Here is a 54,777-nt window from a genome sequence, read left to right as displayed (position 1 = left end):
GCGGTCGATGTCGGCGAAGAGCTGCGGCACGTTCACCTGGTAGGAGGAAAACAGGCCGGCGAGTTCCGGCGCCTGGGCGGCCTTGGCGAGAAACCCCTTGGTCGCCTCGTCGAGCGCCGCATAGCCGAGGCCGGCCTTGTCCTCGATCTCGAACTTGAAGCCGCCGATCGTGCCGAGGCCCTGCACCGGCGGCGGCGGGAACATCGCGATGATGGCGTCCTGGATGCCGGCGTAAGCGCCGTTCAGCTTCATGGCGATCGCGCCGGCGCTCAAGGACGGGTCCTTGCGGTTCTCGAACGGCGACAGCGTCACGAACACGATGCCGGCGTTGGATGAGTTGGTGAAGCCGTTGATGGAAAGGCCAGGGAACGAAACCGCGCTCTGCACGCCGGGCTGCTTTAGCGCGATCTCGCCCATGCGCTTGATCACGTCCTCCGTGCGGTCGAGCGTGGCGGCATCGGGAAGCTGTGCGAAGCCGACGAGATATTGCTTGTCCTGCGCCGGCACGAAGCCGCCCGGAATCGTGCGGAACAGGTGCCCGGTGACGCCGATCAGGCCGACATAGAGGACGAGAAGGATCATCTTCCGGCCGATCGCGAAGCCCACGCCCTTGCCGTAGGACCGCGACCCCCAGGAGAAGGCGCGGTTGAAGCCGCGGAAGAACCAGCCGAACAGCAGATCCATGCCGCGCGTCAGCCTGTCCTTCGGCGCGTCGTGGCCCTTCAGCAGAAGCGAGGCGAGCGCCGGCGACAGCGTCAGCGAGTTGATCGCCGAGATGACGGTCGAAATCGCGATCGTCAGCGCGAACTGCTTGTAGAACTGGCCGGTCAGGCCGGAGATGAAGGCGAGCGGCACGAACACCGCGATCAGCACCAGCGCGATCGCGACGATCGGGCCGGAGACCTCCTGCATCGCCTTAAGGGCGGCGTCGCGGGGGTTCAGTCCTTCCTCGATATTGCGTTCGACGTTTTCGACCACGACGATCGCGTCGTCGACGACGATGCCGATCGCGAGCACCAGGCCGAACAGGCTGAGCGCGTTGATCGAAAAGCCGAAGAGATGCATGACCGCGAAGGTGCCGATGATCGACACCGGAACGGCGATCAGCGGGATGATCGACGCCCGCCAGGTTTGCAGGAACACGATAACCACCAGCACCACGAGAGCGACTGCCTCGAGCAGGGTGTGAATCACCGCCTCGATCGAGGCGCGCACGAATTGCGTGGTGTCATAGACAATCGAGTAGTCCACGCCGTCCGGCATGTTGGCCTTGATGTCGCGCATTTCAGCCTGCACGCGGTCGGCGATGTCGATCGCGTTCGAGCCGGGCGCCTGGAACAGCGGGACCGCGACCGCCGACTTGTTGTCGAGCAGCGACCGCAACGCATAGTCGGACGCGCCGAGTTCGATGCGGGCGACGTCGCGCAGGCGCACGATCTCGCCGTTTGCGCCCGACTTGACGATGATGTCGCCGAACTCCTCCTCGGACTGGAGGCGGCCCTGCGCGTTGACGGAGAGCTGGAGGTCGACGTCCGACGGCGTCGGCGAGCCGCCCACGACGCCCGCCGCCGCCTGCACGTTCTGCGCGCGGATCTCGGCCACGATGTCGGAGGCCGACAGGCCGTGCTCCGCGACCTTCTGCGGATCAAGCCATACGCGCATGGAATAGTCGCCTGAGCCGAACAGCTGCACCTGACCGACGCCAGGGATGCGGGCGAGACGGTCCTTCACGTTCAGCACCGCGTAGTTGCGGAGATACTTCGAGTCGTAGCGTCCGTTCGGCGACGTCAGATGGACGACCAGCGTGAGGTCCGGGGAGGACTTCACCGTCGTTACGCCGAGCGCGCGGACCTCCTCCGGCAGCCGCGGCTCGGCCTGGCTGACGCGGTTCTGCACGAGCTGCTGGGCCTTATCGGGATCCGTTCCCAGAGCGAAGGTCACGGTCAGGGTCATGACGCCGTCGGTCGTCGCCTGGCTCGCCATGTAGAGCATGTCCTCGACGCCGTTGATCTGCTCCTCGATCGGCGTCGCGACTGTCTCCGAAATGACCTTCGGATTTGCGCCCGGATAGGTGGCGCGCACCACGATCTGCGGCGGGACGACGTCCGGATATTCCGAGATCGGCATGGCCCGGATCGAGAGCAGGCCCGCGAGGAAGATCACGGTCGACAGCACGCCGGCGAAGACCGGGCGGTCGATGAAGAAGCGGGAGATGTTCATGGCCGAAGCCCTCGGACGGTCGAGTTCTGGACGTCATCCCGGACGCGACGAAGCGGCGCTTAGGATCGCAGGCGGTGGAAACGCTTAGTTCTGAAGACGATCCCGGATCGGCCTTCGGGCCGTCCGGGAAGACGTTCTGCTTACGGGGCGGCGGATGCCTGCTTCTGGGCGGCGTCGCCGTTCATCGCGACCGGCTCCGGCGCAACCAGCGCGCCTGGGCGCAGCTTCTGGAGGCCGTTGACGACGACGCGCTCGCCGGCGGAGAGGCCGCTGAGGACGGTCCGCAGGCCGTTCGCGGAGGCGCCAAGCGTGACCTCGCGATAGTTGGCCTTGTTCTGCGCGTCGATGACGAGGACGTATTTCTTGTCCTGATCGACGCCGATGGCGCGTTCGCTGACCAGCAGAGCAGGGGTCGCCTTCGCCTCGGCGATCTTCAGCCGGGCGAACTGGCCGGGCATCAACTTGCCGTCCGGGTTCGGGAAGACGCCGCGGACGCGCACCGAGCCGGTGGCCGCGTCGACGCTCGGATCGACATATTGCAGCTCGCCCCGCCGGAGCCGGCTTTCGCCGTCGCTCGCGAGCTCGACCGGGATGGCGCCGAGCGTCTGGCTACGGTCCTGACCCGAGGGGAGGCTGGCGAGCGCCTTTGCGACTGTGTGCTCGTCGACGTCGAAGCTCGCATAGATCGGATCGACCGACACGAGACGCACGAGCACGGGAGCGCCCGGGCCGGCGGAAACGAGATTGCCGACGGTGATCTCGATCTTGCCCACGCGGCCGGCGATCGGCGCGCGCACCTGGGTGTAGCCGAGGTTGAGCTCCGTCGTGCGGAGCGCCGCCTTCGCGCCCTGGACGGCGGCGTTGGCTTGGCGAAGCGCGCTGTCGCGGACGTCGAGGTCGCGCTGCGAGATTGTCGAAAGCGCCGTCATCTTGCGGCCGCGGTCGAGATCGCTCTGCGCCAGCGTCACCCGCGCCTCGGCGGCTGCGACCTCCGCCTTCGCGCGCGCGACCTCAGCCTCGAACGGTTCAGGATCGATCGTGACGAGGGACGCGCCCTTCTCGACGAGGGCGCCTTCGCGAAAGTGAATCTCGACGATCTGGCCCGCGACGCGCGGGCGGATCTCGACGCGCTCGACCGCCTCCATGCGCCCGGAGAACTCGTTCCAGTTCTGCACGTCGCGCTGCTGCACCTCAGCTACGGAGACCGGCGTCGCCGCGGCTGCCGCAGGGGCGCTGTCGGCCGACACGCCCTGCCAGGGCGTGAGCGCGGTGAGCGCCGAGACCGCTGCGCCGAACGTCGCCGCGGCGACGAGATAGCCTGTCTTGGACATAACGGAGCCCCATTTATACCGACCGGTATTGTATCGCCAGGTATGAATGGCGCATGGGTGATGTCAAGACCGCGGCCCCGGAAGCGCGGCCGTTGATCGGTTTTGCGACAGAGGAGCGCATCCTTATGACGACGGCAGCGATGAAGACGCCTGGACCCGACCACCCGATCAGCATGGAGCTGCTCGCTGGCCGCGTCATCGTCACGGCGGGCGGCAAGGTGATCGCCGACAGCGCGAACGCCTTGATCCTGCGGGAGGCGAGCTATCCGCCGGTGTATTATATTCCGCGCGCCGACGCGGACATGACGCTGCTGCAGCGCAGCCCCCGGACCAGCCACTGCCCCTACAAGGGCGACGCCGCTTACTTCAGCATCCCCGCGGCTGGACCTAGAGGGACAGACGCGGTCTGGACCTATGAGGAGACTTATCCAGCCGTATCCCCGATCGCCGGACATCTCGCCTTCTATCCCGACCGCGTGGACGCGATTGAGATCCGTCAGGAGCCCTGAGCGGAAGCGGAGGCTTAAGGAGCGGCCTGCCCCGACTCGCCGGGGCCGCTCCAGCCGGCCTTGGCGCTCGCCAGGGCGAAAATCTCGTCCGGCGTAAGTTCCTGTCGGTCGACGGTCAGCCGGCCGGGCGTCGCGCAGACATTGACCGAAAAGCCCGCGCTCTGCAGGGCGCTGATGGCGCTCGCGAGCGGCGACGGATTCCCCGGCGTGAAGTTCTCGACCATCGTCCACCTCGCGTCGTCTTCGCCCCGGAGCTTTATTCCTTCCCTCGCGCGCGAAGCCAAGTGGGTCGCGGAATCCCGGACCGCTCGACCACTGCCGCGCCTTCGGCCAGACTTGAGCCACGATGTGGCGGCTCTCCCTCAAGCCCTTTCTTGCGGCGCTCGTTCTCCTGACATCGGCTTGCGCCGCCGATGCGCGGCCGATCGTCGTCTCGTCGAAGGCCGACACTGAAGGCGCGCTGCTTGGCGGGATGATCGTGCTCGCGCTTCAAGCCGCAGGCTTCGAGACGCGCGACCGGACCGAGCTCGGCGGCACGCCCATCGTCCGCGCTGCGATCCTCGCCGACGAGATCGACCTCTATCCCGAATACACCGGCAATGCGGCGAGCTTCTTCCACCGCGAGGGCGAGCCGACATGGAAGGACGCGACCGCAGCCTACGAGGCGGCCAAGCGGCTCGACGGCGCAGCGAACAGCCTCGTTTGGCTGAAGCCCGCGCCCGCCGACAATGGCTGGGGAATCGCCGTCCGCAAGGACGTCGCGGAAGCGAATGGACTGACCTCGCTCTCCGACTTCGGCCGATGGGTGACGCAAGGCGGGGCGGTGACGCTCGCCGCCTCGACCGAGTTCGTCCACTCGGCGTCCGCGCTGCCGTCATTCGAGAAGGCGTATGGCTTCCACATGCGCTCCGACCAGCTCATCAGCCTGGCCGGAGGCGACACGGCCGCCACGCTCGCCGCGGCCGCGAAGGCGATCAGCGGCGCGAACGCCGCCATGGTCTACGGCACGGATGGCGGCCTGCCGTACTCCGGCCTCGTGATGCTCGACGACGACCGGCGCGCGCAGCCGGTCTATCAGCCGGCGCCCGTCATCCGCCGCGCGGCGCTAGAGGCGGCGCCCCGGATCGCAGACGTAATCGAGCCGATCTTCGCGACGCTCGACCTGGAAACCATGCGGCGGCTGAACGGCCAGATACAGGTCGGCGGCGAACCGGCGCGTTCGGTCGCGGAAGCGTATCTGCGCGAGAGGGGGTTTGTGCGATGACCGCGATCGAAGCCTCGGCGGCTGCGGGTTCGTCGACGTTCGACCGGCTCGGCCTGCTTGCGGCGGGCGTAGCGATCTCAGGGCTCGCGCTTGGGCCCTTCGCGACCCTGAAGCCCAACCGCATCCTTGATGGCGCTCCGGTCTCTTTGTTCGCAGCGCTGAGCCCGCCTGTCGCGGCCGCTGTCATGCTTCTTGCCGCTGCGGCCGCAATCGTCGTGGCGCTCCGCACGCCTGCCTTGCTCAGGCTCCTCGCGGGGCTGGCTGTGGCCGCGGCGTTGCTGATCGCGCTCGGAACGGCGCCCAGCCATCTCGTTGCGCGAGATGACATGCTCGCCCGCATCGGCCCGGGTTGGGGGTTTTGGCTCGCCTTCCTCGCCTTCGCGCTCGTCGCCTCGGACGCCATCGTGCGTCTTCGCTTGCGCCCGTTGATGCGCGTCGCGGCTCTCGCTCTTGTCCTCGCCGGCGCTGGCGCGCTGTTCGCGAGCGGCGCGCTCGACGATCTGTCGCTGTTGAAGGAATATGCGCCACGGGCGCAGGCCTTCTGGTCCGAGGCTCGGACGCATCTGTTGCTGTCCTTCGGCTCGGTCGCCGCCGCTCTGACGCTCGGCGTCCCGCTCGGGCTCGCCTGCCACTTCAGCCCGCGCTTCGAGGGGCCTGCGCTTGGCTTCCTCACCGCGATCCAGACGATCCCGTCGATCGCGCTGTTCGCTTTGCTCATCGCGCCGCTCGGCTGGCTCGCGGCGAACCTCCCCAGCGCCTCGGCCGTCGGCATTTCCGGCGTCGGGATCGCTCCGGCTTTCGTCGCGCTGACGCTCTATGCGCTGCTGCCGGTCGTCGCGGGCGTCGCCTCGGCGCTCGCGTCCACGCCGCGGGACGCCGTCGAGGCGGCTCGGGCCTCGGGAATGACGGAGCGGCAGGCGCTGCTTCTGGTGAAGGCGCCGCTCGCCGCGCCGCGCCTGTTGGCGAGCCTGCGGGTGACCCTCGTCCAGACGATCGGTCTTGCGACCGTCGCGGCGCTGATCGGCGCAGGAGGGTTCGGGACCTTCGTGTTCCAGGGCATGGGCCAGACGGCGATCGACCTCGTGCTGCTCGGCGCGGTCCCAACTGTGGCGCTCGCCTTCGCCGCCTCCGTCGCGCTCGACGCCGCGGCCGAAGCCGCCGCCCGATGATCGCGATCGAGCGCCTGTCCAAGCGCTATGGCGAGACGGCGGCCGTCGCCGACGTCTCGCTCGAGATCGCCGAGGGCGAGTCGCTGGCGATCGTCGGATCGTCCGGCTCGGGGAAGTCGACGCTGCTGAAGACGATCAATCGGCTGGTCGAGCCGAGCGCCGGCCGTGTCGTCGTCGACGGCGAAGACGTGTCGACGGTCGCGCCGCACCTGCTTCGCCGGCGCATCGGCTATGTCATGCAGGGCGCCGGGCTGTTCCCCCACCGAACCGCCTTCGAGAACATTTCCACGACGCCGCGCCTGCTCAGGTGGGAGGAGCCGCGCATCCGCGCCCGCGTCGACGAACTGCTGACGCTGCTCGGCCTCGATCCCGCGACCTACGGACCGCGCAAGCCCCACGAACTCTCCGGCGGAGAGCAGCAGCGTGTCGGCGTGGCGCGGGCGCTTGCGGCCGAACCCCGCGTGCTGCTGATGGACGAGCCCTTCGGGGCTCTCGACCCCGCGGTCCGCGCCAAAGCGCAGGTCGACCTCGCCGCTCTTCGGAAGAGGCTTGGCCTCACGATCGTGCTCGTTACGCACGACATGGACGAGGCCGCTCGGCTCGGCGACCGGATTGCCGTGATGCATCGCGGGCGGCTGCTCCAGCAGGGAACGCCGGCCGAAATCTTCTCGCGCCCGGCGACGCCTGAGGTTGCGGCGCTGGTCGCATCCGACGACCGTCCGTTCCGCCTGCTCGCGCTCGGCTCGGTTCGCGATCTTGTGGAGCCGGGATCGGCTGCTGGCGATCCGGTCGCCGTGGAGGCGACGCTTCGCGGCGCGCTGGGCGCTCTTCTCTGGTCGCGCCGGGACGCCGCGCCCGTCGTCGGGGCAGGGGGCGAGGCGCTGGGGATCGTGACGCTCAAGCGGCTGATCGAGGCCGGCGCGGAGCCGAAGGCGTGAACGTCGCATTCGTGGCCCGCGTCGCCTTGATCGTGTCGGTCGCGGCGTTCCTCGCGGCGCCGTCGATCTTCGAGCCGTTGCTTCGGTCGCTCGCGCCGGAGGGCGCGCCCGTCATCTACCGCCACGCAAATCTCGCCGAGCTCACCGCGCTTCATCTCGGGCTGACCGCGCTCGCATTGGCGGCCTCGGCGCTTGTCGGCGTCATCCTGGCGATCTCGGTCACGCAGCCATGGGGGCGAGAGTTCCTGCCGCTCTCCCGCAGCCTTGCGAATGCAGGCCAAACCTTCCCGCCCGTCGCCGTTCTCGCGATCGCAGTTCCGGCTGTCGGCTTCGGTGCGGAACCGACGCTGATCGCGCTTATCATCTATGGAATACTTCCGGTGTTCGAGAACGCGCTCGCGGGCCTCGGCCGTGCGCCGGCGCGCGCGCTCGAAGCGGCCGACGCCTGCGGCATGACGCGGGCTCAGCGGCTGCGGAAGGTCGAACTGCCGCTCGCGCTTCCGGCAATCCTTGCGGGGTTGAGGCTCGCGGCGATCAGCGGCGTCGCGACGGCGACGATTGGCTCGGCCGTCGCGGCGCGGACGCTGGGGGAGGTGGTCTTCGCCGGCCTTGCGTCGAACAATCTGGCCTATGTCGTGCAGGGCGCCGGGCTTATCGCAGCGCTGGCGATCCTGATCTCCGACGCGCTGCTGGCGATGGAACGGAAGGCGGCGGAGGCGTTTCCTGTCTGAGGACATTCTGCGAATCCGAGGACCCGGATGACGCATACCAATGGTCTGGAGACGGCCGAGCCGCCGGAGCCGCCTTTCGCGCGCTTCGCAGGGTCGATCGAGGCTCAGTCTCCGCTGCGCGCAGCGATCACCGCCGCCTGCCGCAGGCCGGAGCCCGACTGCGTGGCGCCGCTGCTCGATCTCGCCGCGTCGACGTCGGAAGAAGAAGCGGGCACGCAAGCTCTCGCGCGCCGTCTGGTCGATGGTCTGCGCGCCCGCGGCGTGAGCGGCGGGGTGGAAGGCCTCGTGCAGGAATACGCGTTGTCGAGCGAGGAGGGCGTGGCGCTGATGTGCCTCGCCGAGGCGCTGCTGCGAACGCCCGACGCCGCGACCCGCGACGCGCTGATCCGAGACAAGATCGCAGCCGGCGACTGGCGCGCCCACCTCGGCCGCAGCCCGTCTCTGTTCGTGAACGCAGCGACCTGGGGCCTGCTCGTCACCGGGCGGATGACGGCGACGGCGAGCGAGACCGGCTTGTCGGCGGCGCTCCATAAGCTGATCGCGCGCGGTGGGGAGCCGGTGATCCGCAAAGCGGTCGACCTCGCCATGCGGTTGATGGGCGAGCAGTTCGTCGCCGGCCGCGACATCGCCGAGGCGCTCGCGAACGCCCGGAGGCAGGAGCGCCGCGGCTTCGCCTATTCCTACGACATGCTCGGCGAAGCGGCGGCGACCGAGGAGGACGCCGCCCGTTATCTCGCCTCCTACGAAAACGCCATCCGCGCCATCGGCGAAGCCTCGGCGGGGCGCGGGCCCTACGAAGGGCCGGGCGTCTCGATCAAACTCTCCGCGCTCCACCCGCGTTATTCCCGCCAGCAGCGCGAGCGCGTGTTCGCCGAATTGCTGCCGCGCCTGAAAGGCCTTGCCCAACTAGCCAAAGGTCGCGACATCGGCCTCAACATCGACGCCGAAGAAGCCGATCGGCTGGAGCTATCGCTCGACCTGTTCGAGGCGCTGGCGCTTGACCCGGCGCTTCAAGGTTGGGATGGCCTCGGCTTCGTCATCCAGGCCTATGGCAAACGCTGTCCCTTCGTCGTCGACTGGATCGTCGACCTTGCGCGCCGGGCCGGCCGTCGCCTGATGGTGCGGCTGGTGAAGGGCGCCTACTGGGACAGCGAGATCAAGCGCGCCCAGATCGGCGGGTACGAGGACTTCCCGGTCTTCACCCGCAAGGTCCATACCGACGTCTCCTATCTCGCTTGCGCGCGAAAGCTGCTCGCAGCGCGAGACGCGGTGTTCCCCCAATTCGCCACCCACAACGCGCACACTCTGGCCGCGATCATGACGATGGCCGGGCCGGCCTTCCAAGGCGGCGACTACGAGTTTCAGTGCCTCCACGGCATGGGGGAGCCGCTCTATGAGCAGGTGGTGGGGGAAGGCGGGTTGGGGCGCCCGTGCCGCATCTACGCGCCCGTCGGGGCGCATGAGACGCTTCTGGCCTATCTCGTGCGCCGTTTGCTCGAGAACGGCGCGAACTCCTCTTTCGTCAACCGGATCGCCGACCCCGACGTCGCGGTCGAGGATCTGATCGCCGACCCTGTCGCCGCGGCGAGGGAGTCGCGCGGCGCGCCGCATCCGAAAATCGCGCGCCCCCCCGACCTCTACAGCGTCGCCCGACGAAACGCGCGTGGTTTGGATCTCGCTGATGAGACTGCGCTCGCGCGCCTCGCCCATGCGACGCTTGCAACCGCGGGAAAGACCTGGCGCGCAGGACTGGGGGAGGGGGAGGCCGTTCGCAACCCCGCCGACCGCCGGGACATCGTCGGCTCCGTCACATGGACGACGCCCGAAGAGATCGAGCAGGCGCTGGCCGCTGCCGCCGATGCGGCGCCTGCCTGGGGCGCGCTCACGGCCGGCGCGCGCGCCGCAATCCTGCGCCGCGCAGCCGACGCAATGGAGGCGGCGATGGAGAACCTCATCGGCCTCCTCGTCCGCGAGGCGGGAAAAACCTTCACGAGCGGCGTGTCGGAAGTGCGCGAAGCCGTCGACTTCCTGCGCTACTACGCCTGCGAAGCCGAGCGTCTTCCGCACGATGCGCAGCCCTTGGGCGTCGTCGCAGCCATCAGCCCTTGGAACTTTCCACTTGCGATCTTCACCGGCCAGGTCGCCGCGGCGCTCGCCGCCGGGAACGCGGTCGTCGCCAAGCCGGCCGAGGAGACCCCGCTGATCGCGGCCGAGGCCGTCCGCATGCTGCACGCGGCCGGCGTTCCGGAAGACGCGCTGCGGTTGGCGCTGGGGGCAGGGGAGACCGGCGCCGCGATCGTCGCCGACGCCCGCGTGCAGGGCGTGCTGTTCACAGGCTCAATCGACGCCGCCAAGTCGATCCAGACGACGCTCGCCCGGCGGATGACGCGCGACGGAGAGCCCGTGACCTTCATCGCCGAGACCGGCGGGCTGAACGCGATGATCGTCGACAGCTCCGCGCTTGCCGAGCAGGTCGTCTCCGACGTCATCGCCTCCGCCTTCGACAGCGCCGGGCAGCGCTGCTCGGCGCTCAGGATCCTGTGCCTGCAGGAGGATGTGGCCGAGCGCACGCTTGCGATGCTGAAGGGCGCGATGTGCGAGCTTTCGGTCGGTCGGCCCGACCACCTCGCGACCGATGTCGGACCCGTCATCACCGAAGACGCGCGCGACGCAATCGAGGCCCATGTCGTGGCGATGCGATTGCGGGGCTTCAACGTGAGCCGGTGGGCGCTCCCGGCCGAGGCGGCGCATGGCGCGTTCGTCGCGCCGACCTTGATCGAGATCTCCGCGGTCGCCGACGTCGCGCGCGAGGTGTTCGGCCCCGTCCTGCATGTGGTGCGCTTTTCGGTCGCCGAGATCGACCGCGTCGTCGAGGCGATCAACGCCGCCGGCTACGGCCTCACCTTCGGGCTTCATACCCGCATCGACGAGACGATCGCGCAGATCACGGCGGAGGTCTTCGCCGGAAACCTCTACGTGAACCGCAACGTCATCGGCGCGGTGGTCGGCGTCCAGCCCTTCGGCGGTTCGGGGCTTTCAGGGACCGGGCCGAAGGCGGGCGGACCGCTTTACGTTCCCCGGCTGACGAAGGCCGGGCGCGGCGGCTGCGGCTTGTCAGGCGCCGCCGAAGCGCTGGCGCCCGCTTTCCGCTACGCCGACTGGCTGGCCGACGCGGGCTTTGTAGAGGAGGCGGAGCGTTGCCGCGAGCTCGCCCGCCGATCCCCGCTCGGCGCCGAGGTCACGCTGCCGGGGCCGGTCGGCGAGCGCAACGTCTATACGCTCCGCGCCCGCGGCCCTGTGGCGGCGCTCGCCCGAACCGAAAGTGGGCTGCGCCTCCAGCTAGGCGCGATCCTCGCGGCAGGCTGTTGCGCCGTCGTGGAGGCGGGCGGCCCCGGTTACCCCCGACTGGCGCATCTGCCGCCGGAGCTGGCTCAACGCCTTGCGACGGTCGCGTCCTGGCCGGACGCTTCGCATCTTGCCGCGATCCTGTTCGAAGGATCGGACGCAGACCTCTCGGCGGTTCTTCGCGCCGTCGCCGAGCGGCCGGGACCGATCATCCCGGTGCTCGCCTTGACGCCCGAAAGCCTTGCGGCGGGCAAGGACTATCCCGTCGAGCGCCTGCTCGAGGAGCGCACGATCTCGACCAACATCGCGGCCGCCGGCGGCGACGCCACCCTGATGACGATCGGCTGAGGACACCCGTGACGCTCGACCTCGTCGTGAACAATCTGCGCCTGCGCGGCCGTGACGCGCCGGTCTCGCTCGGCATCGCGGAGGGGCGGATCGCGGCGATCGAGTCCGAGATCGTCTGCGACGCGCCGGTGATGGACGCCTGCGGCAGGCTTGGTCTGCCGGGCTTCGTCGACACCCACGTCCATCTCGACAAGGCCTGCCTGCTCGGCCGCTGCGGGCACGCGCATGGCGATCTCAAGGCCGCGATCGCGGCGGTGTCCGAGCTCAAGCGGGGCTTCACCGAAGAGGACGTCTATGCCCGCGGCGCGAGCTGCCTCGAGCGCGCGATCGGCCACGGCACGACGCGCATGCGCACCCATGTCGAGGTCGACCCGCGCGCCGGCCTCCGGAGTTTCCGCGCGCTGAAGCAGCTGAAGCGCGATTACGCCTGGGCGCTCGATCTCCAGCTCTGCGTCTTTCCGCAGGAGGGGCTGACCAACGATCCCGGCTGCGAGGACCTGCTCGTCGAGGCGCTCGATGACGGCGCCGATCTGCTCGGCGGCTGCCCGTACACCGATACGGATCCTGTCGCGCAGATCGACCGGCTGTTCGCGCTCGCCGCGCGTTACGACGTCGACCTCGACCTGCATCTCGATTTCGACATCGAGGCCTCCGGCGGCCATCTCGACGAGATCTGCCGACGGACCGAGGCGACGAAGCGGGGAGGGCGCGTGGCGATCGGCCACGTCACCAAGCTTTCGGCGATGACCCGCGAGGCCTTCGAGAGCGCCGCAGTCCGGCTGGCCTCCGCCGGCGTCGCCGTGACGGCGCTACCGGCGACCGACCTCTACCTCATGGGCCGGGCTCGCTTCGCCGACCGCCCGCGCGGCGTGACGGCTGTCCACGAACTCGCGGGCCGGGGCGTCGCCTGCTCTGTCGCGACCAACAATGTCGAGAACCCGTTCACGCCGTTCGGCGACCTGTCGCTAATGCGAATGGCGAACCTCTACGCCAATGTCGCGCAGGTCGGCCCCGACGGCTTTTCGACCTGCCTCGATCTGGTGACCGACGGCGCGGCCCGCCTGATGAGGCTGGACGACTACGGGCTCAGAGTGGGCGCGGCGGGGGATCTCGTGGTGATGGACGCCGAGAGCGAGGAGGCCGCCTTCTCCTCGATCGCGCAGCCCGTCTGGGGCTTGAAACGCGGCCGCCGAAGCTTCGACCGGCCCGCCGCGGTCCTGCTTCGACCGTAGGGCCGCCATGCAGCGTCGGCGAGCCGGCCATCGACATAAAAACCGTCATGCCTGCACTGTATCCAGCGCCGAAGGATACGGTTCGATGCAAGACGCAAACCTCACGCCCCGTCAGTTCCGCGCGCTTCGGCAGTTCGCTGCCCCTCCGCAGGATTTCCGTCCCGCGGAAGTCGATCACGAGGCGCTTCGGGCGCTCGAACATTCAGGCGCGGTGCGCGTCGTCGCCTCGAACGGCCGCCTCTTCCTCGCCGAGGTGACGCCTGCGGGCCGCATGCTCCTACGCGGCACGGCGCCCGCCGGCGCGAACAGGCGTTCCGATCTCAGGCCGGCGGCCTGCTGACAGGTCCACCGCGGCTTCGCCGGTGATGAGCGAGGATCGACACGTCCACCGAGGCGCTGCGATCTCAAAAGGGGGTGGTGGGCCCGGCAGGCCTACCGGTCGCAAGTAGCATCAGGCACTTAGATCAAGGTGGGGCAACTGGAAAACCTAAGGGTTTTCAGCGCGGCACAACCGAGCGTGTCCCACTGGCGGCCCCGCCGGAACATCAAAAGCGAAACGCCGCGGCCCTGGCAGGGGCACGCGGCGCGGATCGCTTACAGGATGGCTGGCTGGCCGAGGCGAAAGATACCGCCGCGCCGCATGCCCGGCAAGCGCTGTGCTTGGCTCGAAATTTCGGGCTCGCTGAGGCGAGCGCCCGCCTGATCGCTGAGCACGCGTGGGGGTGCGGCCGATGAGCAAGATCGAGCTCGGCGGAGGCCGGCCCAGGATCTCCGTCTACGTCAACGACGACAACGACCTCAGCATCTTCCAAGACACCTTCGCCCGCGAAGGCGACGCGACGATCGTCCGCGTGCCTCTCGACCACGTCCTGAACCTCTGCCGCGCCATGCTCCGGCAGGCTGGCCTCGAGCATCATCTAAAGCCGGTGCCGCCCACCCGCGCCGCTCCTATTGAGATGGGGGTCGTTCTGCCGTTCAGGAGGCGGCAGGCATGAGCACGCCCATCGCAAGCCTTATCCGAATGATGGCGGAGGCTGGAGCGCCGGCCGAAGCGATCGCGATCGCCGTCGAAGCGATCGAAGGCGCGCGGGAGCACGTCGCAGACGAGTTCCGAGCCCAACAGAACAAGAAGTCGGCCGCGGCCGAACGCACGAGGCGCTGGCGCGAGCGCCGTAACACCGGTGACGCGTCAACGGTGACGGTGGAAACGTCACGCGAGACGTCACATAGCGTCACCGGTGACGTCACATCCTCCCTTCCCCCTGAGGAAAGGTCCCCCGAACCCCCTAAAACTCAAACCCCCTTCCTTCCTCCCCAAAAACCCCCTTCGGGGGCAAAAAGGGGTTCCTCCTCCCCCAATCGCGGCAGCCGTCTTCCTTCCGACTGGAAGCCAAGCGAGGTCGATCGAGCCTTCGCCGCCAACCTCGGAGCCACTTCCGCCGAGATCGAGCGGACAGCGGCGAGCTTCCGGGATTTCTGGGTGGCCAAGGCCGGCAGGGACGCGGTGAAGGCCGACTGGCCGGCGACCTGGCGAAACTGGTGCCGTCGGGAGGCCGAAGGCGGGCGCTTCACCGGCCGGCCGCGAGCATCGTCGGGACCAGCGCCAAGCTCGCAGCCCGTGAGTGATCAGCGCTGGCGAGAAAGGCTGCTTTGGGCGAAGGAGCGGGATGACTGGCGGCGCGAGTGGGGCCCGATGCCGCCGGAAAACGGCAGCCTCGTCCCCGCGCATCTCGTCGATGAGCGGCTGGCAGCGCTGTTCAACGAACTCCGCCAACAGTATTCCGCGCAAAGCCGGGCGGGCTAGTCGTCCTAGTTGAAAACAAACAGTGCGCATCCGCCGCCGTACGAAGCGATCTTTACCATATCATCTGTGGTTTTAGATGTGCCGTCGATTATGATATGGCTGCCTTTTCCCTTGGCGTACGACGCGATCTTCACGAGAGCGTCTGTCGTGAGGCGATGATTTCTCAAGTCGAGGCCGCCCCCATACGATGCAATCTTCACCAGATCGTCCACACTCTTCATCTGTTCCTCCACCGCTTTGAAGCTTGTTGCTTCACTTCATGCGCCTATCCGCGCCCATCCATCGCTCGCGCGTGAGGACTGAGCGCCGGCATCATGGCGCATGCTTCAGGATGCACGCGAGCGGATTGAACCGCAGCCCCGGCTTTGTCCGGCGGAGAAGGCGCGCCTCGTCGCCGCCGCGACCGAAGTCGGCCAGCGCATCGGCGCGCAGACGCACAAGCTCCGAGCGGATCTGAAGGAAGCGATCGGCCGCGAGCCGACCTTCGCGGACATGATGGGCTTCTGCCTCGTCGTTATGACCGACGCGATGAACACGATCGCCGTAGGGGTGATCGCGCTCGGTGGGACCGACGAGGATGCGGAAGACGTCTGCCTTGCGGTGCAGGACGGCATTAGCAGCGCCGTCGGAGGTACGCTCCATTGAGCCGCCCGACCGCACGGAAGAGAGGATACGGCGCGAAGTGGGAGCGAGCCCGCCTCGGCTTCCTGCGTGACCATCCGTTCTGCGTCGCCTGCGCCTCGGAGAACCGTCGCCGCCTCGCGACCGTCGTCGACCACAAGCGCCCGCATCGTGGCGATCAACGTCTGTTCTGGGACCCGGGCAACTGGCAGGCCCTCTGCGCCGAGCATCACGACCGCGACAAGCAGCAGGCGGAGACCTGGGGCTACAGCAATCGCGTCGGGCCGGACGGCCTCCCGACCGACCCGAGACACCCGTTCAATCGAGGCGAGCCGACGGTCGAAGACGTGTTCCCGCCGCAGGGCCGGGGGGTCTCAAAGTCCGGGCGGTTGGGGGCCGGACCGGCATGGGCCCATGAGACAGAATTAGTTTCAGCTCGGGAGCGCCGCTGATGGGCGCCCGCGGACCCGGCGCTCAGGCGCGCAGGATCGCAGCGGCGCAGCTTCCGGCGCGTCGTCGAGCTCTGCCGTGGTCGCGGAAGGGCCTCTCGCGCGTCGAGCGCGTCGTCGCCTTCCTCGAGTTTCTGCCAATCACGAAGGGGCCCTTGGCGGGCCGCCGGATGAAGCTGCTCCTCGAGCAGCGAGAGTTCGTCGAGCGCGTCTATGGCGATCTCGACGCCAAGGGGCTGCGCCGCCGCCGGATCGGCGTGAAGAGCGAGCCGAAGGGCAACGGGAAGTCCGGCCTCTGCGCCGGCCTGGCGCTCTGCCACCTACTCGGGCCTGAGAGTGAGCCGCGCGGCGAGGTCTATTCGGCGGCCGTCGATCGCAATCAGGCCGGTCTGATCTTCCGGGAATGCGAAGCGATCATCCTGCAGGTGCCGGAGTTCGCCGCCCGCGTGAACGTCGTGCGCTTCCACAAGCGAATCGAGGTCCTCGACGGCGACGGCAAGGGCTCGACCTACGAGGCGATGTCGGCGGACGCTCGCTCGGCTCACGGGCTCGCGCCGAGCCTCTTCGTCTATGACGAGCTCGCGCAGGCTCCGAACCGCGAGCTGCTGGACGCGCTGATCAACGGCCTGGGTAAGCGCAAGGAAGCGCTCGGCCTGATCATCTCGACCCAGGCGCCGAGCGACGATCATCCGCTCTCGCAGATCATCGACGACGGCCTGACGGGGGCCGACCCGTCGATCTTCGTACAGCTCCTCGCGGCGCCAGCGGACGCAGACCCGTTCGCGGAGGAGACGTGGAAGGCCTGCAATCCGGCGCTCGGCAAGTATCTGTCGCTGGCGGAGATGCGGCAGGCCGCCTGGCGCGCGCGGCGCATCCCAGCTTTCGAGGCGGGCTTCCGCAACCTGCGCCTCAATCAGCGCGTCGACGCCAACGAGGAGGAACGGGTCGTGACGCTTCCCGTCTGGAAGCGCGGCGACCATCCCGTCGACCGCGAGCGGCTGAAGGGCCGCCTCTGCTTCGCTGGCCTCGACCTCTCGGGCAAGCACGACCTCACGGCCGCAGTCTTTGTGTTTCCGAGCGACGAATCGGCGCCGGTTTACGACGTCGTGCCGCTGTTCTGGACGCCCGAAGATCAGCTGGCGCAGCGCAAGCCGGCCGAGCAGGAACGCTTCCGCCTCTGGATCGAGCAGGGCCTCATGATCACGACGCCCGGTCCGACGGTCCGCTACGACTTCGTCGCGGCGCAGATCGCGGCCTTCGCGGCCGAGCACGACCTCCAGGCGATCGCCTATGACCGCTGGCGGATCGAGGATCTGAAGGCCGATCTCGCGAAGATCGACGCTCACTTCCCCGTCCCGCTCGAGGAGTTCGGGCAGGGCTATCAGAGCATGTCGCCGGCGATCGAGTGGTTCGCCGAGCTCGCATTGACCGGGCGGCTCCGCCACGGCGGCCATCCCGTACTCACGGCCGCTGTCTCGAATGCGATCACCGTTCCGGATCCGGCCGGCAATCTCAAGATCGAGAAGGGAAAGTCGAACCGCCGCGGTCCCGTTCGGATCGACGGCGCCGTGGCGCTGATCATGGCGCTGTCGATCGCCAAGCGATTCGAGAGCGAGCCGCGCGGCAACGTCGACGACTTCCTCGCGAACATGGTGTTCGCCTGATGGCCGGCGCGTTCGGGACATTCCTGCGCAACTTCACCCTCCGCGAGCGGAAGGTGTGGCTGTCATTCTTCGGCCGGGAGACTTGGGCGGGCAGGGCGGTTACGCCGGCGACTGCGATGGAGGTCGCAGCGTTCTGGGCCTGCGTCCGGCTGCTCGCGCAGACCATCGCGACGCTGCCGCTGGGCGTCTATCAGCGCCGTCCCGATGGCGGCCGGATCCTCGCTAGCGAACATGCGCTGTACGCGCTGCTCCACGATACGCCGAACGCCGACCAGACGGCGTGCGAGTTCTGGGAAGGCGTCGTCGCCTGCATCTGCCTCTGGGGCAATGCCTTCGTCGAGAAGTCGCTCTCCGGCGGCCGGTTGGTCGCGCTGACGCTGCTCCGGCCGGACCTGATGCAGGTCGACCGTCGAGAGGATGGCTCGCTCCGCTACCGTTACAGCGATCCGAGCGGCGCGATTGAATACGACGAAGGCGAGCTGATGCACGTCCGCGGCTTCGGCGTCGGCGGCGACCTGGGGCTCTCAGTCCTCGCGCACGCCCGGCAGACGATCTCCTCGACGATCGCGACCGACGAGGCCGCGGCGCGCACCTTCGCCAACGGCATGAGGCCGGGCGGCTTCTTCACCTACGAAAAGGGATCGCTGACGCCGGAGCAGCGCGAACAGGCGCGCAAGGCGCTGATCGAACCCATGCAGGGCGTCGAGAACGCCGGGCGCATCGGTCTCCTCGAGGCCGGCGGTGGCTTCAAGTGGCAGGAGGTCGTGATCCCGCCGGCGGACGCCGAGCTGCTCGCTTCCCGCCGGTGGCACGTCGAAGAGGTCGCGCGCTGGTTCGGCATCCCGCCGATCCTCATCGGTCACGCCTCCGAAGGCCAGACGATGTGGGGCTCCGGCGTCGAGCAGATCATGCTCGGCTGGCTGACCCTCGGGCTGCGCCCCTACCTCACGCGTATCGAGCAGGCGGTGAAACGCTCGCTGATCGCGCCGGCCGATCGCGCCACGCTCTACGCCGAGTTCGCCGTCGAGGGTCTGCTCCGCGCCGACAGCGCGGGCCGCGCCGAGTTCGCGTCGAAGATGATCCAGAACGCCGGCATGACGCCGAACGAGTGGCGCGCCAAGGAGAACATGCCGCCGATCGAGGGCGGCGATCAGCTCTTCATCAACTCGACGCTCGTCCCGCTCGCGATGGCCGGCCAGCGGCCGGGTCGCGTCCAGCCGGCGCCCGGCGAACCCATTCCGGAGGACGTGTGATGGCGCTTTCGCTCAAGACCCGCGACCTCGGCTTTCTGTGAAGGAGATCCGGCCGAATGGCGTGTTCTCCGGCTATGCCTCGCTCTGGGGCGCGGTTGACACCTATCGCGAGCGCGTCGAGCGCGGCGCGTTCGGCGAGAGCCTTGCGGCCGCGGCGGAGAAGAACCGAGCGCTCCCGATCCTCTGGCAGCATCGCACCGCCGAACCGATCGGCGTCTGGACGAAGCTCGAGGAAGACGAACGAGGCCTCTACGGCGAAGGCGAGCTCTGGCTCGACGAGGCGCCCTATGCCCGCGTCGCGCACAAAGGCATGGGGGCGCGTTGCGTCACCGGACTGTCGATCGGCTACTTCGTCCAGGACGACGCCTTTGACGAGAAAGAGCGGGTCCGCACGCTGAAGAAGCTGGACCTCCGCGAGGTGTCGATCGTGACCGACCCCGCGCTTGAGGAGGCGCGCGTCGACACTGTCAAAGCCAAGCTCGCCGCCGGCGAGCGCATCAGCGAACGAGAATTTGCGCGGGTCCTGCGGGAGCGGGGCTTTTCGCGAACAGCGGCCGACGAGATCGCCGTCGTCGGCTTCAAGGAATGGTCGCGTCGGGAGACGGGGACCGTGACGGCGAACAGCCCGGCCGGCTTGGGCGACCTCGCGAAGGCGCTCGGCGGCCTCTCCCTCCCGAAGATTGGAGCATGACAATGAACGCGATCATTCACCCCCGCCTTTTCAACGACGGACCGATTGAATTTGGCCGCAAGGATGGCGGCCAGCACAGCGCCGGCGGCGCGGCCGACGACAATCTCGAGCTCAAGAGCGTCATTGAGGCGATCGGCCAGCGCGACCGCGAGATGGTCGACTTCGCCAAGAAGGCTGACGCCGAGATCAAGGCGACCGGCCAGATGGCGACGGAAACCAAGTCGGCGCTCGAAAAGCTGGCGACCGACGCCTCCGGCCAGCAGGCCCGGCTCATGGAGCTCGAGCAGAAGCTCGCGCGCCGCGGCGGCATGCAGGGCGCCGAGGCGATGCCCTCGCTCGGCGAGCAGCTCTCCGGCAGCGAAGACTTCAAGGCGCTTCAGCTCCGCGGCAAGGGGCGCGCCGTCCTCAAGGTGAAGGCGGTGACGTCCGTCACGTCGGCGACCGCCGGCACGGGCGGCGTCGGCGCTGCCGTCCAGCGCACTCGCCTGCCGGGCGTCATTGCGCCCCCGGACCGGCCAATGACGATCCGTGACCTGCTGATGCCCGGCCGGACCGACTCGAACGCGGTGGAGTACGTACGGGAGACCGGCTTCCAGAACATGGCGGCGCCGGTCGCCGAGGGCGATCTGAAGCCGCAGAGCGACCTCTCCTTCGACCTGCAGACAACGCCGGTTCGCACGCTCGCGCACTGGGTCCTCGCGTCCAAGCAGGTGCTCTCCGACATCCCGCAGCTTCAGAGCTACGTCGATCAGCGCCTTCGGTACGGCCTGACCTACGTCGAGGAAATGCAGCTCCTCGCCGGCAACGGCGCGGGCCAAAACCTCAACGGGCTCATTCCCCAGGCGACCGCGTATGGGTTCGCTGCTTACTCGAAGGTCGCCGACACAAAGATCGACCGGCTGCGGCGCGCCATGCTGCAGATGCGGATCGCGGAGTATCGGGCGAGCGCGATCGTCATGAACCCGATCGACTGGACCGACATCGTCCTGACGAAGGACTCGATCGGCCAGTACCTCTGGTCCGACCCGACCGTGAACAACGGCCAGAACCTCTGGGGCCTCCCGGTCGTCGACACGAACGCGATGGCGACGGGCAAGTTCTTGGTCGGCGCCTTCAACATGGCGGCGCAGATCTTCGACCGCGAGGACGCCAGCGTCGAGGTGTCGACGGAGGACAGCGACAACTTCCGCCGCAACATGGTGACGATCCTCGGCGAGGAGCGCCTCGCGCTCGCGGTCTTCCGACCGCAGAGCTTCGTGTACGGCAACCTCGTCGACGGCAACGCGAGCTGACCGGCGTCGGACCATCGGAGGTCCGGCTCCGGCCGGACCTCTTCACCCTCGAGGAGACCTCAATGTCGAAAGCGAAGATCCTGAAGCCATTCCTCCGCAACGCCGCGGACGGGATGGTGCATCCGGGCGATCCGGACCTCGACGTCACCGACGCCGAGCATGACGAGCTCGCGGTGCTCGGCCACGTCGAGCCGCGGAAGCGAGACGCCAAGGTCGCGCCGGCCGCGGACAACAAGATGAAGCCGGCGCCGGCGAGCAAGGCGGGGGCCTGAAGGCCATGCTGACCGTCGTCACACCCGCGGCCTCAAATCTGCTGACGACGGTGGAGCGGGCGCGTTCGCTGCTTGGCCTCGGCGCCGACGTCGGCACGGCGACAGCGCTTGGCCGACATATTGCGACGGCGTCGCGCGTGATCGCCGACTACTGCCGGCGGCCGTTCGGCGTCGAGACGCTGAAGCAGTGGGGGGAGGGCGACGTCCTCAACGGCATCGCCTTCGCCCGCACTCCTGTGCGCTCGATTGCCAGCGTTTCGATCGGAAACGCCGATCTCGGGCCGGACGAATACGCGATCGACACAGCCTCGGGTTCGCTGCTGCGGATCGGGGAACACGACGTCGTGCTCTGCTGGTGGACGGCCCCGACGATCATCTACGACGCGGGCTACCAGCTCCCGACCGACAGTGACGCCGGCGACCTGCCCGAGCCCGTCGAGCGCGCCGCGATCATCCTCGCAGGAACCTACCTCGCCGGCGCCGGTCGCGACCCGCTGCTGAAGAGCGAGGACATCGACGGCGTGGCCTCGGCGTCCTGGTACGTGCCCGGCGCGGCCGACCAGGTGCTTGTTCCGGAGGTGGCGCAGCTCCTCGCGCCTTATCGGACGTTCTGGCCATGAGAACGCGGCGATCCCGCCTCAGTAGACAAGCCTCGGGCGCGACGCGTGGCGCGGATCCGCCCGCGGAGAGTGTCGCGGCACTGGACGGCTATCGCGCACTGGGGCGCAGCGACGGCGCCCTCTGCGCTGTGGCGATCTGCGCCGCGGTCGCGCGACTCGACGGATCTTCCGATGAGGTTCAGCGAACTCATTTCGACGCGCTCGACGCTGCAGCGGCGGCCATTTTAGCGAGGGGAGCAAGCCAGCTCGAGGCGAGCGTCTATCGAACGTCGGCGCATGACGAGGTCAACCGTCGGCTTGCGCTGCTGCGCGAAGCCCTGACGATCTGAGGAGGCTAGAAAAATGGTGTCGATGAGCAACCTGCGGGTCGTTCGGGAATTGACGATCCGCGCCGCGGCGCAAGGCGTCGACGAGACGACGACGAAGCTGCGCACACTCGGGACGACCTATGATCACGTTGCCGATCAAGCCACGGCCGCGGGCGCGGCGACGGAGGCGAGCGCGCGCCGCACCCTTAGCGTCGTCACGGCCTACGACCGCCTTCAGCGCTCGCTTGATGAAACCTATCGGGCCCAGCAGCGCTACGCGCAGGTCGAGGCCACGGTAGAGCGAGCACGCGCTCAGGGCATCGGCAGCGAACAGCGCCACGTCGAAATCCTCTCGCTCGCGCAGGACCGCTACCTCGGCCTAGGCGCTGCGGCGGAGCAGGGCGGGGCCAAGGTCGCGAACAGCACGAAGCTCGCGAACCATGAAATCACGATGATGTCGGCCCAGTTCATGGACCTCGGGACGCAGATCGCGTCCGGCGGCGGCCTGTTCCTGCCAATCATCCAGCAGGGCGGGCAGCTTGCCGGCCAGCTCGGCGATCGAGGCGCGCGCGGCGCGATACGGGCGCTTGGCGAAGGCCTACTCAGCTTCGTGACGAACCCGGTGAACCTGGCCGTCGTAGGCGTCGCCGCGCTCGGCGCCGGCGTCGGCTATCTCGCGTCCAAGGTCAGCGACATCGACAGCCTCGACGAGGCCTTCAAGCATCATGAGGAGACCATCAGGGGGCTGAAGGAGGCGTATGGCGCCGCGGCGGAGGGTTTGGACGCCTACCAGAAGCTCAGCGGCTCGATCGCACGCGCGAACGCGATGACGGACATCTCCACGCTTAAGGCGGGCGTCATGTCTGAGGCGCGGAGCGCCGCGCGTACCCTTTACTCCACTCTGGAGGGCACGGACGAGCTTGGCGGGGTCGAGGACCGCTTCGCGCCCATCACAGCCTCCGTCCAGCAGTTCGCTGAGACGATCCGTCAGGGCAAGCCGGACTTCGAGGCGCTTCGGAAAACGGCGGCCGAGCTCTACCTCGCCAATCCCGGCAACAGCGCGCTCCAGGCCCTCTACCGAGACCTGATGAGCCTGACGGACGCCGGGGCGAAGGCGCAGAGCGCGCTCGACCCGCTGCTCAGAACCATCGGCAACCTGACTGACATGTCCGCGCGCGTCGCTCCGGGCCTTGACGCGCTCATGAGCAAACTGCCGGCGATCGGCGACAAGAACGCCGAGGCGACGTCGAAAGCCGCCGACGCGCTCGATAAGTACCTCGCGACGACCCGGACGATGGCCGGCACGCCGCTCGACCAAGCACTCGCCCGCGAGACCAACTCATTCAGCAACTTGCGCACACAGATCGAAGGCACTCATGGCGCGTCGGACGCTCTGGCGAAGGCTCAAGCATCTTTCGATCAGCGCGCGACGGCTATCCGGAGCCAGTATGGCTCGAATGGGCAGAAGATCAGCAGCGGCGGCAGCCCCTACGAACACACGGTCGAGCGGGCGCGCGAACGCATCTCCGACGTTCAGGCGGAGGTCGCGAGCTTCGGCATGGGCCGCGACGCCGCGGCCGGCTACCGCATGGAGATTGATCTGCTCTCCTCCGCGCAGCGGAAGGGCGTCGAGCTCACGCCGGCGCAGCGCGAGGCGCTCCACTCGTTGTCGGAGGAATACGCGGCCGCCGCGCGGACGCTCAGCATGCTCAACGTGCAGCAGGAGCTGCAATTCGACCGCGCCGACGTGTTCATGTCGGAAGTCGAGCGGCAGATCGCCCGATCACAGCGCAGCGCCGGGGTGAACGCCGACTCCGAGATGGGTCGGTACATCGATCAGACGATGAGGCTGACGGACGCGCTGCAGGGCGTCGGCGACGCGGGCCACGAGGCGTTCAGCTCGATTGCGAACGACCTGAAGAACGGTGAAGGCCTCGGAAAGTCCTTCGGCGACGCCTTGGGCAAGATGGGAGATCGGCTCTTCCAATCCGGCGTCGACGGAGTCTGGGACAATCTTTGGGGGTCGTTCGGCAACGCGACGGGTCTCGGCAAGGTGCTCGGCTTGGGCGGCAAGCGGGATGGCAGCTCGGAAGCGTCCGCCCTGTTCGTCACGGTGTCCGGCGGCGTCGGGAGCATGATCGGAGGGGCCGCGTCTGCGGCCTCCGGAGGTGGCGGCGGACTGTTCGGTGGTAGCGGAGGCCTGCTGGGCGGCGCCATCATCCCCGGCATCCTGCATGATGGCGGCCGGGTCGGCGTGGATGGTTACTCCGACCGGGTCGTTTCGCTCGACGCCTATCGCCACGCTCGCCGCTTCCACACCGGCTTCGCGTCCGACGAGTTCCCCGCGATCCTCCAGGAGGGCGAGCGTGTCCTCACCGGAAACATGGATCAGCGGACGATGCGGGCGATGACGGGGCTCACGCGCGCCGCCGGCGCTGCAGGAGCCGCATCGCCGCGGGCAGCCTCAGACGGGGCTTCGTCTTCGGGCCCGATGTCGTTCCACTACGCGCCGACCTATCAGGTCCAGGGCTACGGCAAAGACATCGACGATCTGAAGCGGCAGGTGGTGAAGAACGAAGCCGAGTTTCAGACGCGGGTCGAGGTCGCGGTCCGGAAGGGTCGCAACAGCCGGAAGATCGGCTGACCTTTCCGGCCGAGCGGCGGCGGATGAAGCGGGCGGCGTGAAGCGGAGTAGGAAGCCGAGATCTCAGATCTGTGCTCAGCCCAAATTCCCGGTTGTGTCGCGAGGCACTACGTGGCCACGATCAGGCGACGATCCGGGGGACTACCTTGCACATCAACGCACTTGTGAGCGCGCTACGCAATCGCGTGCCTTGGTCAGTAGCGCGACGCCTTCTAACCGTTAGCGGAGCGTCTGCGTCGCAGGGTTGGGAGAGAACGGAGACCCGCCTCACTGCCGACAATGTTGATCGAGATACGAAGGACGCGCTGATCGAGGCATTGAGAGAGCACATTCTCGGCGGCGAGAAGCTTGTCCGGTTTTATCGGCTTCCGCGGGCTGAAATGAACTCGATCCGGGCTGCGGTCGCGGCGCTGACCGTCGAACCCTCTGCATTAAGTCGCGCGTACCCTGGAATTCTGTCTGCGGCAGCTTTGGTAGGCGGCGGGCTGGGGCATCGGCTAGCGGCGGTCGAGCGAAGAGAGGATGGTACCGCGGTGATCTACCACTCCATCAGGATTGTGGAGGTCAGAGAGTTGATCGCCCCCGAGCGGCTTCCCCAAGCGGCTCGCGAGGCTCTGGAAGGCTTCGATGAAGTTGTCGGCTTTAAGGAGATGAAGCTTCAAGCGTACGACGTAATATGGGTGCCAAATGAAGGTAACTTCGTTGAGGTTCGCGTTGATTTTCCCAAAGGGTCGCGTAGAGATATCAGCGAAAGTGCCCATGCCCAAGTAACAAGAGCGTTCGGTGCCTCGATAGAACATAGATTTTATTACGATGCCATCAACTTGTTTCCGCTTATTAACGCTATGTATGTGTCGGAAGATGAGGGCGATGTCGTTGAACTCGCCTTTTCAACGACAACAGGATCATTGAAGCACGAGAAGATGCGGCGGTCGCGGCAATCTCTCCGCCGTGAACTGTACCATACGTCTGGGAAGGCTGGGCTTCAGACTCCTATCGAGCCTTATCTTCTTAGCCTTAGGTGGCAGCGCCGGCCCGGCAGAGATAACGCGGCGCAGCCGGAGCTCGAACTTCATAGTACTTCGTATGAGGTCGCTAGCGAGACCGCTCGTCTCTATGAAATGACCGTACGCAATTGCCTGTATTTGGATGATTATCTATTTGTACGCAATCGAGCAAAGCATCATCTCCGAGCTATCGCTCGGGCAGTAGCATGAGCGCGCAGACACTAAAACAAGAGATAGAAAAAAAGCGGGATCACATCCCGAGCCCGGATCTATGTCTTCGGATCATCGATTTCGTGGCGGCGAAGCCTTTCGCCGAACGGGAGTTTATGACTTACAGAACCTTTTATAATGCATTAAATGAGGGAAACGAGAGTACAGAAATTTTTTCTGCCGTATCATTCCTTGCCAGCTCTCGTATCGAGGCTTTGTCTCCTCTCGGTATTTTTGTGGATGAAAGTGGGGGAGAGCATGAACTATCCGCAAGAGACCTTTGGGATGTAATGCAGACCGGAAGGATCGTTCATCCGAGAACTGGTATACTAATAGAAGTTCCAAGCAAAAGCGTTCTTATATTTTTCGTTCCTTCTCAGAAGTTCGATGACAAGGAAGGTCTTTGACCCTTGTTCACGCTCGATGAGTATCTTGCCGTAGCACGCCAAAACACGCCGTTGCGCATTGCGTCAGACATGGCCTTTGCCCCTGACCACGAAACGCGCCTGAGGCTCGTTGAAGAAGCAATTGATTGGATATCTCAGGATTTCACAAAGAATAAGCACCTGAAGCAAGATTCATCCGAAGACGATTTAACTGTTCAGATTGTACTTGCTCTAAAGGCGATGAACTTCCTCGCTTACCATGACGTTCAGTATGGCGGGCACACTGATATCATAGTGGAGGGGGCGAATGAATTTCTTTGGATTGCGGAAGCAAAAATTCACAAGGATTACAACTGGCTGTTAGATGGTTTCGAGCAGCTGGATAGGAGATACTCGACAGGTCTCCCCGGGCAAAATGCTGGAGAATTGATTGTCTACGTAAAAGTGGCTGATGCAAATGCGGTGATGGAAAGGTGGTCTAAGCATCTTGCGAATAAAAGGTCAGATGTCAGCATCGTTCAATGCGGAAAAGACCCTCTGGCGCGAAGATCCGAACATATTCATGCCTCAACCGGTCTTTCATTTTACGTAAGGCACAAGCCATTCGTCTTGTACCATAAGCCTACGGTGTAGCAGGAATTCGGATCGGGCTGCGGGTGGACAGCGTGCGCAGCCGTCGGTTCGGAGAGGCGGATTAGGTTTCCAAGCTTGTAGACGAGGCACCGATCGGGGAGTGGCCGGTGCCCGCCGCCATTATCAAGCTGGCTTTCGACCTCCTCCCAGACCGCCTGCGCGCCCTACCGGGGTTTTCTTGCCGTGCGTCTATCGTCTCCACACCTGCCTGAGCTCTTGGTCGAACCATAGCTCGGCGTTGTACCCGGCCCCCATGCGCGACCGGAACTCGAGATACTGGCCGTATCCCTTCGCCCGCACCCAGGCTTCGAAGGAAGTGAAGCTCGGGTGCTCTAGCTGAGCCGGTTCGAGCTGAGCCTTCCACTCGTGACAAAGGCCGCGGATCGCCTTCTCAGCTTCGTCCTTCTTCATCGGATCGTTGCTCGATGCAATCAGGGGTTAGCTACTGCTGACGTCCCGGCTGGTCCGTATCGAGCCGACGCCGCCAAAATTTGCCCGCACGCTCATAGACCGCGTCGGGCGTGAGCCGATTGAACACTGCTAGGACGCTCTTCCCGATGCATAGATTGGAGTTCTGATCAAAGTACGCCAATCGCTCGTCTTGAAAGTTAAATAAATGGCTTGCTGCGCCTTCTTGATAGAGGAAGCCAAACTCCTCGTACTCTCCAAGCATCCAGCGTGCGGCCTCTTCCTCACTCATCTTTCTTAGGTGCCTTGTATTCCTTCAATGTCTCTTCCTTGAAGTAACCAGTTTCAAGTGATGCACCTTTAAACCACGTACAATGATATTGATCATTATTATTCTTGCCGCTAGAAACCGTCATGGACGGTCCGCCAGATTTCAATTGAACGGTGTCGCCAACTTTAAATTTGCCGGTCATTGGATAGGTCTCTCATCTGTAAGCGCGGAAGTGTCCGATATGCCGCGTCTTGCCGTGGTGCCGCCTTACTCAGTACGTCTTTAGCTACATCGCCAAGCCTTAATAGGTCAGTACGTCAGCCCTATCTCTACTTCAGAGAAGCTGCCGTCTGTTTCGACGTTCCAGCTCACCCTTTCAACGCGGAGAACAGACGTTCCGCCACGGTGGCGGAAGGCGACGAGTTCACCTTCACGCGGGACTGCCGGCCAGTCGACCTCGAGACCGTCTCGATGATCTTCGCTGAACAACCGGATCTTCATGTCGGCACTCTAGTTGTAACCGGCATAGGGTCACCCCTGCCGCATGTGCAAGCTCGCCCCCCAAAAAGGGCGGCTTGTCCACATCCGGCGAATAAGGCAGGCTGCCCGTGGGTGTGAGAACCCGGACCGAGATAGGCCGCAAAACCCTTTGGCGAGGGCTGCTCCTTTGGCGAGGAGCGGCGGCTGAATTGCATCCTGAGGATGCGACGGACGCGCTTGGCGGCGCGGCTCCGAGCCCGACCAGTATTGGCCGGGGGCGGACGTGCTGTCCAGAGGGGGCAACTCCTTAAAAGCGTTCGACACGTCTCTCGGCGTGTTCTCACCCCCCGGCTGTCGGTCCCGCCGATCGACGAACGGCTGTGAGAAGCCGTCTACCGAGAGACGACAATGCACATCGTGAACCTGCACCAGGCGCCGCCGAGCACGATCGAGGCTGCGCTGACCTATGCCGCTATGCTTCACCACACGCAGCGGCTCGACGAGCTCAACTTCGCTGTCGAGCAAGAGATCGCCCATCATCGCCTCACCCGCGCGCGGCTTGAGGACACGATCGAGCGGTTGATCGCCGCGCTCGACGCGGACGATGGGGATCCGGACCGGGAGCCGTCTCTCTGCGGCCTCGACGTCGGCATCGGTCGCGACGACGAACTAGAGCTTGCGGAGGGCGATGACGAGCCCTCGCTTGGCTGGACGCGTTCGGGAGCGCTGGGGACCGGTGACGACCGCGAGGACGTGAACGAGGACGGCGACCCGCTCGACCAGGGAGAGCACACATGGTGAGGCCGCCCGAGGTCAACATGCTCGACGTCGAGTGCGCGTTGTCGGACGTGCAGGATCTATTTCACCTGCTCGACATGGCGCGCCGAGGCCTTGAAGCCGACTACGTCGGCGACCCTGGCGCGCTCGGCGTCCTCGCTGACATCGGCCTCAAGCGCTCCCGCGAGCTTCAAGAGATGTTCTTCGGCGCGGATTACCCGCGACCAGGTGACGGGGGCGGAGCCTGATGACCTGCCCCATCGCGTCCGCGCGGTGGGGCGTGGCCTTCCAGACAGAGACTTGACCGAAAAATTTCGGTCGGTTATGTGTCTCTAAGCAACGGACACTTTCCCGACCGAAAAGGCTTTAGCATGCCGCCCGCAACCGCCGCAGATTTGGTCGAAACGATCAAGCCGCTCACTCCGCTGACCGACCGCTGGCTTAAGTCGGCCACGTTGAGCTTGTTCGAAAATGGAGTGATTGAGGCCGGCCCGGCTGGCCGCGCTGCACTGAAGCGCAACCACTGTGACGCCGCGGCGATCGCGGTCGGCTTGCTGGCTGCTCCATCGGCGATGCAGGCAGGTTCGTACGCAGACGGTATTCTCCGGTCCGGTCGTCAGCGCGGATCGATCATCGACCCTCGGGGCATCGTCCATGAGCACGAGCTCGGCCAGCTTCTGAAGGTCGCGCTCTCAAGGCCGCATTTCCGAGAGGCGTTGAGCGTGCTGATCCAAGAATGGAGGATCCTCGAAAGCGGTCTTGAGTTCTATTCCAAGCTCCCAAACCGCTGCGGGCTGGACGGCCAGTGGCGAGCGGAGCTTACCGTGACGCTCTCGGGCGCGCCTTTCTTCGGCGCTGCGATCGAACTCGACGTGCGAAAGGTTGTTCAGGTCTCCGAGGGGGAACTGGAGCCTCATGAGACGTTTCTCGCCTTGGAAGCGGACTGGCTTGGGATGGCTACGGCTAATCTCTCCGACGGAGCTTCGGCCGAGCTTCATGAGCGCTTCGCTCATCAGGCGACGCACGAATTCGATCACCGCGTAATCATCGCTCTCGGGCGTCGGCTCGGCGAGCGCGGCGTTGATTACTGAGGTCGCCATGGAAAGCCGAGGCGTGCTTCTCACGCGCAAGCAGATCGCCGCCGCCTATGGCGTCGACGTCGCCACGGTGCAGCGCTGGAAGAAGCGCGGGCTGCTCCAACCTGAACAGCCGGGCGGCAGAGGCGGCACGTGGCGCCTGCCGACGGCCGCGGTGAAGCCGAAGAAAGACGGGGAGGGCTGACTTGAGCCGGTCGCTTCGCGAGCAGTCTCTTCCCCGCTTCGCGCTCCGGCGCGAGGAAGCGGCGGCGAGCCTGAGCGTCTCGGCCGGAACCTTCGACGGCTGGGTGGAAGACGGCAGGATGCCGAAGCCCTACAAGCCGAATGGCGGCGTCGCTCTCTGGGACGTCGACGAGATCCGCGCCTGCTGGCAGGCGATGAAGGATGGCACGGTCTTGGACAATCCGCTTGATCGGCTAGTGCTCTGATGGTGCAGCTCGATCTCCGCTACCTCTCCCGAGACGTCGATCGACACGGCAACGTCCGGTTCTACGTGCGCGTGCCGGGCCGGAAGAAGGTGCGGATCCGAGCTTCGCTCAACGAAGACGGGACTGCATCCCCGGCGTTCATGGACGCCTACTGGAAAGCTGTCCGCGCCGAAGAGGAGGCGACCCGGCCAGAAGCGCGGCGAGTCGCCGAGGGCTCCTTCCAGGCGGCATTGAACCGCTACTACGCCTCTGGCAAGTTCAAGAGCTACGATCCCGACACGCAGCGCGATAAGCGCGGCGTCCTCAACCGCTATGCGGACAGCGCCGGGCCGATCGCGTTGAAGGCCTTCCGGCAGCAGGACGTCGAGCGGAGCCGCGACAAGCGACGAGACACGCCCGCGGCCGCCGACAAGCTCGTGAAGTACCTGCGGACCTTCTTCGCGTGGGCGATGAAGGAGAAGCTGATCGGCGCCAACCCCGCTGTCGGCGTCGAAAAGATCAACACGGGGTCGGAAGGCCATCATACCTGGAGCGTCGAGGAGATCCGGCGCTACGAGGAGCGACACCCTGTCGGCACCACCGCACGCCTCGCGCTGGTGCTACTCATGTGCACCGGCGGCCGCCGCGGCGACGTCTATGCGCTGGGCCGGCAGCATGAGACCGACGGCCACCTTTCGTTCTTTCAGGAGAAGAACCGGGCGCGGCAGACCGAGCCTATCGTCATCCCGATTCGGCCGGAGCTGAGGGAGGCGCTCGACGCGACCCCGACCGGCGATCTGACGTACATCATCGGCTCGCACGGACGGCCGTACACGAAGGAGAGCTTCGGCAACCGCTTCCGCGAGTGGTGCGACCAGGCCGGCCTTCCACAGTGTTCGGCGCACGGCGTCCGAAAGGCTGCGGCGACCATCCTCGCCGAGAACGGCGCCTCCGCCATGGAGCTCTGTTCGATCTTCGGCTGGAGCAAGCTGGAAACCGCCGAAATCTATGTTCGCAAGGCGCAGCGGAAGCGTCTAGCGGCCAACGCCTTCGCCCGGCTAGACGCGGCGACGTCGCCGAAGATTGTCCCACTTCGCGGCCGGAAGTCAGTCAGTGGGACAAACAGGAGAAAAAGTCTTGTTGGAACAACGCCATCAGAAGGCGGTGGTGGGCCCGGCAGGACTCGAACCTGCAACCAAGCGGTTATGAGCCGCCGGCTCTGACCATTGAGCTACAGGCCCGCCGGGCGAAGGCATACGACGGCTAAGAAGGCTTGTCATCGGGCTGCGCCGTGGCGCAGGCAGCGAGCCATTTATATCCCTTGGAGGGCGACCCTCGGCCGCCTCTTCGCCGCGGCTCGGGGCGAGGCCGCTTGACGGCGGGGCCCGCCGCGCGATTTGGGCGCGTCTACCTGAAGCGAGACGCGAGCCTCCATCACCGTCATGACAGCCCAGGCAGCCGAGCGTCGCCGCGAGATCGAGCGCGGGTTCATCGTCGGGCTCGGCCGCGCCTTCGGTGGCTCCATCGTCTTCGTCCTGCCGGTGCTGATGACGATGGAGATGTGGGAGCTCGGCGCGAGCATCGAGCGCTGGCGCCTCGCGCTGCTGCTTCTCGCGGTGGTTCCGATGCTCGTCGGTCTGTCTCACTACATCGGCTTCGAGGAGACCGAGGACTGGATGGACGACGTCCGCGACGCCTTCGTCGCGCTTTTCGTCGGTTTCGTCACCTCGACCGTCGTGCTCGCCCTGTTCGGGTTAATGGGTCCGACGCAATCCTTCGACGAGATTCTGGGCGCGATCGTCATCCAGACCGTGCCGGCGAGCTTTGGCGCGGTGATCGCGCAAGGGCAGCTCGGGCAATCCGACGAGGAAGACGAACGCCGCAACCGCAAGCCGGACTACGCCGGCGACTTGCTCTTCCTCGCGAGCGGCGCGGTGTTCCTGTCCTTCAACATCGCGCCGACCGAGGAGGTCGATCTCATCGCCGCGTCCATGACGCCGTATCACGCGGTGGCGCTCGCGCTGCTTTCGATCACGGTGATGCACGCGATCGTCTACGGCGTCCGGTTCAGCGGTTCGCAGGCCCTCGCGCCGGGCGAGCGGCAGGGCGCGCTCGGCGTGTTTCTCGCCTACACGCTCGCGGGCTACGCCATCTCCCTCGGCGTGTCGGCCGCGATGCTGTGGCTGCTCGGCCGGCTCGACGGTCTTGGCGGCCCGGCTGGCCTGCGGCTGGTCGTGACGCTCGGGTTTCCCGCCGCGGTCGGCGCGGCCTTTGCGCGGCTTATCGTAGGCGGACAAAGCGAATGAACGATAAGGCGACAACGCCTAAGGGCGATCGCGCGGTCGGCCGACTGGAGTGGGCCGTTGGGATCGCCGGCGCGCTGGCGACCCTCGCCGTGCTCGGCGTTCTTGTCCGCGAGGCCGTGACCTACCAGGAGGGCGCGCCTGTGCTTATCAGCACGGTGACGGGCGTGACCCCGACCCCGGCGGGCTACGTCGTGCAATTCCAGACGGAGAACCGGAGTCCATCCACCGTCGCCGAGGTCGTGGTCGACGCCCGGTTGAAGCAGGGCGATCGCGTGCTGGAGCAGGCCTCCGTCACGCTCGACTATGTCGCGCGCAAATCGAGCCGCGACGCGGGTGTCATCCTCCGCGCTGACCCTGCGAGCGGGACGCTGGAGCTTTCCGCATCCTCCTTCCGCGCGCCCTGAGGCCGATGATGTCCGAAGACAAAATAGCCGCCGCCGCCCGCCTCCTGTCGGAGGCCCGGACACCAGGTCAGGCGCTCGAGACGTTTCCGACCGACCTCGCGCCTGACGATGAGGCGGAGGCGCTCGCGATGCATGAGCGGGTTGTGACCGCGCGCGGCCCCGTGGTCGCGTGGAAGGTCGGCGCGCCGACGCCGGCTGCCGAGCCCGGATATGGCATGATCGCGGACGCGACCTTCAGCGTCGGTCCGACGCGGATCCCGGCTGGCGCCCTGCGCCTATGGGCGGTCGAGGCGGAGATAGCGGTGACCCTTGGGCAGGATCTGCCCGATCGCGCGGAGCCGTACGCGCAGGACGAGGTTCTGGCGGCGGTGAAGGATTGGCGCGCGGCGATCGAGGTGCTGGACACCGCCTTCGTCAACTGGGCCTCGACGCCCGGCCTCTGGCGTCTCGCCGACGGCATGAGCCACGGCGCGCTGATCGTCGGCCCGCCCTGCGGTTTGCCATCGGGCGCCTTGGCGACGCTCCCCGTGACGCTCGAGATCGGCGGCGAGACGATCTTCGCGCATGAGGGCGGCAACACCGGCGGCGACCCAGCGAGGCTCCTCACCGCTCTCGCCAATCTCAGGCGCGGAACGGCGCGGCCGTTGAGGGCGGGCGACGTTGTGACCACGGGCTCGGCCACGCCGTTCCACCGCGCAAGCGGGGGCCAGGCGGTCCGCGCCTATTTCGATGGACTGGAAGCTGCGGAACTGACGATTGAACCCTGATCTGACGATGAACAGTCGTTCATTCGAAGTCTGTCGATTGGTTCATGTCTAGATGCAGCGCAGAGAAGCTCTACTGTTTTATACGGTAGTCGATCGTCAAACATCGGCCGCTTTCTTCAGAGCTAATTCTGTCGTCGCTTATTGACCGCGCAGTCGCCGCGCCTAGATGCCAGGCGATAAGACGCCGCTCGCAGAATAGAGCGGCTTTGAGGGAGACCGAGGGTTCACGTCATGAACAGATTGAGGCTCATTCTTCTGGCCGGGACTGTGCTGCCCGCGATCGCGCTTTCAGCGCCGGCTTACGCGCAGCAGTCCCTGATCGGCGACATCGTCGTCGCCCAGCGCGCCGATCCGGCTGACGACAATGGCGGCGGTGGCGGCGGCAAGCGGGAGCGCGCTGAACGTCCGGAGCGCTCCGAGCGTCCGGAGCGCGCGGACCGCCCTGAGCGGGCGGAACGTCCCGACAAAGCGGAAAGGGCGGCCAGCCCCGAGCGTTCCTCGACGCCGGAGCGAGCAGAGCGCCCGGAGCGGGCGGAGCGTCCCGAGCGCAGCGAGAAGCCGGATCGTTCTTCCCGCGACGCCGGCGGCGCCGAGTCGCCCTCCCGTCGCGACACGCTACAGGATACGCCGCGCAGCGAAACGAAGCCCGCCAAAGCCGAGCGGCAGGACGCGCAGCCAGATCGCGCGAAAGACCGCAAGTCGACCACCGACGAACCCGCGGCGCGGTCGAAGCGTGACGCTGTCGACGCGCCCGCGGCGGCCACGACATCCGACGACAAGCCAAGCCGTCAGGATCTGCGCGATCGCATGAAGGACCGCGATGGCGCGAAGCCCGACTCGACGAAGTCGGACGCCGCCAAGCCAGACGCGGCGACACGATCCGAGTCGGCGGCTCCAGACACGTCAAGGTCCGATGCCGTCCGGCCGAACGCCGCCACGCCCGACTCCAGCAGGTCGGGCGACGATGCAGGGCGACGCAGCGGCGCCGGCGGCGCTGCGAACACGCGAGACGGCGGAGACCGCGACGGTCCGCGCGACAATGCCGATCGCAAGGATCGCCTGCAGGACCTGCGCGACGATCGCCGAGATGGCCGTGATGGCGACCGCGACCGCAGGGATCGCGCCGATGATCGCCAAGAGCGCGGCGATCGGGCTGACGACCGCAGGAACGACCGGCTTCGTGACGACCGTAACGGCGATCGCCGCGACGATCGAGCGTCGGATCGGCCGGATCGCGATCGTGACATGAGCCGCGACGAGCGGCGCGATCGGTTCGAGCAGCGCATGCGCGAAGATCGGCGCGACGATCAGGCGGATCGCCGCCGGCGCGACGACGACCGCATCGACCGCGTACGCGGCGAGCGCCGGGAGCGACGTGACGGCGACGTCACGATCATCACCGAGGGCGATCGCACGATCTACCGCGACGGCGGCCGCACCTATATCCGGCGCGACGAAAACCTGCGCTTCCGCGAAGGAGCGCGCGACGTTCGCGAGGAGCGCGACGGAGACACGGTCCGCACGGTCGTGACGCGTCCGGACGGCTCAAAGGTGGTCACCGTCACCGACCGCGACGGACAGCTGATCAGCCGCACCCGCACCACCGTCACCGGCGAGGATTACGTGCTGATCGACAACCGTCCGCGGGGCGGTGGTCGCCGCGGCGGCTTCGTCGATCTCGGCCTCGCGCCGCCGCGGGTCTCCATCCCGCGCGAACGGTATATCGTCGACGCCGACGACGCCTCCTACGAGCAGATCGACGAGGCGTTCTCCGCCCCGCCGGTCGAGCGGCTCGATCGGAGCTACTCGCTCGACGAGATCCGTCAGAACGCCCCGTTGCGCGAACGCGTGCGCAGTGTGGACCTCGACACGGTCACCTTCGACACCGGCTCGTGGGACGTGCGTGACGACCAGATCAAGAAGCTGGAGAATGTCGGGCTCGCCATGGAGAGCGCGATCAAGAAGAACCCGCGCACCGTCTTCATGGTCGAAGGCCATACCGACGCGGTCGGCAATGACGACGATAACCTGTCGCTGTCGGACCGCCGCGCGCAGGCGGTGGCCGAGATCTTGACGAAGTACTTCACCATCCCGGCGGAGAACCTAACGACGCAGGGCTATGGCGAGCAGTACCTCAAGGTGAAGACTGATGGTCCGGAGGAGCGCAACCGCCGCGTCACCGTCCGCAACATCACCCAGTTGTTGACCAGCGAAAAGTAGCGCTCGACGCAGGCGACGGTTAGGGCGCGGAGCGATGAGCTCCGCGCCCTTTCTTTTGCTCTCAGCCGAAACGCCTAATGGCGAAGCAGGGCCAAACCGTTGGCGCCGGCTGCGTCCGCACTAGCTCCAGATGATCAGGCCCGCCGGGCTTGCGACAGGGAGCTCAGGCGATGGCGGCGATCGATGCAGGCTCGACGGGCGGCGCGGCGGCCGAACCGGCGCTCGAACGCTCCGTCACCCTCTGGCAGATCACGATGTACGGCCTCGGCAGCATGCTCGGCGCCGGCATTTACGGTCTGATCGGGCAGGCAGCGGGGCAGCTCGGCAGCGCGGTTTGGATGGCCTTCGTGGTCTCGATGATCGCCGCTCTGCTCACCGGGCTGTCCTACGCCAACATCGTCTCGCGCTATCCCAGAGCCGGCGGCGCGGCCTATGTCACCCAGCGCGCCTATCAAATGTCGCTGCTGTCCTATGTGGTGGGCCTTACGGTCGTCTGCTCGGGCCTGACTTCGATCGCGACGCAGTCGAACGTCGTCGCCGCGAGCGTGGCGAAGCTCTTCAACATAACGGCGGTCCCCGTCTGGATCCTCGCCATTGGCTTCCTGATGATCGTCGCCGCCATCTTGCTGCGCGGCATCAAGGAATGCATGTGGGTCAACGCGCTCTGCACGGTCATCGAGGCCTCCGGACTGCTGATCGTGATCTTGTCCGGCTTGAGCTACTGGGGCTCGGCCAGCCTGCTCGAGTTTCCGGCGGAGGCGAGCCACAACGGCGAGATCGGCGCGATCGCCGTGCTCGTCATGCAGGGCGCGGTGCTGACCTTCTTCTCCTTCATTGGCTTCGAAGACATGCTGAACGTGTCCGAGGAAGTGAAAAAGCCGCAGATCAACATGCCGCTCGCGATCATCCTCGCGATGCTCGGCGCGACGGTGATCTACATGGCGGTCGCAGTTACCGCGGTCTCGGTGATCCCGTGGGCGGAGCTGCCGAAGGAACTCGCTCTTGTCGCTGTCGTCGAGCGCGCGTGGCCCTGGTTCCCGACGATCATCCTCAGCGTCATCACCATCTTCGCGGTGTCGAACACGGCGCTGGTGAACTGGATCATGGGCTCGCGCCTGCTTTACGGCATGTCGAAGCAGGGCCTGATGCCGGAGATCCTTGGCAAGGTTCACCCGAAGCGCCGAACCCCCTATGTCGCGATCATCGCTTTGTTCGCAATCGTCGTGGCGCTGTCGCTGGTCGGCGACATCAAGGCGCTAGCCTCCGCCACGGTGCTGCTGCTGCTGACCGTCTTCACGGTGGTGAACGTGGCGCTGGTTATCCTCAAGAACCGTCCCGACGAGAAGGCCGGCCGGTTTGAGGTGCCGGTGATCGTCCCGATGCTCGGCGCCTTCGTGTGCTCGGCGCTGATCGTCACCCGCCTGTTCCAGGCCGGCGACTGGCAGGCGCCTGTGATCGCCTTCGGCCTCATCGCCGCCATCGCGGCGCTTTATTACGTGACCGGCGCAGGCAAGGACGAGGTGCGGCTACGGCGCTTCATCGAGCAGGAAGACGCGGCGGCCGAAGCCTGACCGGTGGGGATCCAGAACGCTTGAGCGCCATGAAGGTCGCGTTGGTGCTGAACGCTTCGGCCGGTTCCCTGATGGGCCGGCCGAACGCAGGCGACGAAATCGCCCGGAAATTATCCGACGCCGGAATGGAGGTCGTCGCGGTGCTGGAGGGGAATTCAAGCGACATCGTCGCCCGGATGCGCCGCGCGCGCGACCTGCCGATCGACGCGCTGATCACTGCCGGCGGGGACGGCACCATCGCGGCCGGCGCAGAGGCGCTGCTTGGCACCGGCATCGCATTAGGGCCGTTGCCGCTTGGCACTATGAATCTGTTGCCGAAGGATTTGAAGATCCCGCTCGACATCGACGCCGCGATCGCCGCGCTCGCCGGCGGCGAGACGGCGAAGATCGACGTCGCGGAGGTCAACGGCCACGTGTTCCTGTGCAACTCCATGCTCGGCACGCCCGCGCGCCTCGCCGAGCGGCGGGAGCGCTCGCGCCTCAAGATGGGGTTTTGGGGCTGGTGGCGTTTGGTCGCCGCCGGGATCAAGGGCCTCTACCGCTACCCGCCGGTTCGTCTCGGCCTCGAGCTCGGCGGCGCCACGATCGTCCTCCGCTCCAAGGCCGTCGTGATCGCCAACAACGCCTATGACGAAGGCTTCGCGCAAGTGCTGACGCGCTCCCGGCTCGACCGCGGGGAACTCGTCGTCTACGCCACCCGTCGCCTCAGCGTCTGGCCGCTGATCAGGCTGTCCGTGCGCATGGCGCTCGGCCGCTGGATGCACGATCCCGACCTCGAAACGCACACGGTCGGCGCGGTGACGGTCACCAGCCGTCGCAGACTGATCCGAATCATGAACGATGGGGAGACCATGCTTCTGAAGCCGCCGCTGGCCTATCGCGTGTTACCGCTGGCCTTGACCGTTCTGCGCCCGCGCAACGCGGCCCGGGCGCCGCTGGAGAGCGCGGCGTGACCCGCATCGCGCACCTCTCGGACCTGCATTTCGACCGCGTCGATCCTGTGATCGTCGCGGCGCTTCGCGAGGAGATCAACGCCGATCCGCCCGATCTCGTCGTAGTCTCGGGCGACCTGACCCAGCGGGCGCACAAGGAGGAGTACCGCTCAGCCGGCGCTTTCCTGCGCAGCCTCGACGCGCCGGTGCTCGCCGTGCCGGGCAACCACGACATCACCTACATCCACCTGCTGCAGCGCTTCGTGGATCCCTACCAGCGCTGGCGCCGCTTCGTGAGCCGCGAGATCGAGCCGGTCTGGCGCGATGACGAGGTGGCGGTGATCGGGCTGAATACCGCGCGAAGCTTTACGCCTGGCTTTGACTGGTCCAAGGGCCGCTTCGGCCACACCCAGCTCCGTCGCCTCCGCCAGCGCGCCGAAGCGCTGCCGAAGGAGCTGACGCGCATCGTCGTCGCCCACCATCCGCTGTTTGCGCCGGAGGCCGAGCCAGACCTCGATATCGTCGGCCGCGCCGACCAGGCGCTCGAATGCTTCCGAGGACTCGGCGTCCGGCTCGTGCTCTCCGGCCACCTGCATCGCGGCTATGTCCACCTCGTCGAGCATGTCGAGGGCGCGCCCCAACTCACCGTGGTGCAGGCTTCGACCGCCACGTCGACGCGGCTGCGCGGTGAGCCGAACGCTTATCACCGGCTCGACGTATCCAAGGACGGCGCGATCGAACTTGAGGTCCGGGCCTGGGACGGCCGACAATGGCGCGTGGTCGAAAAGCGCGAGCAGGGCGCGCGTCGGAATGGGTTCGACAAGGCGCCGTACTCCGCGCCGGAGGTCACCGAGGTCGCCTTGCGTGAAAAAGCGCCCGCGGGGCTCGGCTAGCTTACTTGATTAAATCCATAGACTGATGATCATGATCGTTCCTGCTCATCCGAGCCTTGCCGCGTTGGAACGATCATGCGCCAAAACATTCTTTTCCTCGCTCGAGCGTTTGGGCTCGCGGCGGTCTGCGCGTTGGGGGTCGCGCTCTTCGCGGCCATCACCCCGGCGGAGGCCGAGACGCCGAGCACGGTGCGCATCGGCTACCAAAAGTCCTCGACCCTGATCAGCCTGCTCAAAGCGGACGGCTCGCTCGAAAAGGCGCTGGCTGAGCAGGGGGTGAAGGTCACTTGGCACGAGTTCACCAGCGGACTGCCTCTGCTGGAGGCGCTCAACGTCGGCAATGTCGACTTCAGCGCCGACGTGGCCGACACCGTTCCCGTCTTCGCGCAGGCTGCGGGCGCGAAGCTCGTTTATGTCGCGGACGAAGCGCCTTCGCCTTCGGCGCAGGCGATCCTGGTGCATGGCGATTCCCCGATCACATCGGTCGATCAGCTCAAGGGCAAGAAGATCGCGGTGACGAAGGGCGCCGGCAGCCATTATCTGCTGCTCGCAATTCTTGCGAAGGCGGGGCTTTCCATCAAGGACGTCAAGCCTGCCTATCTCACGCCGGCCGATGGTCGCGCCGCCTTTGTCAGCAAGAATGTCGACGCCGTGGTGATCTGGGACCCGTTCATCGCGAGCATCCAGGCGCAGTCCGACGCTCGCGTTCTCGCCGACGGAACGGGCGTCGCCAGCTACAAGCGCTATTACCTCACGACCAAGGATTTTGCCGACCGCGGCGGCGCGACGCTGGAAACCATCGTCGCCAAGCTCAAGGCCGCAGGCGCAGGGGTGAAATCCGAGCCCAAGGATGCGGCCGCGAAGCTCTCCGGCCTCTGGTCGATGGAGCCGGCCACGGTCGAGAAGGCTAACGCCCGACGCTCCTACAAGGTGGGCGCCGTGACGCGCGAAAGCCTGGCCGAGCAGCAGAAGATCGCGGACGCCTTCTTTGCGGAAGGGCTCTTCCCGAAAAAGGTCGACGCCGCCGACGTCGCGATCTGGACGCCGTCCACGCAATAAGGAAGGTCGCCATTCTCAGGGGCCGCTTGCGTAGCGGCCCCCCTCATGGCAGCACCACGCGCCATGACCGACGCCGCCGCACTCTCTTCCGCCGAAACGCCGCTCGCCCGCGAGGTCGAGCGCCGGCGGACCTTCGCCATCATCTCGCATCCCGACGCCGGCAAGACGACGCTGACGGAAAAGCTGCTGATGTTCGGCGGCGCGATCCAGCTCGCGGGCCAGGTACGCGCCAAGGGCGAGCGTCGGCGGACGCGGTCCGACTGGATGGCGATCGAGCGCGACCGCGGCATCTCGGTCGTGACGTCGGTGATGACGTTCGAATACCGCGACTGCGTCTTCAATCTGCTCGACACCCCGGGCCACGAGGACTTCTCGGAGGACACCTACCGCACGCTGACCGCCGTCGACTCGGCCGTAATGGTGATCGACGCGGCCAAGGGCATCGAGGCGCGAACGCGCAAGCTGTTCGAGGTCTGCCGCCTGCGCGACATCCCGATCGTGACCTTCATCAACAAGATGGACCGCGAGAGCCGCGATCCGTTCGAGATCCTCGATGAGATCGAAGAGAAGCTGGCGCTCGACGTCGCCCCGCTGACCTGGCCGATCGGGCGCGGCCGGGACTTCGCCGGCACCTTCGAACTGAAGAGCGGCCGCATCCGGCTCGTCGACGGCGGCGATGAAGCCGCCGGGACGGGGCTTGAGGCGCTGGGCGGGCTGGTCAATGAGCATCGGCTTGCCGAAGTCACCGAGGAGCTCGAGCTCGCGCAAGGCGCGCTGAAACCCTTCGACCTCGCCTCGTTCCGTGAGGGGCATCTGACACCGGTGCTGTTCGGCTCGGCGCTCCGAAACTTCGGCGTGCGCGACCTGCTCGACGCGCTGGCGGATCTTGCGCCCTCACCACAGGGCCTCGACAGCGACAAGCGCCCGGTCGCGGCGGAGGAGCCGCGGATGACGGCCTTCGTCTTCAAGGTTCAGGCGAACATGGACCCCAACCACCGGGATCGCATCGCGTTCGTCAGGCTTTGCTCGGGCAAGCTCACGCGCGGCATGAAGGCGCTTCAGACGCGCACGTCTAAGATCATCGGCATCCACGCGCCGCAATTCTTCTTCGCGCAGGACCGGGCGCTTGCGGAAGAGGCCTATGCCGGAGACGTGGTCGGCATCCCGAACCACGGCCTGCTCCGTATCGGCGACACGCTGACCGACGGCGAGAATCTCTCCTTCCTCGGCGTGCCGAGCTTCGCGCCTGAAATCCTGCGTCGCGTCCGACTGGAGGACGCGATGAAGGCCAAGAAGCTGAAACAGGCGCTGCAGGAAATGGCGGAGGAGGGCGTCGTGCAGGTGTTCCGCCCGGTCGACGGATCGCCCGCGCTCGTCGGCGTCGTCGGCTCGCTGCAGCTCGACGTGATGTCCGGCCGCCTGAAGGCTGAATACGGGCTGGATGTCGGCTTCGAGCAGAGCCAGTATTCGCTCGCGCGCTGGGTCTCGGCGAAGAACAAGCAGGATCTCGCCGACTTCCTCGCCGCCAACCGCGCCTCGACAGCGGACGATCTGGACGGCGATCCCGTGCTGCTCGCGGGCTCCCAGTTCCAGATGACCCGCGCTCAGGAACGCTGGGAGAAGATCGCCTTCACCGACGTGAAGGACGTGCGGAAGGTCGCGGCCTAAGTCAGGCCAGCTCCTTTTCCTTCACGCCTTCGAAGCACGCCCTGCATTTCACCAATTCGGCCGCGGCGTGGTCCATGAAGGCCCTCACGCGCGCGCTGGTCCTAAGGTCGGGATGCGTCAGGATCCAAAGGCCAGGCGGCTGCTGGCCGGGCGGATCGTAGAGCCGCACCAGCTTAGGGTAGTTCCGGGCGATGTAGCAGGGCAGGGGGCCGACGCCGATGCCGGCGTCGATCGCCTCAGCCATGCCGAGGACCGTGTTCAGCCTCAGAACCAGCTTGTGCTCGCCCACCGTGTCCCGCAGCCAGCGCTGCAGCGGCGCAAGCAGATCGCCGGGGCCGATCCATGGCAGATCGTCGAGCTCTTCGATTGAGTCGACCGGGCGCAGCGGCTCGGCGCCGTAGACCGCCCAGTAGATGCCCGCGAGCCTGCGGCCGACCAGCGTCTCCGGCGGAGAGGAGGTCACACGCAACGCGATGTCGGCGTCGCGCTTCGAGAGGTTCAGCACGGCGTTGCCGACCACGATGTCGAGCGTGATGTCGGGATAAGCCCGGCGGAAGCTCGCGATCACGTCGGTGAGACCGTGGATCAACAGCGTGTCGTTGGTGGTGACGCGCAGTTCGCCGGCCGGCGCGAGGTCCTGTCCCGAGACCCGCCGCTCGAACGAAACGATGTCGTCGGACATGCGATCGGCGATGCCGGCCATCTCCTCGCCGGACGGCGTAAGGCCGTAACCGGCGCGCCCGCGCTCGAAGAGGCGCGCGCCGAGCCGATCCTCGAGCGCGCCCAGGCGGCGGAACACGGTGGAGGCGTTGACCCCGAGAATGTCGGCGGCGCCGGCCAGCGAACGGCGTTCGGCGATCGCCTTTACGAGGCGGAAGTCGTCCCAAGCGAGCATTGAAGATCGGAGCCCAGACGGAAGATCATTGCGCGGACGCAAGCGCCCTGTAGCCTATTTGCGCAGGCGAGTCATTCCTTCAACGGCGGCGGAGATTGGCCCGCGCGCGCCGCCACACGCCGGGCGGCCGCTCCGGATCCACGAAGTCGGACTCGGCGAGCTCGTCCTCAAGCGCGTTTGTCTCGCGCACCGGCAAAGGCTCGAGCCGCCGGCCGTGAGCGCTCAGCATCTCGATTGTCGCGATCAACGAGCCCGTGGCGGCCAGCGTTTCAGCGACCTTGGCCACCGTGGAGCCGAGATGCTCCGCCAGCAGATCGTCCCGCGTGGCCGTGATCGCGGCGCTTACGCCCGCATCGTCCAAGGCCTCCAGCACGAGGTCGCACTCGGTGTCGAAGCCCATCGAGCGGTTGTTGAGGTTCGAGGAGCCGATTCTGAGCAGCGCGTCGTCAACGATCATGATCTTGGCGTGGACGTAGATCGGCGTCCCGCTCGCCGTTGCGGGATAGTAGATCCGGAAGCGCCCATACCGATCGGCTCGCCGGACATGAGCGATGAGTTTCGCCCGCGCCGAGCCCATCGTCGCCTCTTCGAGCCAGCCGTCTTGGGCGTCCGGGTTGACGATCACGATCTCTGGACCGTCCTTCTCCTGCAGCCGCTCGACGATCGCGTCGGCGATCAACCGGCTCGCGAAGTACTGGCTCTCGATGTAGAGCGTCCGCTTCGTGGCAGCGATCGCATCGAGGTAGAGCCGCTCGATCTCATCCACCTGGGAATGGCCGTCATAGGCGGCGATGGTGCGCGAAACGCCGACCGCGACGTCGCGCAGCATGGGCTCGAGCCCGTCCGGCCAATGGTCGCTGCCGGGCGCGGTCGGCTCCAGCGTCTCGCCAGTCGCGCGCAGCCAGCGATCGCGGCAAAGCTCCCCCAGCGCCGCCGCCGCCGGACCGTCGACGCAGGTGGTTGCGTCGTGCCACGGCTGCAGCGGTTTTCCACGGGGAGACCGGCGGGACGGGTCGTCGTCGCGGTGCTCGCGCGTGTCCCAGCGGCCGGTCGTCATGTCGATCCCGCCGCAGAAGGCGAGCGCGTCGTCAATCACCACGATCTTCTGGTGGTGCGCCGCCATGGTCGGATGGGCGGCGTCGAGCCTCGTCTCGATGTTCTTCTTCCACATCCAGCGCAGCAGGTAATACGGCGTCTCGCCGCGCGTGAGCGTCTCAATCATCCCGAGGTTCCACTTCAGCAGGCGGAACACCGCGGCCGGACGGCGGTCCGCGGCCCACAGCAGGAAGGGGCCGAGACGGTTCGGACCCTCGATGGTCCGCCCCTCGGGCTCGAATTCGATGCGGCTGTCGAAGTCCCAGCCGATCAGCATCACGCTCCGCTCGGCGGAGAGGATCGCCCGCTTGGCGGCCTTGTAATACTCGGCCGCGTCGACGATCAGCGCGAAGCGCCCGGCCTGTTCGATGCGCCAGCAGGTATCGCCCGGAACGAGCAGCGGTGAGGTCATTCGGAGGTCCGGGAATGCGGCGGGAGCGGCGTTATAGGCGGGACGGTCGTCCGCGTCAGCCTCGGCCGAAGCGAAGGCCGGGGGCCGGGCGCTCCTCCACGACTTCGCGGCGGAAGCGGTAGAGCTGCGCCGGCCGTCCACCGGTGGCAGTCTCGTTCGCGCCGGTCGGCTCGACCAGGGCCGCGCTCTCGACGAGCCGACGGAAGTTCTGCTTGTGGAGCTTGCGGCCTGCGATCGCCTCGACCGTCTGCTGGAGGGCGGTGAGCGTGAAGCGCGGCGGCATCAGCTCGAAGACGACCGGGCGGTATTTGAGCTTGGCCCGCAACCGGCCCATCGCGGTCGCAAGGATGCGGCGATGATCATCGCGCATCGCCTCGCCGAGTTTCGGCGGAGAGGCGATGGCGAGCGCCGCGGGCCGGCCGTCTCGCAGGGCCTCCTCGACGAGGCCGGCCTCATAGAGGAGCTCGTAGCGCTCCAGCACCTTCTCCTCGTCCCAGGGCGCGCCGTCGAATCCGAAGCAAGCGCGGGCGCGGGCGAGGCGAGGCAGCACCCGGCCGGTCGCAGCCTCTGGCGCTTCCGCCGCCCATCGGGCGATCGCCGGCAGAATCGCCTGATCGAGCACCTCCGGCCGCCTTCGCCGCCAGTCCTCCCAGGGGAAGAAGCCGTACCATGGTCGGAACGCGGCGCCGGCGGCCGACAGCACGGCCGCGTCGCGCGGCCGCCGCGTCAGCGCGAGATAGCCGATCGAGACGATGTGCAGGCCGGTATCCTCCGGCGTCGCCGCTCGGCCACGATCGCCGAAGGTGTAGAGCTGTTCGACATAGCCGACGTCGAGGCCGGTCTGGTCGGCGATCGAAGCGCGTAGCGCGATCTCGAGCGTGCGGTCGCGTCGCGGCTCGAACGCGCCGGCCGGCAATGTCGGCGGCCCGTCGCCAAAACGTGCAACGAGGATTTCGGGCGCGCTGCCCTGGACAGCGACGACCGCCGCCGAAAGGCCGATGCCGACGGCTTCCTTCACCGCTGCTCCCTAAGCACGAAGGGACGGCCTTCAAAGGCGTCGGCGCCGCGGCCGATCGCGTCGATCGCCGCGACCATCCGGCCATTGCGGCCGAGCGCCTTATCTACGAGGGCGACGATCAGCCGGTTGGGCGTCGCCGTCGGGCTCGCTTCGCGCAAAGCGCGCGCGATCTCCGCCTCGTCGCGCCCCGGCCGGCGGGCGCAGGCGATCGCAAAGGCCATCGCGGTCGACCGGCTGATGCCGGCATAGCAATGCACCACGATCGGCCCGTCATCCTCGGCCGCGAAGGTGAGCGCTTCCGCGATGTGGCTCTCGCGCGGATGGACATGGCCGACCAGCGGCTCGACGAGGTCATGGAAGCGCAGGACCAGATGATTGGCCGGCTCGATCCCGGCCGGCGTCGCGGCGTCGGTCCCGTCGCTGAGCAGCGACAGCACGCGGGCGGCCCCCGTTGCGGCGACGGTCTCCTCCAGGCGCGACAGCGGGCACACGCCGATCGTCACAAACGTCTCCGTTCCGAAGCCTCGGATCGGATACGGTCGATCGGCGGCGTCACTGCGACAACTCGGCGAAACGATCGAGAAAGCGCTTGGCCGCGAGCTCGGCTGGCCAGGGCGTGAGATCAAGCGTCGCCGGCGCGCCCTCGGGTCTGCCGAACAGACCTTTAGCCTCCTCGACCGAGAAACCCGCAAGCCGCGTCGCCTCGAGGAAGGCGGCGCAGCGATCGGCGCGCTTGAGCAGCTTCGTCGCCGCAGCGTCGCGCTCGGCCGGCAGGCCGAAGCGCAGGTGGATCGCCCGCATCAGGCGGTCCTCGACCGCGCGGTATTCGCCGCCGAGCACCACCTTGAACGGGCTGATCATGTCGCCGATGACGTATTCCGGAGAGTCGTGCAGCAGGACCGTCAGGCGAAGCGCGGCAGGCGCTGCGGGCGCGAGCCGGCTGGCGATGTCCTCGACCAGCAGCGAATGCTGGGCGACCGAGAAGATGTTGGCCCCGTGGGTCTGCCCGTTCCATCGCGCGACGCGCGCAAGCCCGTGCGCGACGTCGCCGATCTCCACGTCGAGCGGGGAGGGATCCAGCAGGTCGAGCCTGCGGCCGGACAGCATGCGTTGCCACGCGCGGGGAGCGGTTTCGCGGCGTTTGAGAGGAATGCGGACGTCCGACATTTTACCTTTGACAGAAGAGGACCACCGGGACGAAGGATGCCCCCAAAGTCGCACGATCCAAGAAGGCGGCCGAGGGAGGATGGACCATGACCGTGCTTTACGGAACGGAGCATCGCGCGTTGCAGGACGAACGCGACACCAGGCGGCTCGCGGACCTCTGGCAGGAGATGCTGATCCACGGCGAACTCGCGGCGGACGAGCAGGCCTTCATCGCCGCCCGCGACATGTTCTTTCTCTCCACCGTCGACGCCAGAGGCAACCCCACCGTCTCCTACAAAGGCGGACAGCCGGGCTTCGTGCGCGTGATCGACGCCACGACGATCCTCTTTCCCGACTACGACGGCAACGGCATGTGCCTTTCGCTCGGCAACATCGCGCAGAACCGCGCCATCGGTCTGCTGTTCATCGACTTCGAGACGCCGCACCGTTTGCGCGTTCAGGGCGAAGCCGAGATTTCACGCGATCCAGATCTGATCGCCGCCTTCCCCGGCGCGACGCTCGCCGTGAAAATCCGCATCACGGACGCCTTCGTCAATTGCGCGCGCTATATCCATCGCTATGAGAAAGTTGAACAATCGCGTCACGCGCCGGCCGCGAACGGAAAGCAGCCGATCGCGGAATGGAAGCGCATCGACCTGATCCAGCCGCATCTCTCCGCGACAGACCGGCCTGAGGCGGAAGCGGCGGGCGCGCTGTCGATGGACGAATATCTCCAGAAGGTCGCCGCTCGGCAAAGCTGAGCCAGCGCCAACCAATCAAGAAAACGACGGGTAGAGGGCTTCTCATGGCGACGGACACGGTCGAGGCGGGCGGCGTTCAGCCGTCGCGCCCGTGGTACACCATTCTTTACGTGCAGGTTCTGATCGCGGTCGCCCTCGGCATCGCCGTCGGGCACTTCTATCCCGACCTCGGAAAGCAGCTGAAGCCGCTCGGCGACGCCTTCATCAAGCTCGTCAAAATGGTGATCGCCCCGATCATCTTCCTCACCGTCGTTCACGGCATCGCCGGCATGAACGACATGAAGAAGGTCGGCCGCGTCGGTCTCAAGGCGCTGATCTACTTCGAGGTCCTCACCACCGTCGCGCTGGTCATCGGCCTCGTCGTCGTCAATGTCCTGAAGCCCGGCGCCGGCATGAACGTCGACCCGGCCAAGCTCGACGCCTCTTCGGTCGCCAAATACCAGGACGCCGCCAAGGGGCAGACGGTTACGGACTTCTTCCTGCACATCATCCCCGACCAGGTCGTCGGCGCCTTCGCGCAGGGCGATATCATCCAGATCCTGTTCTTCGCCGTGCTGTTCGCCTTCGCGCTTCACATGCTGGGCGAACGCGGCAAGCCGGTGATGACGCTGGTCGACGCCACGATGGAGATCTTCTTCCGCATCGTCGCGATTGTGATGCGCGCGGCGCCGATCGGCGCCTTCGGCGCGATGGCCTTCACCATCGGCTCGCAAGGCGTCATCGCGCTCGCCTCGCTCGGCTACCTCATGCTGGGCTTCTACATCACCTGTCTGCTGTTCGTGTTCGTCGTCCTCGGGATCGTGGCGGCGCTCGCGGGCTTCAACATCTTCAAGTTCGTAAACTACATCCGCGAGGAGCTGCTGATCGTGCTCGGCACCTCCTCGTCGGAATCGGTGCTGCCGCGCATGCTCGACAAGATGAAGAAGGCGGGCGCCGAGGAATCGGTCGTCGGCCTCGTCATCCCGGCGGGCTATTCGTTCAACCTCGACGGAACCTGCATCTACCTGACGATGGCGGCGATCTTCCTCGCGCAGGCCACCAACACCGAGCAGACGCTCTGGCAGCAGATCGTCATTCTGCTCATCCTGTTGCTGACCTCGAAGGGCGCCGCCGGCGTCACGGGCTCAGGGTTCATCGTGCTCGCGGCGACGCTGCAATCGGTCGAGCACATCCCGACCGTCGCGATCGCGCTGATCCTCGGCATCGACCGCTTCATGTCCGAGGCGCGCGCGCTGACCAACCTCGTCGGCAACGGCGTCGCGACGCTCGTCGTCGCGAAATGGGAGAACGCGCTCGACGAGGAGCGGCTACACGCCGAGCTCAACGGAAAGGCTGCGCCGACGCTCTCTTCGGCCCCGGTTCAGGCCGCGCGTCCGTAAGGGAGCAGGACATGGCTAGGAGTCGGCTCGAGCGGGCCGGCTCCTAGCGGCTTTCGCCCGCCAGCTCCGCGTGGCGGAAGCAATCGACATGGTGGTCGTTGACCATGCCGACCGCCTCCATGAAGGCGTAGACGATCACGGGGCCGCAGAAGGTGAAGCCGCGCCGCTTCAGGTCCTTCGACAGGGCTTCTGAGACCGGCGTCGCGACGGGTACGTCGACCTTGTCTCGCCACCGGTTCACCAGCGGCTCGCCGCCGACGAAGGCCCAGAGATAGGCGGAGAAGTCTTCGCCTTTTTCCTGCATAGCGAGGTACGCGCGGGCGGATTTCACCGCGCCCTCGATCTTCGCGCGCGAGCGGACGATGCCGGCATCGCCCATCAGCCGCTGGACGTCGGCCTCGCTGAAGGCGGCCACGCGCTCGGGGTGAAAACCCTCGAACGCCTTCCGAAACGCCTCGCGCTTCCTGAGGATGGTGATCCAGGCAAGCCCCGCCTGAAAACCGTCGAGCACCAGTTTCTCGTAGAGAGCGCGCGGGTCGCGCTCGGGCGTTCCCCAGTCCGAGTCGTGATAGGCGACGTAGAGCGGGTCGGTCCCGCACCAGCCGCAGCGGCATTTGCCGTCGGCGTGAGGCGCGATCGTCACGCCGCGTTCGGCTCGCCGGGGAAGGCGAAGCGCGCCCAGGCCGCCTTCGCGGGCGTCAGCATGGTCGCGCCGGCGATCAGCGGCCGCCCCGCGGCGCGCGCTTCCTCGACGCGGTCGAGCCTGAGCAGAGCGAGGCCCCGGCCGTCGGCCGAGGAGCCCATGCGCCCGATCGTCCGGTCGCCAGCGGTCACCGCGAGGCCGATCTCGGGCTGAAGGCCGTCGAGAAGCACAGGCGTCACGCGGGTCCGCGCCGTGCCGCGGTGCTCCATGCGGCTGACGACCTCCTGGCCGACATAGCAGCCCTTGCGGAAGTCGATCCCGTTCAACTGGTCCATGCAGGCCTCATGGGGGAAGGCGTCGCCATAGACGAAGTCCAAGCCGCCATGCGGCACCCCGAGCGCCACGCGATGCGAGCGCCACGCCTCGAGCGAGAGCGGCAGACCTTCGGGAAGCGGCGCGCCTTCCGCGAAATAGGCGCGCACGCCGAGCGCGGAGAGTCTGGGATCGGCGACGAAATCGCCCTCGATCCGCGGCAGCATGCCGTCACCCCACAGTGCGAGGACGCGGACGCCGGGCGCCTCGGCGATCTCGACCTTGGAGCGCAGCCGGTAAAGCGTCAGGCGTCGCGCGAGATCGGAAATGTGCTGCGCCGGGAGATCGAGCCGATAGCCGTCGCCGGTCCGCGAGGCGATCATGTCGACGATGATTTTGCCCTGCGGCGTGAGCAGCGCCGCATAGGCCGCGCGGCCGGGGGCCAGCGTCGAGACGTCCGTCGTCAGCAGATTGTCGAGAAAACGTCCCGCATCCGCCCCTGTCACGACAAGGACGCCGCGTCCTTCGAGGATCGCGCCGCGCATCCGGCTTCTCCGTCCGTGTTGCCTTCGTCCGCGCGCGAAGGTAGCCACCCCATCGTCCCGTCTCAAGACGATCCTTCGGAGAGATGCCATGTCCGAGCGCTTCGACCTGCTGCTGAAGGGCGGAACGGTCGTCAATCAGGACGGCGAGGGGCGGGCGGATGTCGGCGTGCGAGATGGGCGCGTGGCGGAGATCGGCGACCTGTCGTCGGCCAGCGCCAGCGAGACGCTAAACTGCACGGGGCTCCACCTGCTGCCGGGCGTGATCGACACGCAGGTGCATTTCCGCGAGCCGGGCGCGACCCATAAAGAAGACCTGGAGACCGGGTCTCGCGCGGCCGTGCTCGGCGGTGTCACCGCCGTGTTCGAGATGCCGAACACCAATCCGCTGACGGTCACGCCGGAGGCGCTCGCGGATAAGCTTGCCCGCGCCAAAGGCCGCATGCACTGCGATCACGCCTTCTTTGTCGGCGGCACGCACGAGAACGCCAAGGACGTCGCCGAGCTCGAGCGCCTGCCGGGCGCCGCCGGCATCAAGATCTTCATGGGCTCGTCGACCGGTTCGCTGCTGGTGTCGGATGACGCCGGGGTCAGCGAAGTCCTGAAGCGCACGCGCCGCCGCGTGTCGGTGCATTCCGAGGACGAGCCGCGCCTTACCGAGCGCAAGGGCTTGCGCGTGGCGGGCGACCCGTCGAGCCACCCCGTCTGGCGCGACGCCGAGGCCGCGCTGAAATGCACGCGGCGTCTGGTGGCGATCGCGCGTGAATACGGCGCGAAGGTGCATGTGCTGCACATCTCGACGGCCGAGGAGATGCGCTTCCTCGCCGACTACAAGGATGTCGCGACCGTCGAGACGACGCCGCATCATTTGACGATGGGCTCGGACGCCTATGCCCGCCTTGGGACGCGCGCGCAGATGAACCCGCCGGTGCGTGACGACGCGCACCGCGCGGGCATCTGGTGGGGCTTGAAACAGGGCGTCGTCGACGTGCTCGGCTCCGACCACGCGCCGCATACGCCTGAGGAGAAGGACAAGCCTTATCCCGACAGTCCCTCGGGGATGACCGGCGTCCAGACGCTCGTGCCGATCATGCTCGACCATGTCGCCGCGGGCCGGCTCAGCCTCGCGCGATTTGTCGACCTCACGAGCGCTGGTCCCGCCCGCATCTTCGGGATCGCGCGGAAGGGGCGGCTCGCCGTCGGCTATGACGCCGACGTGACGGTCGTCGACCTGAAGCGCCGCGAGACGATCACCGATTCCTGGATCGGCTCGCGGTCGAAATGGACGCCATATGATGGCCTCGGCGTGACAGGATGGCCTGTCGGCACGATAGTGCGCGGGCGCGTCGTGATGCGCGACGGCGAACTCGTCTCTCCCGGCATCGGCGAACCGGTCCGCTTCATCGACACCCTCGCAAACTGAGCCGACAATCCACACCAGCCTCGCAGGCGCGGCGCACCCTCCTTCGAAAGGAACATCTCCGCGTGTTGGACGTGTCGCTCGTCGCCACGGGTATTCTCATCGGGATCGGCGTCAACGCCCCCGTCGGGCCGACCAACGTCATGTGCATTCACCGGGCGATTCGGAACGGACCCACGTCTGCGATGGCGGCTGGCGGCGGCGCCTTCGTCGCGGACGTGCTGTTCGCGGGCCTCGCCGCCTTCGGGGTGACGGCGATCGCGACCTTCGTGGAGGGGCATCTGCCCGTCATCAAGGTAATCGGCGGCGCGGTGATGGTGGCGTTCGGGGTGAAGCTGCTCTACGCGCCGAGTTCGGTCAGCCGGGCGCCGGAGAACGACACCACGCTATCGCTGGTGCGCGCGGCGCTGACGTCGTTTGCGTTGACGGTGACGAACCCGGCCGTGCTGCTCGGCTTCTTCGCGATCTTCGGCGGGCTTGCCGGCATCGGCGAAAATCCCGGCGATTACGGGGCCGCGGCGCTGCTGACGGTCGGCGTCGCGATCGGGAGCGCGGCGTGGTGGGCTGCGCTCTCGATCGGCGCGAGCCGGCTGCGGGAGAAGATCGCGGAAAGCTGGCTCGGCCGCATCAACACGATTTCAGGCAGCGGCCTGACGCTGTTCGGCTTCGCAATCCTGATCGCGGTCGCGCTGGGATTCTAATCTCCGCGCGACGTCTTCAGTGCGGCAGATGCGGCAGCGTATAGCCGCCCTCGCGGATCTTGCCCGGCAGCTTCTCGGCGAAACGCGCGGTCGCCTCCTCGCCGAAGGCCATCACCAGTTCCTTGAGCGCCGCGAACAGCGCCGCGTGCGCCACGCAGTCAGGCGCAATGCCGTCGAGCAGAGCCTCTTCCCAGGCCTCATCGAGATAGGCGAGCGCTGCCCGGCGCTCGTCCATGCCGTTTTCGGCGGCCGAATCATCATGTGTCATGAAGAACCCTACCCAACCCGATCGAGAGCCTATCGGCTTCGCCCCCGCCGCGGGCCGATTCCGTACGAAAAGGTTAACACGGTCGCGAAAAAGCGACCGATCCATCTCACGGGCCGTAACGGACGCGCACGTCCTCTGCGATCCTCCCGGCCTCGCCGAGAAAGCGATCGATCGCGAGTTTCGCCGAGGGGGTGCAGGAGCGATAGCTGCGGGCCCAGGTCCGGAAGCTTGCATTGAATGCGCCGGCGAGCCGGTCGCGGCGGTCCGGGGAAGGGGCCTCCGCCTCGATCAACGCCGCGAGCCGGTCGCGCCAGATGTCGGCGTCGGCCGCGCCGCAGACGGTGCGCAAATGATGCAGCGCGCCCAGCACCTCAGCGAGGCGCATCAGTTGCGGCTCGTAAGGCGGCGGAGCGGGGGGCGCGGCGTCAACGGCGGGCGGGGCGGGCTCCGCAGGCGCGTGCGGCTTGCGATCGCCCTGGGCGATCGCATTCGTCGCGGCGAGCATGATTGCGACGAGAGAGACGGCGATCACACGGCCCGTCATGCGACCATTCCCGCCGCGCGGGTGACGATTTCGGCCAGCCGCTCGGTGGTCTCCAGCGACGAGACCTCCTCGGGCCGGACCCAGGCGACCGCTTCCGCTTCCTCGCTGGCTTGAGCCTCACCGCCGGCCCACCGGCCGGCGTGGACCAGGATCACCACATGGCGCTCGATCCGGCCGAAGGCGTCGGTCCGGAGATACTCCACCGGCTCGACGAACCCCGAGATTTCGGCCGTGACGCCGGTCTCCTCCAGCAGTTCGCGAATCGCAGCGTCGGCGGCGGATTCGCCGATCTCGACAAGGCCGCCCGGCAACGACCAGACCCCGCGCGATGGCGCCCTGCCGCGGCGCGCGAGCAGCACCGCGCCGTCTCGGAAGCAGGCGACGCTGGCCGCGAGCAGCGGGCGCTGGGGATAAGCGCGGTCGTCGGCACGCTCGTTCAAGTCTGGTTCGTCTCCGTTACGCAGGCGCCACGCCCTCTTGATCGCGAACGCGCGCCGGTGCAAGGACCGCGGGGCTTCTTCGCGGGACTATCGCTCATGTGCGGACGTTATGCGCAGACTTCGTCCAGGGCAGCGCTCGCGAGCCTGCTTGGCGCAATCGCGCCGGACGATTTCCAGCCGCGCTTCAACATATCGCCGACGCAGATGGTGCCCGTCGCGTTGATCGAGAACGGCACGCGCCGCATCGGCATGCAGCGTTGGGGCTTGGTGCCCGCGAACGCCGCCGATGAGAAATCCGTCCCGCTGCTGTTCAACGCCCGTGGCGAGACGGTGGCGCAGAAGCCCACGTTTCGGTCCGCGCTTCAGAAGCGCAGGTGCCTTGTGCCTGCCGACGCCTGGTACGAGTGGCGCACGATCGGCCGTTTCAAGCAGCCTTTCATGGTGCGCCGGACGGACCGCGAGCCCTTCATGTTCGCCGGGGTCTGGGAAGCGTGGCGCCGACCCGACGGCTCGACGTTGCGCTCGTTTGCGGTCGTGACGATCGCCGCCAAGGGCGCGCTCGCCGACATCCACGAGCGGATGCCGGCCGTCATGCAGCGCGAGCACTGGGACGCCTGGCTCGACACGCGGGTCGACGGCAGCAGCCTCGTGCTACGCTGCCTCGACGGCGAGCCGGCGGAGTCCTTCGAGACGATCGCGATCGGCGCGCGGGTCAATCAGGCGGGCAATGACGGTCCGGAGGTGCAGGAGCCGGCGTCCGATCAGGAGCCTCCGGCCGAACCGGCGCAGCCGCGGCTGATCTGACGGCTTATTTTCGGACCAGCGGAGCGCGCGCGATGACGCCGGCATGCCCGCAGGTTTCCGGCAGGTCGACGATGTGGGTGCGGGGCAACCAGCGGCAGGCCTCGTAGCCGTTCGGCCCGCGATAGCAGACCTGTTCGGCGAATTCGCTCACAACCGTCTCGGCCGGCGCGCATTCCGCGATGGTGCGGCTCCCCAG

Annotated in this window: 61 protein-coding genes, 1 tRNA gene and 1 pseudogene (2 of these 63 running past the window's edge); 44 read left to right on the top strand and 19 right to left on the bottom strand. The window is 66.9% G+C overall.

All coding sequences use genetic code 11. The annotated features are described in order from the left end of the window. Positions 1-2,220, bottom strand: the 5' portion of a protein-coding gene (locus EYR15_RS00805) for an efflux RND transporter permease subunit (RefSeq protein ID WP_131000993.1). 996 nt of this gene lie to the left of the window's left edge; only the first 2,220 of its 3,216 coding nucleotides appear in the window; its start codon is at positions 2,218-2,220; the stop codon falls past the left edge of the window. Between the two features lie 140 nt (positions 2,221-2,360). Continuing rightward, a complete protein-coding gene (locus EYR15_RS00800) occupies positions 2,361-3,551 on the bottom strand; it encodes an efflux RND transporter periplasmic adaptor subunit (protein ID WP_131000992.1) in 1,191 nt (396 codons plus the stop codon). Positions 3,552-3,676: 125 nt separating this feature from the next. Between EYR15_RS00800 and EYR15_RS00795 the strand changes: the two genes are divergently transcribed. After that, entirely contained in the window at positions 3,677-4,060 is a 384-nt protein-coding gene (locus EYR15_RS00795) for a DUF427 domain-containing protein (RefSeq protein ID WP_131000991.1), read from the top strand. 14 nt (positions 4,061-4,074) lie between these two features. Here the strand turns inward: EYR15_RS00795 and EYR15_RS00790 are convergent, their stop codons facing one another. Next, entirely contained in the window at positions 4,075-4,284 is a 210-nt protein-coding gene (locus EYR15_RS00790; RefSeq protein WP_131000990.1) for a hypothetical protein, read from the bottom strand. A 122-nt stretch (positions 4,285-4,406) separates the two neighbouring features. On the opposite strand from EYR15_RS00790, the gene osmF reads away from it, so the two are divergent. The 9 genes from osmF (at position 4,407) to EYR15_RS00745 (ending at position 14,891) form a co-directional block, all read left to right on the top strand. After that, positions 4,407-5,324, top strand: coding sequence for a glycine betaine ABC transporter substrate-binding protein OsmF (osmF, locus tag EYR15_RS00785; RefSeq protein WP_131000989.1), 918 nt, complete (start codon positions 4,407-4,409; stop codon positions 5,322-5,324). Next, entirely contained in the window at positions 5,321-6,493 is a 1,173-nt protein-coding gene (locus EYR15_RS00780) for an ABC transporter permease (RefSeq protein ID WP_131000988.1), read from the top strand. The genes osmF and EYR15_RS00780 overlap by 4 nt, the downstream gene beginning before the upstream one ends. After that, positions 6,490-7,431 (top strand): ABC transporter ATP-binding protein, encoded by a 942-nt coding sequence (locus EYR15_RS00775; protein ID WP_131000987.1) that lies wholly within the window; start codon positions 6,490-6,492, stop codon positions 7,429-7,431. Before EYR15_RS00780 ends, EYR15_RS00775 begins: the two co-directional genes overlap by 4 nt. Continuing rightward, positions 7,428-8,162, top strand: coding sequence for an ABC transporter permease (locus EYR15_RS00770; protein ID WP_131000986.1), 735 nt, complete (start codon positions 7,428-7,430; stop codon positions 8,160-8,162). The genes EYR15_RS00775 and EYR15_RS00770 overlap by 4 nt, the downstream gene beginning before the upstream one ends. Before the next feature lie 27 nt (positions 8,163-8,189). Further along, positions 8,190-11,855, top strand: coding sequence for a trifunctional transcriptional regulator/proline dehydrogenase/L-glutamate gamma-semialdehyde dehydrogenase (gene putA, locus EYR15_RS00765; protein ID WP_131000985.1), 3,666 nt, complete (start codon positions 8,190-8,192; stop codon positions 11,853-11,855). After that, on the top strand, positions 11,852-13,087 hold the full coding sequence (locus EYR15_RS00760) for an amidohydrolase family protein (RefSeq protein WP_382238349.1): 1,236 nt from the start codon (positions 11,852-11,854) through the stop codon (positions 13,085-13,087). Before putA ends, EYR15_RS00760 begins: the two co-directional genes overlap by 4 nt. Before the next feature lie 85 nt (positions 13,088-13,172). Next, positions 13,173-13,427 carry a hypothetical protein gene (locus EYR15_RS00755; RefSeq protein WP_131000984.1) on the top strand — a complete coding sequence of 85 codons (255 nt, stop codon included), beginning with the start codon at positions 13,173-13,175 and terminating at the stop codon, positions 13,425-13,427. 391 nt (positions 13,428-13,818) lie between these two features. After that, positions 13,819-14,082, top strand: coding sequence for a hypothetical protein (locus tag EYR15_RS00750; RefSeq protein ID WP_131000983.1), 264 nt, complete (start codon positions 13,819-13,821; stop codon positions 14,080-14,082). Further along, positions 14,079-14,891 carry a hypothetical protein gene (locus tag EYR15_RS00745; RefSeq protein ID WP_131000982.1) on the top strand — a complete coding sequence of 271 codons (813 nt, stop codon included), beginning with the start codon at positions 14,079-14,081 and terminating at the stop codon, positions 14,889-14,891. Before EYR15_RS00750 ends, EYR15_RS00745 begins: the two co-directional genes overlap by 4 nt. Before the next feature lie 5 nt (positions 14,892-14,896). Here the strand turns inward: EYR15_RS00745 and EYR15_RS17045 are convergent, their stop codons facing one another. Continuing rightward, entirely contained in the window at positions 14,897-15,112 is a 216-nt protein-coding gene (locus tag EYR15_RS17045; protein ID WP_131000981.1) for a hypothetical protein, read from the bottom strand. 100 nt (positions 15,113-15,212) lie between these two features. Here EYR15_RS17045 and EYR15_RS00735 point away from each other — a divergent pair, with 100 nt between their 5' ends. The 13 genes from EYR15_RS00735 to EYR15_RS00675 all read left to right on the top strand — a co-directional run bounded on the left by EYR15_RS00735 (position 15,213) and on the right by EYR15_RS00675 (position 26,941). Continuing rightward, positions 15,213-15,536, top strand: coding sequence for a hypothetical protein (locus tag EYR15_RS00735; protein ID WP_131000980.1), 324 nt, complete (start codon positions 15,213-15,215; stop codon positions 15,534-15,536). Then, positions 15,533-15,964: an HNH endonuclease signature motif containing protein gene (locus tag EYR15_RS00730; protein WP_205741552.1), complete on the top strand. Its 432-nt coding sequence runs from the start codon at positions 15,533-15,535 to the stop codon at positions 15,962-15,964. Before EYR15_RS00735 ends, EYR15_RS00730 begins: the two co-directional genes overlap by 4 nt. Next, positions 15,964-17,625, top strand: a complete 1,662-nt coding sequence (locus EYR15_RS00725) for a terminase large subunit (protein WP_131000979.1) — start codon at positions 15,964-15,966, stop codon at positions 17,623-17,625. Before EYR15_RS00730 ends, EYR15_RS00725 begins: the two co-directional genes overlap by 1 nt. Then, positions 17,625-18,878: a phage portal protein gene (locus EYR15_RS00720; RefSeq protein WP_131000978.1), complete on the top strand. Its 1,254-nt coding sequence runs from the start codon at positions 17,625-17,627 to the stop codon at positions 18,876-18,878. Before EYR15_RS00725 ends, EYR15_RS00720 begins: the two co-directional genes overlap by 1 nt. Before the next feature lie 37 nt (positions 18,879-18,915). After that, positions 18,916-19,569 carry an HK97 family phage prohead protease gene (locus tag EYR15_RS00715; protein ID WP_131000977.1) on the top strand — a complete coding sequence of 218 codons (654 nt, stop codon included), beginning with the start codon at positions 18,916-18,918 and terminating at the stop codon, positions 19,567-19,569. A 2-nt stretch (positions 19,570-19,571) separates the two neighbouring features. Then, positions 19,572-20,861, top strand: a complete 1,290-nt coding sequence (locus tag EYR15_RS00710) for a phage major capsid protein (protein ID WP_245498078.1) — start codon at positions 19,572-19,574, stop codon at positions 20,859-20,861. 62 nt (positions 20,862-20,923) lie between these two features. Next, a complete protein-coding gene (locus EYR15_RS00705; protein WP_131000975.1) occupies positions 20,924-21,133 on the top strand; it encodes a hypothetical protein in 210 nt (69 codons plus the stop codon). A 5-nt stretch (positions 21,134-21,138) separates the two neighbouring features. Continuing rightward, a complete protein-coding gene (locus EYR15_RS00700; RefSeq protein ID WP_131000974.1) occupies positions 21,139-21,753 on the top strand; it encodes a hypothetical protein in 615 nt (204 codons plus the stop codon). Then, on the top strand, positions 21,750-22,082 hold the full coding sequence (locus tag EYR15_RS00695; RefSeq protein WP_131000973.1) for a hypothetical protein: 333 nt from the start codon (positions 21,750-21,752) through the stop codon (positions 22,080-22,082). Before EYR15_RS00700 ends, EYR15_RS00695 begins: the two co-directional genes overlap by 4 nt. Positions 22,083-22,095: 13 nt before the next feature. Then, a complete protein-coding gene (locus tag EYR15_RS17245; protein WP_131000972.1) occupies positions 22,096-24,705 on the top strand; it encodes a phage tail length tape measure family protein in 2,610 nt (869 codons plus the stop codon). A 146-nt stretch (positions 24,706-24,851) separates the two neighbouring features. Beyond that, entirely contained in the window at positions 24,852-25,922 is a 1,071-nt protein-coding gene (locus EYR15_RS00685) for a hypothetical protein (protein ID WP_131000971.1), read from the top strand. Beyond that, a complete protein-coding gene (locus EYR15_RS00680) occupies positions 25,919-26,329 on the top strand; it encodes a hypothetical protein (RefSeq protein WP_131000970.1) in 411 nt (136 codons plus the stop codon). Before EYR15_RS00685 ends, EYR15_RS00680 begins: the two co-directional genes overlap by 4 nt. A gap of 3 nt (positions 26,330-26,332) precedes the next feature. Next, positions 26,333-26,941, top strand: coding sequence for a hypothetical protein (locus EYR15_RS00675; RefSeq protein ID WP_131000969.1), 609 nt, complete (start codon positions 26,333-26,335; stop codon positions 26,939-26,941). Positions 26,942-27,130: 189 nt separating this feature from the next. Here the strand turns inward: EYR15_RS00675 and EYR15_RS00670 are convergent, their stop codons facing one another. Genes EYR15_RS00670 through EYR15_RS00660 form a run of 3 tightly spaced genes read right to left on the bottom strand, consistent with a single transcriptional unit; the run spans position 27,131 to position 27,822 of the window. Further along, complete coding sequence (locus EYR15_RS00670) at positions 27,131-27,352, bottom strand: hypothetical protein (protein ID WP_131000968.1); 222 nt, start codon at positions 27,350-27,352, stop codon at positions 27,131-27,133. A 31-nt stretch (positions 27,353-27,383) separates the two neighbouring features. Further along, positions 27,384-27,641 (bottom strand): DUF6953 family protein, encoded by a 258-nt coding sequence (locus tag EYR15_RS00665; protein ID WP_131000967.1) that lies wholly within the window; start codon positions 27,639-27,641, stop codon positions 27,384-27,386. Next, positions 27,634-27,822 (bottom strand): YodC family protein, encoded by a 189-nt coding sequence (locus EYR15_RS00660; protein WP_131000966.1) that lies wholly within the window; start codon positions 27,820-27,822, stop codon positions 27,634-27,636. The genes EYR15_RS00665 and EYR15_RS00660 overlap by 8 nt, the downstream gene beginning before the upstream one ends. 686 nt (positions 27,823-28,508) lie before the next feature. Between EYR15_RS00660 and EYR15_RS00655 the strand changes: the two genes are divergently transcribed. The 6 genes and pseudogenes from EYR15_RS00655 to EYR15_RS17335 form a co-directional block, all read left to right on the top strand. Next, positions 28,509-28,901, top strand: a complete 393-nt coding sequence (locus tag EYR15_RS00655) for a hypothetical protein (RefSeq protein WP_131000965.1) — start codon at positions 28,509-28,511, stop codon at positions 28,899-28,901. Continuing rightward, on the top strand, positions 28,895-29,125 hold the full coding sequence (locus tag EYR15_RS00650; RefSeq protein WP_131000964.1) for a hypothetical protein: 231 nt from the start codon (positions 28,895-28,897) through the stop codon (positions 29,123-29,125). Before EYR15_RS00655 ends, EYR15_RS00650 begins: the two co-directional genes overlap by 7 nt. 123 nt (positions 29,126-29,248) lie before the next feature. Then, complete coding sequence (locus EYR15_RS00645; protein ID WP_131000963.1) at positions 29,249-29,968, top strand: hypothetical protein; 720 nt, start codon at positions 29,249-29,251, stop codon at positions 29,966-29,968. Between the two features lie 22 nt (positions 29,969-29,990). Beyond that, on the top strand, positions 29,991-30,158 hold the full coding sequence (locus EYR15_RS00640) for a helix-turn-helix domain-containing protein (RefSeq protein WP_165455383.1): 168 nt from the start codon (positions 29,991-29,993) through the stop codon (positions 30,156-30,158). Between the two features lies 1 nt (position 30,159). Continuing rightward, entirely contained in the window at positions 30,160-30,402 is a 243-nt protein-coding gene (locus EYR15_RS00635) for a helix-turn-helix transcriptional regulator (protein WP_131000961.1), read from the top strand. Next, positions 30,402-31,394: pseudogene (locus tag EYR15_RS17335) on the top strand (tyrosine-type recombinase/integrase); the annotation flags it as partial. The gene EYR15_RS00635 and the pseudogene EYR15_RS17335, both read left to right, overlap by 1 nt. A gap of 152 nt (positions 31,395-31,546) precedes the next feature. On the opposite strand, the gene EYR15_RS00625 reads toward EYR15_RS17335, so the two are convergent. Next, positions 31,547-31,622 (bottom strand) — tRNA-Ile (locus tag EYR15_RS00625). A 201-nt stretch (positions 31,623-31,823) separates the two neighbouring features. Between EYR15_RS00625 and EYR15_RS00620 the strand changes: the two genes are divergently transcribed. From EYR15_RS00620 to EYR15_RS00570, 10 genes are all read left to right on the top strand, one after another. Continuing rightward, positions 31,824-32,687, top strand: coding sequence for a TIGR02587 family membrane protein (locus EYR15_RS00620; protein WP_131000960.1), 864 nt, complete (start codon positions 31,824-31,826; stop codon positions 32,685-32,687). Next, a complete protein-coding gene (locus tag EYR15_RS00615; RefSeq protein ID WP_131000959.1) occupies positions 32,684-33,091 on the top strand; it encodes a TIGR02588 family protein in 408 nt (135 codons plus the stop codon). The genes EYR15_RS00620 and EYR15_RS00615 overlap by 4 nt, the downstream gene beginning before the upstream one ends. Positions 33,092-33,099: 8 nt before the next feature. After that, positions 33,100-33,858 carry a 2-keto-4-pentenoate hydratase gene (locus tag EYR15_RS00610; protein ID WP_245498077.1) on the top strand — a complete coding sequence of 253 codons (759 nt, stop codon included), beginning with the start codon at positions 33,100-33,102 and terminating at the stop codon, positions 33,856-33,858. A gap of 964 nt (positions 33,859-34,822) precedes the next feature. Beyond that, entirely contained in the window at positions 34,823-35,107 is a 285-nt protein-coding gene (locus EYR15_RS00600) for a hypothetical protein (protein ID WP_131000957.1), read from the top strand. Next, on the top strand, positions 35,104-36,078 hold the full coding sequence (locus EYR15_RS00595; RefSeq protein ID WP_245498076.1) for an OmpA family protein: 975 nt from the start codon (positions 35,104-35,106) through the stop codon (positions 36,076-36,078). The genes EYR15_RS00600 and EYR15_RS00595 overlap by 4 nt, the downstream gene beginning before the upstream one ends. Before the next feature lie 170 nt (positions 36,079-36,248). Beyond that, positions 36,249-37,649, top strand: coding sequence for an APC family permease (locus tag EYR15_RS00590; RefSeq protein ID WP_131000956.1), 1,401 nt, complete (start codon positions 36,249-36,251; stop codon positions 37,647-37,649). Between the two features lie 29 nt (positions 37,650-37,678). After that, the gene (locus EYR15_RS00585; RefSeq protein WP_131001559.1) at positions 37,679-38,602 is read left to right on the top strand and encodes a diacylglycerol/lipid kinase family protein; all 924 of its coding nucleotides are present in this window, start codon (positions 37,679-37,681) and stop codon (positions 38,600-38,602) included. Next, positions 38,599-39,474 carry a metallophosphoesterase family protein gene (locus EYR15_RS00580; RefSeq protein WP_131000955.1) on the top strand — a complete coding sequence of 292 codons (876 nt, stop codon included), beginning with the start codon at positions 38,599-38,601 and terminating at the stop codon, positions 39,472-39,474. Before EYR15_RS00585 ends, EYR15_RS00580 begins: the two co-directional genes overlap by 4 nt. Before the next feature lie 75 nt (positions 39,475-39,549). Then, positions 39,550-40,533: an aliphatic sulfonate ABC transporter substrate-binding protein gene (locus EYR15_RS00575; RefSeq protein ID WP_131000954.1), complete on the top strand. Its 984-nt coding sequence runs from the start codon at positions 39,550-39,552 to the stop codon at positions 40,531-40,533. A 63-nt stretch (positions 40,534-40,596) separates the two neighbouring features. Further along, the gene (locus EYR15_RS00570; protein ID WP_131001558.1) at positions 40,597-42,201 is read left to right on the top strand and encodes a peptide chain release factor 3; all 1,605 of its coding nucleotides are present in this window, start codon (positions 40,597-40,599) and stop codon (positions 42,199-42,201) included. Between the two features lies 1 nt (position 42,202). Here EYR15_RS00570 and EYR15_RS00565 read toward each other — a convergent pair whose 3' ends face one another. From EYR15_RS00565 to EYR15_RS00545, 5 genes are all read right to left on the bottom strand, one after another. Further along, positions 42,203-43,096 (bottom strand): LysR family transcriptional regulator, encoded by an 894-nt coding sequence (locus EYR15_RS00565; RefSeq protein WP_131000953.1) that lies wholly within the window; start codon positions 43,094-43,096, stop codon positions 42,203-42,205. A gap of 79 nt (positions 43,097-43,175) precedes the next feature. Continuing rightward, the gene (locus EYR15_RS00560) at positions 43,176-44,603 is read right to left on the bottom strand and encodes a phospholipase D-like domain-containing protein (RefSeq protein ID WP_131000952.1); all 1,428 of its coding nucleotides are present in this window, start codon (positions 44,601-44,603) and stop codon (positions 43,176-43,178) included. Positions 44,604-44,658: 55 nt separating this feature from the next. Beyond that, entirely contained in the window at positions 44,659-45,621 is a 963-nt protein-coding gene (locus EYR15_RS00555; RefSeq protein ID WP_131000951.1) for an NUDIX hydrolase, read from the bottom strand. Continuing rightward, complete coding sequence (locus EYR15_RS00550; protein WP_131000950.1) at positions 45,618-46,124, bottom strand: tyrosine phosphatase family protein; 507 nt, start codon at positions 46,122-46,124, stop codon at positions 45,618-45,620. Before EYR15_RS00550 ends, EYR15_RS00555 begins: the two co-directional genes overlap by 4 nt. 49 nt (positions 46,125-46,173) lie before the next feature. Then, complete coding sequence (locus EYR15_RS00545; protein ID WP_131000949.1) at positions 46,174-46,788, bottom strand: HD domain-containing protein; 615 nt, start codon at positions 46,786-46,788, stop codon at positions 46,174-46,176. Between the two features lie 86 nt (positions 46,789-46,874). Here EYR15_RS00545 and EYR15_RS00540 point away from each other — a divergent pair, with 86 nt between their 5' ends. Together EYR15_RS00540 and EYR15_RS00535 are read left to right on the top strand one after the other, a co-directional pair. Further along, the gene (locus tag EYR15_RS00540) at positions 46,875-47,528 is read left to right on the top strand and encodes a pyridoxamine 5'-phosphate oxidase family protein (RefSeq protein ID WP_131000948.1); all 654 of its coding nucleotides are present in this window, start codon (positions 46,875-46,877) and stop codon (positions 47,526-47,528) included. A 44-nt stretch (positions 47,529-47,572) separates the two neighbouring features. Continuing rightward, on the top strand, positions 47,573-48,907 hold the full coding sequence (locus EYR15_RS00535) for a dicarboxylate/amino acid:cation symporter (RefSeq protein WP_131000947.1): 1,335 nt from the start codon (positions 47,573-47,575) through the stop codon (positions 48,905-48,907). Between the two features lie 43 nt (positions 48,908-48,950). Here the strand turns inward: EYR15_RS00535 and EYR15_RS00530 are convergent, their stop codons facing one another. Next, positions 48,951-49,550: a DNA-3-methyladenine glycosylase I gene (locus tag EYR15_RS00530; RefSeq protein ID WP_165455382.1), complete on the bottom strand. Its 600-nt coding sequence runs from the start codon at positions 49,548-49,550 to the stop codon at positions 48,951-48,953. Then, on the bottom strand, positions 49,547-50,407 hold the full coding sequence (ygfZ, locus tag EYR15_RS00525) for a CAF17-like 4Fe-4S cluster assembly/insertion protein YgfZ (RefSeq protein WP_131000945.1): 861 nt from the start codon (positions 50,405-50,407) through the stop codon (positions 49,547-49,549). Before ygfZ ends, EYR15_RS00530 begins: the two co-directional genes overlap by 4 nt. An 88-nt stretch (positions 50,408-50,495) precedes the next feature. On the opposite strand from ygfZ, the gene EYR15_RS00520 reads away from it, so the two are divergent. Both EYR15_RS00520 and EYR15_RS00515 read left to right on the top strand, forming a co-directional pair. Then, the gene (locus EYR15_RS00520) at positions 50,496-51,827 is read left to right on the top strand and encodes a dihydroorotase (RefSeq protein ID WP_131000944.1); all 1,332 of its coding nucleotides are present in this window, start codon (positions 50,496-50,498) and stop codon (positions 51,825-51,827) included. A gap of 62 nt (positions 51,828-51,889) precedes the next feature. After that, complete coding sequence (locus tag EYR15_RS00515) at positions 51,890-52,525, top strand: LysE family translocator (protein WP_165455381.1); 636 nt, start codon at positions 51,890-51,892, stop codon at positions 52,523-52,525. 16 nt (positions 52,526-52,541) lie between these two features. Here the strand turns inward: EYR15_RS00515 and EYR15_RS00510 are convergent, their stop codons facing one another. From EYR15_RS00510 to EYR15_RS00500, 3 genes are all read right to left on the bottom strand, one after another. Further along, positions 52,542-52,793, bottom strand: a complete 252-nt coding sequence (locus tag EYR15_RS00510; RefSeq protein ID WP_131000942.1) for a hypothetical protein — start codon at positions 52,791-52,793, stop codon at positions 52,542-52,544. A gap of 106 nt (positions 52,794-52,899) precedes the next feature. Next, positions 52,900-53,337 carry a TIGR02301 family protein gene (locus EYR15_RS00505; protein WP_131000941.1) on the bottom strand — a complete coding sequence of 146 codons (438 nt, stop codon included), beginning with the start codon at positions 53,335-53,337 and terminating at the stop codon, positions 52,900-52,902. Next, positions 53,334-53,777: an NUDIX hydrolase gene (locus EYR15_RS00500; protein ID WP_131000940.1), complete on the bottom strand. Its 444-nt coding sequence runs from the start codon at positions 53,775-53,777 to the stop codon at positions 53,334-53,336. Before EYR15_RS00500 ends, EYR15_RS00505 begins: the two co-directional genes overlap by 4 nt. Before the next feature lie 96 nt (positions 53,778-53,873). On the opposite strand from EYR15_RS00500, the gene EYR15_RS00495 reads away from it, so the two are divergent. Further along, positions 53,874-54,581 (top strand): SOS response-associated peptidase, encoded by a 708-nt coding sequence (locus tag EYR15_RS00495; protein WP_131000939.1) that lies wholly within the window; start codon positions 53,874-53,876, stop codon positions 54,579-54,581. 4 nt (positions 54,582-54,585) lie between these two features. On the opposite strand, the gene EYR15_RS00490 is transcribed toward EYR15_RS00495, so the two are convergent. Further along, positions 54,586-54,777, bottom strand: the 3' portion of a protein-coding gene (locus tag EYR15_RS00490; RefSeq protein WP_131000938.1) for a hypothetical protein. It continues 81 nt past the right edge of the window; only the last 192 of its 273 coding nucleotides appear in the window; its start codon lies off the right edge, out of view; the stop codon is at positions 54,586-54,588.

This window comes from Hansschlegelia quercus (assembly GCF_004310425.1).
Classification (GTDB): Bacteria; Pseudomonadota; Alphaproteobacteria; order Rhizobiales; family Methylopilaceae; genus Methylopila; species Methylopila quercus.
The sequence above is the reverse complement of the archived record's forward strand: the minus strand, read 5'-3'. Positions and strand labels throughout refer to the sequence as shown.

Coding starts and splice junctions, on each gene's coding strand:
- EYR15_RS00800 (WP_131000992.1), bottom strand. CDS start 3,551: ATGTCCAAGACAGGCTATCTCGTCGCCGCGGCGACGTTCGGCGCAGCG.
- EYR15_RS00780 (WP_131000988.1), top strand. CDS start 5,321: ATGACCGCGATCGAAGCCTCGGCGGCTGCGGGTTCGTCGACGTTCGAC.
- EYR15_RS00655 (WP_131000965.1), top strand. CDS start 28,509: ATGCACATCGTGAACCTGCACCAGGCGCCGCCGAGCACGATCGAGGCT.
- EYR15_RS00560 (WP_131000952.1), bottom strand. CDS start 44,603: ATGACCTCACCGCTGCTCGTTCCGGGCGATACCTGCTGGCGCATCGAA.
- EYR15_RS00735 (WP_131000980.1), top strand. CDS start 15,213: ATGCTTCAGGATGCACGCGAGCGGATTGAACCGCAGCCCCGGCTTTGT.
- EYR15_RS00620 (WP_131000960.1), top strand. CDS start 31,824: ATGACAGCCCAGGCAGCCGAGCGTCGCCGCGAGATCGAGCGCGGGTTC.
- EYR15_RS00775 (WP_131000987.1), top strand. CDS start 6,490: ATGATCGCGATCGAGCGCCTGTCCAAGCGCTATGGCGAGACGGCGGCC.
- putA (WP_131000985.1), top strand. CDS start 8,190: ATGACGCATACCAATGGTCTGGAGACGGCCGAGCCGCCGGAGCCGCCT.
- EYR15_RS00745 (WP_131000982.1), top strand. CDS start 14,079: ATGAGCACGCCCATCGCAAGCCTTATCCGAATGATGGCGGAGGCTGGA.
- EYR15_RS00710 (WP_245498078.1), top strand. CDS start 19,572: ATGAACGCGATCATTCACCCCCGCCTTTTCAACGACGGACCGATTGAA.
- EYR15_RS00670 (WP_131000968.1), bottom strand. CDS start 27,352: ATGAAGAAGGACGAAGCTGAGAAGGCGATCCGCGGCCTTTGTCACGAG.
- EYR15_RS00585 (WP_131001559.1), top strand. CDS start 37,679: ATGAAGGTCGCGTTGGTGCTGAACGCTTCGGCCGGTTCCCTGATGGGC.
- EYR15_RS00535 (WP_131000947.1), top strand. CDS start 47,573: ATGGCGACGGACACGGTCGAGGCGGGCGGCGTTCAGCCGTCGCGCCCG.
- EYR15_RS00495 (WP_131000939.1), top strand. CDS start 53,874: ATGTGCGGACGTTATGCGCAGACTTCGTCCAGGGCAGCGCTCGCGAGC.
- EYR15_RS00615 (WP_131000959.1), top strand. CDS start 32,684: ATGAACGATAAGGCGACAACGCCTAAGGGCGATCGCGCGGTCGGCCGA.
- EYR15_RS00595 (WP_245498076.1), top strand. CDS start 35,104: ATGAGCCGCGACGAGCGGCGCGATCGGTTCGAGCAGCGCATGCGCGAA.
- EYR15_RS00795 (WP_131000991.1), top strand. CDS start 3,677: ATGACGACGGCAGCGATGAAGACGCCTGGACCCGACCACCCGATCAGC.
- EYR15_RS00575 (WP_131000954.1), top strand. CDS start 39,550: ATGCGCCAAAACATTCTTTTCCTCGCTCGAGCGTTTGGGCTCGCGGCG.
- EYR15_RS00570 (WP_131001558.1), top strand. CDS start 40,597: ATGACCGACGCCGCCGCACTCTCTTCCGCCGAAACGCCGCTCGCCCGC.
- EYR15_RS17245 (WP_131000972.1), top strand. CDS start 22,096: ATGGTGTCGATGAGCAACCTGCGGGTCGTTCGGGAATTGACGATCCGC.
- EYR15_RS00750 (WP_131000983.1), top strand. CDS start 13,819: ATGAGCAAGATCGAGCTCGGCGGAGGCCGGCCCAGGATCTCCGTCTAC.
- EYR15_RS00705 (WP_131000975.1), top strand. CDS start 20,924: ATGTCGAAAGCGAAGATCCTGAAGCCATTCCTCCGCAACGCCGCGGAC.
- EYR15_RS17045 (WP_131000981.1), bottom strand. CDS start 15,112: ATGAAGAGTGTGGACGATCTGGTGAAGATTGCATCGTATGGGGGCGGC.
- EYR15_RS00540 (WP_131000948.1), top strand. CDS start 46,875: ATGACCGTGCTTTACGGAACGGAGCATCGCGCGTTGCAGGACGAACGC.
- EYR15_RS00545 (WP_131000949.1), bottom strand. CDS start 46,788: ATGTCGGACGTCCGCATTCCTCTCAAACGCCGCGAAACCGCTCCCCGC.
- EYR15_RS00520 (WP_131000944.1), top strand. CDS start 50,496: ATGTCCGAGCGCTTCGACCTGCTGCTGAAGGGCGGAACGGTCGTCAAT.
- EYR15_RS00720 (WP_131000978.1), top strand. CDS start 17,625: ATGGCCGGCGCGTTCGGGACATTCCTGCGCAACTTCACCCTCCGCGAG.
- EYR15_RS00565 (WP_131000953.1), bottom strand. CDS start 43,096: ATGCTCGCTTGGGACGACTTCCGCCTCGTAAAGGCGATCGCCGAACGC.
- EYR15_RS00680 (WP_131000970.1), top strand. CDS start 25,919: ATGAGCGCGCAGACACTAAAACAAGAGATAGAAAAAAAGCGGGATCAC.
- EYR15_RS00700 (WP_131000974.1), top strand. CDS start 21,139: ATGCTGACCGTCGTCACACCCGCGGCCTCAAATCTGCTGACGACGGTG.
- EYR15_RS00600 (WP_131000957.1), top strand. CDS start 34,823: ATGCAGGGCGACGCAGCGGCGCCGGCGGCGCTGCGAACACGCGAGACG.
- EYR15_RS00695 (WP_131000973.1), top strand. CDS start 21,750: ATGAGAACGCGGCGATCCCGCCTCAGTAGACAAGCCTCGGGCGCGACG.
- EYR15_RS00590 (WP_131000956.1), top strand. CDS start 36,249: ATGGCGGCGATCGATGCAGGCTCGACGGGCGGCGCGGCGGCCGAACCG.
- EYR15_RS00755 (WP_131000984.1), top strand. CDS start 13,173: ATGCAAGACGCAAACCTCACGCCCCGTCAGTTCCGCGCGCTTCGGCAG.
- EYR15_RS00660 (WP_131000966.1), bottom strand. CDS start 27,822: ATGACCGGCAAATTTAAAGTTGGCGACACCGTTCAATTGAAATCTGGC.
- EYR15_RS00725 (WP_131000979.1), top strand. CDS start 15,964: ATGGGCGCCCGCGGACCCGGCGCTCAGGCGCGCAGGATCGCAGCGGCG.
- EYR15_RS00645 (WP_131000963.1), top strand. CDS start 29,249: ATGCCGCCCGCAACCGCCGCAGATTTGGTCGAAACGATCAAGCCGCTC.
- osmF (WP_131000989.1), top strand. CDS start 4,407: ATGTGGCGGCTCTCCCTCAAGCCCTTTCTTGCGGCGCTCGTTCTCCTG.
- EYR15_RS00510 (WP_131000942.1), bottom strand. CDS start 52,793: ATGACACATGATGATTCGGCCGCCGAAAACGGCATGGACGAGCGCCGG.
- EYR15_RS00790 (WP_131000990.1), bottom strand. CDS start 4,284: ATGGTCGAGAACTTCACGCCGGGGAATCCGTCGCCGCTCGCGAGCGCC.
- EYR15_RS00650 (WP_131000964.1), top strand. CDS start 28,895: ATGGTGAGGCCGCCCGAGGTCAACATGCTCGACGTCGAGTGCGCGTTG.
- EYR15_RS00610 (WP_245498077.1), top strand. CDS start 33,100: ATGTCCGAAGACAAAATAGCCGCCGCCGCCCGCCTCCTGTCGGAGGCC.
- EYR15_RS00665 (WP_131000967.1), bottom strand. CDS start 27,641: ATGAGTGAGGAAGAGGCCGCACGCTGGATGCTTGGAGAGTACGAGGAG.
- ygfZ (WP_131000945.1), bottom strand. CDS start 50,407: ATGCGCGGCGCGATCCTCGAAGGACGCGGCGTCCTTGTCGTGACAGGG.
- EYR15_RS00505 (WP_131000941.1), bottom strand. CDS start 53,337: ATGACGGGCCGTGTGATCGCCGTCTCTCTCGTCGCAATCATGCTCGCC.